The following is a 47,351-nucleotide window of genomic DNA, read 5'->3' as shown; positions in this document are numbered from 1 at the left end:
CTACCTATTTGGTTTCCTGAGCCATTTAATTCTAGTATTGGTTTATCATATTCGTATAAATATCGGGTAAGCTGTCCATCCACAGTTTTAGATACTCTTAAACCTTCACCATTGTATTGATAGGAGTAGTTATGAGTACCTGTAGTTATGTTAGGTGAAAGAAGAATCAGCCGATCTTTATTGTTTTTCGCGTGGTATACAGTTAATATACCTTCCGTAGGATTGAAGTCTCTTACCAGAAGGTTCAATGCTTCAGAAACTCTCATTCCAGTTCCGTATAATAAACGAAATAATACTGGATCAATAAGATTTCTATTAGTATAGAATGAATCCTGTCATGAGCTCAGGGCTGAAACTGTAGTTACAAAATTAAAATGGTAGTAACAGCTTTTAACTATTACTACCATTTTAACATTGATTTAAACTTTTCATCTACTCACTGCAGAATAATAATTATGCATCTAGTTTTTCTATATTCGATTTATGAAAATACCATTGAACTAGCAACTCAATCGACTATCTCACTAGTATCTAGAGTTTTGTAGTTAGTTTTACTATAATTATACAGTGAGCTCAATTGGACAAATTATATCCTGTAAGGATTTGTGCTTGTATTATTCAACATTATCATCAGGAACATCTCCTGGTTTTTCCCAATACTTTAAGCTTTCCATTGCTCTTTCTAAATCGTCCATATCATCATCTCCTAGGGTGTTATCAAATTTTTCTGATAATACTTCCCTAATTTTAGCTAGTCTACTAGTAACTTTCCATTCATCAACAAATCGGGTAGTTTCTTTTTCATATTCTCTTGTATCTTTATCCATATAGTATGAACCCATGTCGTGTAAAGATATTAAAATTAGATTTATCTCTTTTAGTATTTCTAAAGCTTCATTTCCTGTTAGCATTATTTCTTTATTTTCTTCCATCATAGCTTATTTCCTCCTAAAGAATTTTGAATTTAGCAATTCTTCTACGCCACCTTTTATGGTTAATTCTGGTGTTCCATATCTTGGATTCTTTACCCATTCTAACTGAGAGTTAGGCACATCAAATTCAACATAATCTCTGCCTTTACCAGGTTTAAGTTGATACTTTGTTTCAGCCTCAATCTGGCTTAGAGGTTTTTTATTTGCTGGTTCCACATACACTCTATTGTTGTCCTTGGCAATAATGCTTCCGTCCTGTTCTATTCCATTTATACCTTTGCGGTTAGTATAATGGCGTACTCTAGTAGTTTCTTCAGCAGCTTCAGCCGCCCCCTTAGGGCTGAAACTATATATATCATATTTTTTGGTGGTAACTAGCCTTTTACCACCAGTTACCACCAGTTACCACCATTGTATCACACTGCTTCTTTCAACTCCACAGTTGGCATTACATATTCAGTTTTGTTCTTCATCATTCCGTATAATATGTTAACAAGTCTTCTCATTACACAAATTAGTGCCTGTACCTTAGTTTTCCCTTCTGAAACCTTCCTATTGTAGTATTCAAGGAATGCTGGGTTTCTAGGTGTTTTCTTTCCCTTGGATACTTGTATTTGTTGTACTGCTAGGAAGTAGATTGTTCCGTATAGTACTCTGTTTCCCTGCTTACTTTGCTTATCCTTACCTTTACCGGCTGAACTAAAGTTTACTGGTGCTATACCTGCAAATCTTGCTAGCTTGTCAGCATTGTGAAATCTATTTATATCTCCAATTCCTGCAGCAAGGTTAGTAGCAGTTACAATATCTATACCAGGAATACTTTCCAACTTATAGCCCAATAGCTTTAATAACTTTTCCATTTCAACTTCTACCTTTTTTATTTCCTCACTTTTAAAACTAATATCTCTTACGATGCTTTGAATTATGAAATCTCTTGAATCTTGATAATCTCTAAAAGTATGACCATCAGATTCAACAAGCTCTAGTATCTCCTTAGCTTTTCTTGTTGAGCAACTATTATGACTTGGCTTTCTTAGTAGTTCTGCCAAATCTTCATCTGTTACTCCTTTTAGATGGCGTGGTGAAGGATAGTTCTCCCAGAATACCAAAGCAGTTTTACTATTGACATCACAGAAAAATTTCTTGTAACTTGGATAATTGTAATAGACTTGTCCATGCAGCTGATTAGTTAATGTAGTTATTGATTTTACAATCGCATTTCTCCTGTTTACCAGCATTCTTATTGTCCAGTACAAATCTAACGGATTAGCATCAGGCAGCCTTTCAAGCATTCTTACCAATACACAGGCAATACAATAGGCATCCCAATCATCACTCTTTTTAGTGGTTGCGTAGCTCATCCTTTCAGAGTAGGATAAGGCAGAATTTACTTCCTTTACTATCTGCTCCTTTTCCAGCAGGAATACTGCTAATGACCTACCAAATCCATGTACATCCTCTAAACCAAATACTGGTGTTAGGCTTCCTGCTACTTTCTTCACCTTGTTCAGTAGTTTTGTGAAATCAGAAGGCTTGTTCTCAATTACTATAGTTTCTAGTTTTTCATTCCAGCAGTCAATAATTACTGCGGTGTGGGTATCTTTGTGTAGGTCTAATCCAACATAGATATGATTTTGCTTATAGTGCATTATTACTCACTCCTCCATTTGTTATAGCTGGAACGCAGGCAACCTCAGTTTAAAGCATTCAGACCGTTCTTTTGGAACTTCTGTGCATGGGGGCGACAGCCAATCCGTCCTATTTTGCTTAACAATTTTGGTAGGGGCTTTCAGTAATCTTGTTGGTCTTATCCTTCAAACAAAGTTACCCACTTCCGTATGCAATTTTAGTTGACTATTTTATTCAAATTTATATTAACTGCTTATAGTTTCTTTTGTTACTGTTGTTTCCATTTCAGCTTTGCTGGAGTTTTGGTTGTAAAATGAAATGCCACTACAACTCCTCATCACTTAACTTGTTCTCTTTATATAGCTTCTCAATGATGGATAAGATTTTAGCTTTCTCGCTTTCGGGAAGCTCGTGTCTAAGTCGTTTTATTAGCGTGACTTCGTGAATACCCATTTCATCAGCAATTTGCCAAAAACGTACATTACTTTTTATTGCAGTAGTCCTAATTTCTTTATTTGCTTGCATAATTAACCCTCTCTTTCATTAGATATTGACAGCCATCACATTCTAGAATAAGCTAATGTTAGCGTTGCTTGTTGTATTGATGTTAGTGTTAGTATATTCTTAATGTAACATAGCTCTACCTCGAAAACAAGCATTGTTTACTTAGTTCAAATAAATGATAGCAATAATTACAGGAGGTGAAAATTTATGAAAGAGAAACAAGCAAAGATAACAAGTAATAAGAAAGATAGAAGGAGTGCAGACTTCTTCGATAAGCCATTAAATAGAAACATCCGTGAATTATTAAAAGAAAGTAATATTACTTCTTCCAAACTCGCTCAGCATCTTGGTGTCACTGGTGAAGCTGTCAGGTGGTGGAGTGGGGGATACTCTCGGCCAGATATAGATAAAATAGTAGGTATTGCTTCATTTTTTAATGTTTCAACAGATTATTTACTTGGGATTACAAGTTACAGGAATAAAAAGACCGAGGAAATGACGGTATCTGAGACTGGTTTATCTGAAGTTGCAGCTAAAAAGATTAAAAAAGTGGGTGTTGCTGGTGTGGATTATACTGGTTCTGTTTCGATGGATACATTCCGTGCCCAAAAGTTGCATATATTAAACAGCCTAATTGAACACAAAGATTTTGATAGGTTACTCAGTCAAATAGAACTTTATAAAAGATTTATCCTCGCTAAATCTCAAAAGCCAGAGGATGGATTGACACCCGATGATATATGTAGGGCAACAGACATTATCATAAGAAATGGTAAACAAGTTGTAGATAACGACATAGCTGCGGAAGCTTGTTTACTAAGAGCAACCAGACACTTCCAAAGCATAGTCGAGGAAATTTCAAATGAATTATGGCCTGAGGGTGTTGAACTGCTTAAAGAGGAAAATAACTTTGCTGATGAGCATGATTAACTAGTTTCTTTTGACCCACTAGGTACTGGTGTGACTAGTTTTGTGGATTTAGAGAGTATGTTGGGCCTTTCATATAAAAAAGTATTTAATACATAAAACAACATAAAATATTAACAGATTGATGAACGCCCCCCAAATATTTATGCTGAGTTCGTCTTTAGTGCCTGTGGCAACGGATAAAACGGCTCAGCATGATTACTGCTCTTTGGATACACAATCACTATAATCTGCAGTCTTATCCAGATTTCATAGGTCCTAATTATCCATTACATAACTAGAACACTCTTGCTCTCTATCATACTTCATCCCTTTCTAAAATGCCCGTAGTAGCATTTTCTAATAGTGTGTAGAGGGGAAATATACCTCTGATACTCAAAGTGTCTGTATGAGCCTTATATAAACCTTAGGACTGATAAAAACTAATAAAAATGACTGCTTGATAAGGCTGAAATGTGACCACGACTAGCCTCTCTATCATTCTATCCATTTTCCAATCTAAATCATTCTAATTCATAACCAGACATTTTAGGAGGAGTGTGGCTCTAAATCCCCTCAATATCCGCATCTTCGTCACTCTGCTCCTCAAGTGGAAAACGATAAAAATTGAAGGATTTCTCAACAGTTTTACCACCCTTTTTAGCAATATTACCTGTTTTTCTAGGTTCAATTTCTAGCAGTCCAAGACCTACCATCTGCTTCGCTGTTCTTGATATACTCTTTTCCGTGAGGTCCAGTAACTTACCAAGTACATCCTGAGTACATTTCTTTGAGGCATACGCATTACGCCTAATGGCTATGTATAATAATAGCTCTTGCTCACTGATTTCTTTGTTTACAAGCATATCAAATAGCTTAACAGGTAAAGTTACGAATTGTTTTTCTTTTGGTGGTGCATAGTTCTTAGTTTTGTATGTGTTTACACCATCTGCAGATTTATGTATTAATTCTAAATCCACCAATGACTTTAGAGTACGTGATACTGTCTGCTCTGAATATCCTGTTAAAGAGACAAGTTCAGATGCCTTATAAGCTTTCTTGTTTTCCAATAAAATTTTTAATATCAGGTATGCGTAACCTTTAAGATTACACAAACATTTATCGGTTACATATCTGCTGTCTAAGATAAAGAACTGGTTGCTATCTTTACTTGGGCCCCGTCTGTGTTTTGCACATTGGGCCTCGTCACAATACCTTGCTAGTATGGGAGAAAAGCTATTCCTATCGGATACACAGCCTAAAAAAATATATGGTTGTTGTGGTTTCCATAACCTGTTGAAATCTTTGGTCACCTCATCGTCTGACTTCTGTTCGTGTTCTTCACATAGAGCATTGCACTTTTCATTCCATTGCAGAACAATTTCCAAAGCTGAATCAGGAATCACTTGAGCAACGTCTCTGAAATAGCTTACTATGCGAGCTAAGCACTTATTACGCTCGCCCTTAGGTACTCCCTTATCAAGCATAGCAGCTACACAAGGATACATACCCCTAAACTTACGAGTTATGGACTTCTTTTGAGTTACTGGTCTACCTATGCCAGATGCTCGCTCTAACTTTTTGAGTCGGCTCTCAAGATAACCCAATGTGTACCGACGGAATTTATCGTCTTGGGTGTATGCAGATACGATATTCACAGATAGAACATTCTGTGGGTCTTTGTGATTAAGTGTACCGGGCAAGCGTAGTGATTGAGCTTGACTGATATTAGCTATATCAGCACCACACAGAACTGCAAATCTACGAGTGATTGAAGTAACACGAACTATATCAGTAGTTTCTTCAATACCTACATAAATATGATAACCGTGACCTGAATCTATAATGTAATGAATAAACAGGCTAGTTGTATCCCTGAAATGCTTTGTAAATTCTTGTATAGTGTTGAACCGACCTTTAAAGTCCTTTTTGTCAAGGTCAAACCCTAGACAAAAGCGTCGGCTCATATTCTCAGCCTCTTTAGTTTTAGCATCACCCTTAACTGTGGATAAAGTTATAAAAGTATCACAATCCTTTAACCCCTGTTTTAGTCTTAGCTTTAAAAGTTCCTTGCTCTCAAAATAGACAACTCGAGGTATATCTCGTTTGAAAAACAGGGCAATCTTTTCATTGGCCGATAAAGACGGGAACAGAAAGTCGATATAGTTATCTAATGCCACTAAAGAGACTCTTTCCTCTGGTTCTAAGCTGCTGAAATTATGTTTCATTGTGATACCTCCCTCAATAAGTATTAAAGGATGCCCAGCAACGCCGAGCATCCTGTTTAGTCAAGTCCTAGGGCCGCATCCAATTCTTCTGCACTAACCTCTGAACTTATAGTTCTCGTCTGTGGTGTACCCACATTGATAACACTTGTAGATAGTGTAGAAGCTGGTTCTGGTTTACGGGTGCGGTAGAAATTATATAAATACCCTCCGATGATTTTACTATGTGTACCTGTAATAACAGCATACGAGCTGTCACCAGTACGAGATATAACCTCAACCTTAGTGTCTGCCAGTTGTTCACAACCTCTAATAAAGACCTTATATTCTCCGGCACTTGTACGCCACGCACCTGTCTGTATTGTACTCATAACTTATACCTCCTTTACAGTTTTGTATTTGCTACGGCTATATGCCTCTGACTTTAGCACAGTACCATCTACATCCAGATATTCGACTCGCTTACCACCACTAACCTCAGTCAGAATAACCGTAAGTGTATGCCATTTATCTCCGATTTTAACCTTTGCTTCCTCCGCTAAAACTTTATACATAACATCATCTCCTATGGTTATATCATATTGCAGCTTTACATTTCTGTCTAATTCTTACTTTTGGTTGTAATAGGTTGCTTTTGGTTTACATTAATTGTTTTTGAATATAACTATTTACTTTTGGAGTTTATTCGTGCTAATAATATTTTTTTTAAATATTTCAAACAAAAATCCATGACTTTAATATGTAGAGCTTAAATGGCTGTGCCCTCGTGTAGAAAACCTTAAATCAGGTGTAACAAATCATAGAATTTCCTAAATTTCTTATTCATAAAAATAGGTTCATAAAAAAATAGGAGTACAACTATATGCACTCCTATTTTTATAACGCTCTATTAAGCCCTCAGAAGATTTAAACTTGATTTTAGTGTATAAATACTTGCCAACCTAATAAAGATTCATTGTAGGTCATTGTACGCTGTTTGGAAGCCCACTTGATGAGGGTAACCACTTATCATAATCTAAGGTTATCTAGTTTGTACTAACTTATCCAAAAAATTCGCCTTTGCTGACTAAAGCGTACTTTTTATCAATAGGTAAAATGCCGTATAACTATTGATATTACTTGGCTTCTATAATATTTATATTGTAGACATATAAAACTTTTCTTTAAAACACGAACTTTTACTTTGCAAAATGCGAACTATTTTATTATAATAGTCTAAAGAAATCACAAATATAAAGGAGGTATCACTATGAAAACAAGAGTAATAAACATAGAAGAATACAAAGAAATACTCACCACTATTGGTTCTGGATTTACATACACAGTTAAAGGTGCTGATAAAAAGTTCAGACCTAACCAAAGGGTTAAACTGGCTCTAATGCTTGAAGGAAACCTTGGTATCCGAATAGGTGACACATTAAGTTTAACTATGAAGTCATTCAGGAGTAACGGTAATAGCATTATTTTAGATATTGTTGAGGCGAAAACTGGAAAGAACAGAACTTTTACAGTACCTAAGGAGATATATTTAGTAGTTAAAGAGTATGCGTTAGATAATGGAATTGGTGCTGATGGTAAACTATTTGAACTAACCGAGAGAGCAGTACAGAAGCAACTAAAGATAGTATGCGACCACTTAGGACTTGAAAACATATCTACTCATAGCTTCCAAAATTTTATGCTAACGAAATCTTTAATAACAGCCACCAAAACATTGAGTTAGTTAGAACTCTACTGCAGCATAGTAGTATAGCAATCACTCAAAAATACATAGGTGTCAGAAGTAAAGAGATAGAAGATGCTATAAGTAATCATGTGCATATTGTTTAATACAGATAAAACCTTTCACAAGTAAATACAAGTAGCAAAGGAGGATTATTTATGGATAACATTAAATTTTTAGGGTATTTTGCTGACGGCACATTTAAAAAGGCTTGTAAACAGCGTGAGAACCCTACAAGCTTAGATACCTTTTATAATGCAGTAAATCAAGCTACTGCTAGTGGCTGTTGTAGCTGTTGTAAGCAAGAGGTCATTGTATATGCAGTACAACCCGTAGAACTTCCAATAAAACCCGCTGTTCTTTCGCTCTGCGTAGAATGTTTAAGTAGTCTACCCATAGCGTTGGAAGTCATAAACCTAAGTAGTCACGGTGCTCCGCCTTTGTTGGTTCAGGTGCAAAAGGAGGTGTAGCCGTGTTATACTGCTTAAATTGTAGGAAGTTTATAAATAAAAAGCACAATCATAAAACCATATTGGTACATAAGGAGCTTATGGTAGTCGTTAAGATGCTTATAGAGCGTGGATTTAAGGTCACTTCCACTAGCTGTGAAACAAATCATATGTTTCTAGGCCACCCCTATATCGAAAAAGTTACACATATTCAAATCGAATTTGGAGCATTGTACCCAAAGGCCCTGCTTAGTGGACTCCCACCCGACTGGGTACTTTATGAGTACCACACGGTTGATGATGATAAGTGTATCAGTGATTACACCTATTCAGCGATAAGTTGTTCAGAGCGTCACCCTATCACAGAGTCAGGTAAAGCAGATATTAGGTATGCTAAGAGGTTAAATATCAGTAATTTAGAGTGCTATCTTAGTGATATAGACCCTGCTAGTTTTTGGAGTGTACTGAAACTAGGTGGCATAGAGCCGTACTAACGCTTATGTAATGGCTAAACAGATAAAAGGAGTGAGTTTATGTATTGCATTGAACTCGGTAGCCTTAAATGGCAGTACGAAACTGTGTATTGCAGTAGGCACATAAAAATAGTTGTAATCCCTCAAAGGCCATTTTGCATCAGTATAACCTCAAAATGTTTCAAGGCATCCTTAATTGCCTCCACCTTATGAGCTGGTGCTGGTTTATATGGATGTTTCAATTTATCGACTGCATTTGGTGCATCATACATAGGTAACCCAAGCAAACTAAAGAGGCTCATATATGAATATATCTAATGTATCCGATACATTCTCTAAATACTCTAACAAAACTTGTTTAACCTCATCCCATTTTAACCCTCCAAGCCCACAGCCCAGCGGAGGTATTGCAATAGATTTTATATTAAGCTTTTTGAGTAAATCTATCAGTTCTGGTAGTCCATCGGTGATATAACTTAACTTAGACTTAGCTCTCCATTTATCCTTTGTTGGAAAGTTTATAACAATTTTCTCATTTTCCTGAAAATAATGCACTCGCCCTATCTTTAATCGCCCTTCTTTACATGCCACTGAATAATCATTAAACGTTTTTGGATATAACTGCTTAACTTGTAATGCTAATCCCTTACCCATATATCCTTCACAATTAACAGGATTTACTATTGCATCAGCTTTAGCTTCTAGTATATCCCCTTTAACAAACATTATCATATATTCACCTCAAGTGTTAGAATAAGGCTGATACCTTCTTATTTAAAATAAAGCTATCAGCCTTTTCTATTATACTATATTATTTCTGTTTATATCTATCTTCCCATGCTTTTTCAAATTCTTCTTTAGTTATTAGAACCGCCCTAAATTCTTCAGTTGAATTAATTTCCTCAATACTTGGATAGGCTTCCTTAGCTAAGAATGTATTATATTCTTCAGTAGTTGTTGCATATGCAACTCCTCCATCTTCAAATATTTCCAAAACTCTATCCTGAAATCTTTTGTCATTTAACTCCATGTAAAATTCTTTCGGTTCATCTTTAAAGTTATGTTCCCAAGTCACAAACAAATATTGCATTCTAGAACCTCCTTAGTCTACTTTCCAACTTTTCCACTCCTTACTATTCTACCCGTTATATCTAAGTTTCCTTCATTTGGTATAACATAAACTCCGCTTCTACCTTCAACAACTTCTAATCCTGTAACATCAATTTCCACAAAATTAGTATATTTGTATTTATTAGGCACCCTAATAAACTTTGATGCTAAAGATGTAGGCTTGGTGGTTTCTGGAACTATATCTGACAGATATTGACCATTGCCATACCTTGCATCTTTCGGATTATTAGCTTTTAACGAAGGTCTTAATTCATTAGACTCTAATATCCCATTTAGTCCTTCTTCATTTGTATAGTGATAAAGAGTTTTTGTTGGTGTACTCTCGGCAGCATTACTTACCCCCTTGGGGCAGAGTCTGTCTTATTATCTTTTAGTGGTAGCGTTGAGTATCTTCAACATCTACCACTATTTTATCATGCTATTTGCTCTACTTCCATATCTGGTAAAATGTATTCAGTTTTATTCTTCATCATTCCGTATATTATGTTGTTAAGCCTTCTCATTACACACACTAATGCCTGTATCTTGGTTTTCCCCTCTGAAACTTTTCTCTTGTAGTACTCTAGGAAAACTGGATTTCTATGAGTTCCCTTCTTAGAAACTTGAATCTGTTGCACTGCTAGGAAATAGAACACTCCATACAGTTCCCTATTACCCTGCTTACTCTTTTTATCTTTCCCTTTACCCGCTGAACTGAAATTTACTGGTGCTATTCCAGAAAATTTAGCTAGCTTATCAGCGTTACGGAATCTTTTAATATCTCCTATGTGAGCAACAAGTGCTGTTGCAGTTACAGTATCTATCCCTGGAATAGTTTCTAGCTTTAAGTCTAGAAGCTTTAGTAGCTTCTTCATTTCAGCCTCAACCTTCTTGATTTCTTCACTCTTAAACGCAATGTCTCTTACAATGCTCTGAATGATGAAATCTCTAGACTCTTGGTACTCCCTTGTTGTATCTCCGTCACTTTCTACAATGTCCAATATCTCCTTAGCCTTTCTTGTTGAGCAACTATTATGACTTGGCTTTCTTAGAAATTCTGCTAAATCTTCATCAGTTACACCTTTAAGGTGTTTCGGTGATGGGTACTCCTCGTAGAATGCTAAGGCAGTTTTACTATTCACATCAGAAAAAAATTTCTTATAGCTTGGGTAATTATAGTTTAGTTGTTCATGAAGTTGATTGGTCAGAGTTGTTACTGATTTTACAATCGCATCTCTTCTATTCACCATCATTTTTATTGTCCAGTATAAATCTTGTGGATTAGCATCTGGTAGTGTATCTAGCTTTCTTAAAAGTACTGATGCAATGCACTTAGCATCCCAATCATCACTCTTTTTAGTAGTTGGATAACTCATTCTTTCCATGAAAGAAAGAGCGGAATTAACTTCCTTAACTATCATTCCTTTTTCTATTAGGAATACTGCTAAACTTCTACCGTAGCCATGTACATCTTCAAGTCCATATACTGGTGTAAGCTTACCTGCTATCTTATTTACCTTGTTCATTAGTTGTGTGAAATCAGAAGGCTTATTCTCAATGGTTATTGAATCTATCTTCTCATCCCAGCAATCTATAATAACAGCGGTATGGGTATCCTTGTGTAGGTCTAGTCCAACATATACATGATTTTGCTTCTTATGCATATCTACTCACTCCTATTCATCATTCTATGCAGGAACGCAGGCAACCTCAGTTTAAAGCATTCAATCAATCCTCTAGGAGAATTATTGTGCATGGGGGCGAAAGCCAATCCGTTCTTGTTCTGCTAGAGGTAATGACCTTGTAGCTTTCAATGAAATCATTATTGAATCTTCTACCTTGAGATAACCCACTCCCGCATTAATTACAGTTTCTTTTGATTCAGTATATATCCTAGCTTTATTTTAGTCACATCCTGAATTCTCTGATTTTATCTATGTTCATAGTGTCCCTAGACTTCCTTAACTTGTCCTCCTTTTACGATTTCCAGTTAAGGACTTCCTAGTCTATAAACTGTCTATTTTAAGACTTTTTAATGATTTTATTTTTAACATCTCCTATTTACTCTTTATTTCTTCTAACTTCAGCCATTTTTATCTGAAATTCCTTTTAAACCTCTTTTTCTAATTTCCAGTTGACCTATTGTAACTAAAAATATCGCCATTATTGATATGACGATATTACGATTACATCGATATTTTCATTTCTTAGTTAGGGTCTATCTGGACGCTTATGGGGCGTAGTTAATTTTCTGAAGCTGTTGATTTTACTGACTTAGGGCGTATGGACGTATCATTTAATGAATTCTTTTTTATTTTCACTTTTTATTCAACTATTTTTTACTCTATTTTTAATAATTTAATGTGCCCATATGACCAACCTATTGATTTATCTAGGTTTTATTCAACACTTATATGCCCAACATCTGTCCAATTACACCCTATCTGAACCTATTAGGTAGTTTATTCCACAATGTTGATGATGCTACGCCACTAGCTTTAGCAACTTCACCAACTGCTCCTACTGATGACATTCCACCTAGTATTAGCATTATTATTCTTGCAATCAAAATCATTATTTCCACTATTTTTTCCTCCCTCAGCTTCATTGAAATTACTCCATCACATATTCCATTATGAATTCATCAAATTCTTTGCTGAATTTTCCTATGGGATAGTACACAGATACACCGAAGGAATCATTGCATACCCAGATTATTTTTAGCATTTCAACATCTCCGACTATTACCTTTAGTGCAAATTCTGGCAGTGCTTGAGGTACGCTTTCGCTTCCCTGCATCAATCCATACTCATCTAGCACATCAACAGCATCATCATCTTCTATTACAAGTATTGGTCCAACCTCCTCAAGATTGTATGTCCTCCAGTCTTCCCCTACAATACCTTTAGCTATCTCTTCAAAGTATGATAGTAATTCTTCTTTCATTGCTTTTGATATATTTCTTAGTTCCTTGATTTCTTCTAAAGTGTAGATTGTTATCATTCTCTTCTCCTCCTATAATAGGCTTACAGCCTTCATTTTCTCTTCTCTGCTACTGTTAATATAAAAGGTCATAGTAGTATCCACACTACTATGACCTGCTAATTTACTTACTGTTGAAATAGGTACTCCTCTATTTATTAATCTTGTACAGAAAGTATGTCTAAAGGTATGAGGTTTTAACTTATTTATCATTCCTATCTCTTCAGTTAATCTTTCAAGCATTGTGTTTATTGCATCTCTTCTCAATGCTCCTCTCTGACCTATTATTAGATATTCTGAATCCTTATCATTATAAGCTCTATCCTTGATGTATTCCTTGATTGCATCTGCTAAATCGAATTTCAATGGAACCTCTCTAAACTTACCTCCCTTTCCGTAGATTTTTATTGAGTAATTTAAGAAATCAATATCTCTAATCTTTATGCTACATAGCTCACTTACTCTAACTCCTGTATAAAGTAGTAGCATTATGATTACTTTATTCCTTTTACTTACCCTATCCACGTTCTGAATGTAGAAAAGTATCTTATCAACCTCCTTATCTGAATAAACCTCAACTTGTTTCTCCGACCCATAGGCTATCTTTACTCTGTCCTTAGAATTTTCTACAACTATTTCCTTCATGCCACCAGTTGCTACAAGATATCTATTTAGTGCATGAATGCTATTTATCTTTTTATTGATTGTTGCGACCTCGTAGTTGTTATCTACCAGGAAGTTCTTGTAACTTACTACGTAGAATCGTTGTACAGTACCATTAAATTCAACTCCTTTAGTAGCTAGAAATTCTTTAAAAGCCTTAATGTCTCCAACATAACTTTCTATTGTTTTAGGACTCTTTCCATCCTCAATTAAGCTTATCTTGAAATCTTCTATTACTTGACACATCACCTTTACTCCCTTCAATTTCTTTACATTAAAAAAGAGTTAATGCTCCCTGATTGGAAACATTAACTCTTTTATCATTGTTATAATATATATTTATCCTCTATTTTAAATTCAGTTGATTTAGCCATTCTTTACAACTTTACAATCTGAATAGTATTCTTATTCACATTCTCATAAATCTCTGTTTTCTGATGTGTTACCGTTGCTTTTTAATATAGTTCTACTGATTGATGTATTGTATTTTCTCATTACTATTATTACTGAAATATTTATTACTTGGTTTATTTAATCCTCTGAATATGTTATCTATTAATCAACTACATTGATTAATTATATTTTATATCCCTGTATCAATTATTATTTCTTTATCTGTATTTATTATATTTTATATTGAAATATATTTATTATTTATTTCAATCTTATATCTTCTTATCAGTCATATGCCCCCCTACCCCCCGTTACAATTTCCTAGTCCCTAGTTCCTATTTCCAAGTCCCAAGTCATTATACTCAATTATATTATTTATATGTTTTACCATATCAATTCTTTTTATTTTTTAGTGTTTTATATTACATATTATATGTTCCCAATTCCATTAACTTTTAAGTGGAATTATCGAATCCAGGTCTTCCTAGCTTATCAGGCTACACATATCTTCTATGCTCGTTTTACTGGCTCCTAAAGATGACTGTTCTAATTATCTAGGAAATCCTTTATCATATGCTTTTATCTGCTGAAATATTAATACTTTTATCCTACACATATACAGCTATGAACCAATCAACTAATAATCGAAATTATTGAATCTAGGCTTTCCTAGTTTCCCAATCTACACATTGCTTTCAGCCTTGTTTTACTGGCTTCTAAAGATTCAAGTATTGATTAGCAAGGAAATCCTTTATCATATGTTTATACTTGAGGAACAGCTGAAAAGATTTTAATCATTTATAAATATCTATTAAATCAGTAGCTTTAGCCTTTATTCAACACTTTTAAAATTTAATGCCACTCTTATTCACAGTCTTTTAAATCTCTGTTTTCTGATGTGTTATCGTTGCTTTTTAATGTACTTCTTTTGAATGATGTATTTACAGCATATATTAACTGCTAAAAAAATAATGAACCAGCCTACTTAATTTCAGCTGATTCATTTCATCTTTTCACTACATTATTACTATTATGAAGTGAAATCTTTTTTTTAAAGCTATTACTTCATTTAATTTATTCAATTTCCCATTTTATGAAGTCAATCAATTTATTTTTTTGCATTTAGCTTATCTCTTTAATCACCTTTAATGATTTAAAAAATGATGTTGGATTAACTTTTGATGCATAAATTAATGGTGATTCATATCTATCCATTTCATAAATTTCTACACGTAAATTTTCAATATATTTACCCAGTAGTAGTAATAATTGCTGTTCATCTATTTTATTAAAATCACCTTTATTTATTGTTAATGTTATAAACTGAGAATTTCTAACTATCATTACATCATAATCAAAAGAAGCACTCTTGAAATCTTGTGGCAATGAGAACATTGAAATGTGTTTAATGTCTTGACCACTTTGAATTTCATTAAGAACCTTTTTTTCATTTCTATCTAGCTTCATTACTTTTCCAGAATTAAGTTTTTCAGTTCTTATGCCTACATAATTATATTCATATCCTAATGATTCAATTGTTCTTTTAGAGTCTTCATACCACTCTTCCCAATTAAAATCATTATCAATATTTTGCCCATATGCTGTTATTGATATTGTTTCTTTCTCCATAATATTCTCCTCACTTATTTTATTGGTCTCACTTTTATTGTTCCAGCCCTATCTTCAATTATTTTTTGATTATCAATCATTCTCTGAATTAAATCTGCTGGGTCATCTGTTTTACTTGGTACTTCTACTTGGTCTATTGTACCATCATGTCTTACACCCATTACATCTGGTCTATTATTCGGTTTTGCTCCTGGAATTTCATTACTAAGCCCTTTATTTGAGTATATCTTTTTATAATCACCACTATTTTTCATGTCTTCTATTTCATCTAATATAGTTTCCCAGTGTCCCTCTGTTCCATTTTTATGTGGTTTACTTGGTAATACAATTTCAGGTTCTCTTACCCCCTTGGGGCTGAAACTGTAGTTACAAAACTAAATGGTAGCAACAGTTTTTTACTATTACTACCATTTTAGCATTGCTATTTGCTTTGTACACATGCTCGCTGCAGGATTATTATTATGCAGTTAGAATGATTTGTTTTTTGCAGTAAGTCTATGAGTGACAATCTCTTATTCTTGAGGTTCATGCAACATCAATATTAATTCTGTAAAAGTGTCACATAAATAACTTATCGCTGACTCCTTATCATTAAATGCTTTTTCATGTTCCCAAAATACTACTACTGGCTGCTCATTGTTTCTATAATCAAAACATATCATATTCCCAAATGGGTCTTCTGCAAACGGGATTACTTTTTCAATTAGCCTATCCTTTATATCATTATAGGTATCTATAATATCACTGCAATCTTCTTCATCAAAGCTTAAGAGATTATTAAATACTTCCTCATTATCATTGAAATCGAACCTATTTGGCTTCGGATATCCACCATCATTTTTCATTGCAATTTCAATATAATCTTTAGGAAATTTCACACCCAATATACTTTCTACATTTGAGATAGTTGTAATTTCAACATCATCATTTTCACATATCCACCTTATATTATTACTCATAATCTTTCCTCCTTTTATTTGTTACCTGGTCCCCATATGCTAAAGCCGCCATCATGACCAGTTTGTCTGTGCAATGTTCTATCCACTAATTGCATTAGTCCTGGTTCTTGGTTATGGTGCCATGTGAATCTTTTAGGCACTCCACCTTCTTTGAAAATATCAATTTCATTCTGTGTAAATTTACTTGCTAATTCAGAATTACTCTGTATTTCATCATACAATGACTTACTTGCTCTATCAAAATGAGTACCCCTAGACTTTAAATAGTCTTCTGGTTCAAGATGCATACCATACTCCGATTTAAATTTAGGGAATCCACTAGCATCAAACTCAACTCCTGATACGGGGTGAGTTTTGCCTGCCATATTCATTCTACCAGTAGCTTCAGCCGCCCCCTTACCAGCGGTAATTCCAAGTCCACTACCTGCAACAAATTCGCTTGATAACTGTTCACCACTATTGATAACTTTGTAGGACCTTATTCCATTAATTGCAACACCAGCTAAATTACCAATTCCTTCTCCAGTCAAATAATTGGCTCCAAAATCAGCCAACTTAACATCATCCTCAGTAATATAAACATTGCCATCCGGACCTACCTGTCCATTAGCCTCAGCCATAGTGCTAAGTAATCCATTTTTTTCAAAGTTGTAAAACATTTCAACTCTATTCATTATTGGCCCAAGTACCGGAGCAGGAGTTGAATCCATTTTCACAGTACCATTATAATCTATATTAGCTGGATAACTATGGCCTATATTATCAGCTGATGAAATACTAACCCCAGAAAATAGATCATATGTTGGTATTGCTGTATTAAAAGTCCAACTACTTATATCATTTTTAGTAGAATTCAAACTATAGTTTAAGTTACTACCAATTGAACTTAATGACGATTTCCATGAGTCATTTATAGAATTAAAACTATTACTCCATGTATTACTAATATTACCTACTGATGAACTCCATTTATCACCAATACTATTTAATGACGAACTCCATGTATTCCTTGTAGAATTCCATGATGAACTCCAACTACTTGGTGAATTCCATGATGAACTCCATATATCAGTTGTAGTATTCCATGCTGAACTAAGCATATCTGTAGTATAATTGAATGCCGAACTAATTGTGTCTGTAGTAGAATTCCAAGCTGAAGAGACTGTTTCTTTAGTCTCAGCCCAACTTGATACCATAGAATTATAAGTATCATTTAAAGCCTTCTCAGCTTGGCTTTCTGCATACCTAAATGCGTTATCCAACCAATCCGGCCAATGTCCTGTTGGATCATAATATATTAGTGGATTATTTACACAATAAGTATATCTATTTAAGCTCAACGGATCATTTGGATCTCCTCCATAAGTATCCTCATTCAAAAATCTAGCAATTTTAGGATCATACATTCTGGCATTACAGTAATATAGCCCTATTTCATCATCATACTGATAGCCTGCATATCTTATTGGATTCTTTATGCTTCCAGTGGTTTCAGTGATATTTCCAAAGGCATCATAATAGTATGTTCCTTGTACTACGCCTGAGCTATCCACTAGAGCTGTTACATCTGCATGACCATTGTATAGATAATAAAGCTTTTGATTGTCTACAATTCTTGATACTAGGTTTGTTCCATAAATATTTCTACCTACTTGGTTTCCTGAGCCATTTAATTCTAGTATTGGTTTATCATATTCGTATAAATATCGGGTAAGCTGTCCATCCACAGTTTTGGATACTCTTAAACCTTCACCATTGTATTGATAGGAGTAGTTATGAGTACCTGTAGTTACGTTAACTAGATTATTGAAGACGTCATAACTGTAAAAAGTAATAACATTATTACTTGTCTCACTTCCTGTTTCACCTGATACTGATACATTAAAGCTCTCTCCAGATGACCCTGCTTGAGTTTCAGTAGCTTTTCCTTTATATGTGGTGTTACCATTGTTATCATAAATGTAGGTTTCAGTTACTATATTTACACCTTGAACAGTTCTAGCAGTCAAAAGCCTATTTTGTTCATTATAGTTGTAGGTTGTTGCAGATATAGTTGTTCCATTTTGAGTTTTAGTCTCAGTTAGCCTATTCCCTGCCCCATCATATGTGTACGACGTCACTATACCAGTTGGTTCAGTAACTGATAAAAGTCTATTGAGCACATCATAAGTATAGCTGGTGGTTCCTTTCTTGTCTACTTTCTTAGTCATATTATGTACTGCATCATATTCGTAGCTGTAGCTTTCTATTATAGTGCCATCAGCTTTTTTGTTTATTAACGTTTTAAGTAAGTTATCGTTATAATAAGTATACTCCTCCCTAGTTCCATTAGGATATACTATACTTTGAACGCTTCCGTTATCATAGTAACTATATGTTGTAATGTTTGATGAACTTATATCTCCGTCAAGTACATATTTAATTCTACCTGCTGCATCATAGACTTTTGTAGTTTTGTTTCCTTTTGGATCAATACTTGTCTCAGCAATTACACCATATTGTAGTTCTGGTCTATTTGGAATTATATCATACTGGAAATCTATCTCTCCAATATTAGGTACTATTTTCTTTGTAACTCTGCTTAATTCATCATAGCTTCTTTGTGTAACTCCTGTACTATCATTCACCGTTAGTTGGTTTCCTCTAGCATCATAGGTATATGATATTACGGATGATCCAACAGTTTCTGAAAGCAATCTTCCATGAGAGTCATAAACATATTTGGTTGTATTACCATTTCTATCGGTTTTAGTATTTAAATTTCCATTACAATAATACGTATACTTTTCTGTTTTCGCTGGATTATAAGTATAGCTTCCAGCAGTTCCGGTTCTTCCCCCCTGATCTATTTTTCTTATAAGCTTGTTTTGACAGTTATACTCAAAGTTAGTTGTATTGCCTTTTCCATTAGTCTCTGAAAGCTTATTGTTATTTAAATCGTAAGTGTATACAGTAATCTCGTTTTTTGCGTTTTTTACCTGAACTAATCTGTTAAATTCATCATATTGGTAACTAATAGTATTCTTTCCGTCAAACTTGCTTGAAATATTACCCACGTTATCATAGGTCTGACTTGTTATGTGCTGCTCAGGGTCTATTGTTGAAAGAAGTCTATTATTCTTATCATACTGAAATACTGTCTTTCGATTTAGAGCATCATAGGAAGCCACCTGAACATCATTGTCATTATACTCTATCTTCTCTATGGCACAATATGGGTTATCTTTTTCAATCAGCCTATTTAAAGAGTCATATTTATTTGTATATTTATTTCCTCTCCAATCGGTAGTTGTTATAAGATTACCATTTTTATCATAGTCATAAGTAGTTGTTTGGTTAACCTTTATGCCACTTGAATTAGTTACACTAACTGTTTCTGTCTTAAGCCTATTTAACGAATCATAAGTACTAGTTTTAGTTTTTTCGATGAAATTTCCACTTGATAAACTTTCAAAGACCTTGTTCCCATTAACATCATAACTAGTTGAAGTCGTAATGCCAGTAGAGGACATATTACCATTTTGATATTGTACATGTGAAATTTCCTTATTCTGTGAATTATAATTGTAATAATCTACAGTACCAGCTGTATCAGCTTTGTTTTTCAGGTTTCCGTAAACATCATACTGATAAGTTATGGTATTTGATGGTATTGAGTTATCTCCAGGATATGTTACCTTTCTTACTTTGCCAAGTGCATTATACTCATAGGTAATAGTATTACTATTTCCATCTATTGAAGTAAGCAGGTTTCCAAGATAATTATATGTCATAGTCTTTTGTGTTACTTCAGGTGATCCTGATGCTTTTTTTAACGTTACTCTTTTTATATTCCCTACATCATCATAATAGTAGTTTGTTATTACTCCATTTGCATTAGTTTCAGCTATCTTTCTTCCTAAAGCATCATAATCATATTTTGTAGTATAAGATAAATTTCTTGCTTTAGATTCTGCGTCCAGAATTGTTGATACCTTATTTTGAAGATTGTAGCTAGTTATTATTCCATAACCATTTGCTATGTTTCCATCAACAGTTAACGAATTACCTGCTTCGTATCCAAGTGCGTCTAGTTCCTTTGTCGTGTTTCCATTTGCATCATACCGGAAAGCTTTTGTTACAATACTTTTTGTTACTGCTCCAGATGTGTTAACACATACCTCTATTTTTGTTTTAAGTCTGTTCATTAAATCATAAGTATATTCTGTATGATTCATTGCACTTAAGGATAAACCTTCAATATAATTCTTAGGTGATACTTCCCGTATTTTTCTCCCCGCAGTATCATACTCATATTTACTGATTCCACCGTTAGCATCGGTAACTTTAATAAGCAGTCCTCTGTTACTATAAGTATTTGTTGTAGTGTTACCCTTAGCATCTTTAATTACTAAGGGATTTCCATCCCAATTGTAAGCAGTGAGTTTTGTTATAGTAACAGGATATCCATTCCCATCAGTTCCTGGCATACTTATACTGGTCTGTCTATCCACTTTATCATATGCGTAAGTTGTAGTTATATTATCAGGTGTAGTCATTGTTTTTAAGTTTCCATTGCTATCATATACGTATGTTGTTGTCAATAATTTATCTGAAGTATTACTAATGTCATTTCCACTTATATCTCCCTGTCTTACGTGAAGGCTCTTTGTAAGTGGTTTACCCAGTTGATTGTAGGTGTAATCTGTGGCAATAAAGTTTGAGGTGTCTGTATAATCATTTTCTCTTGCTATATTGCCATCATTATCATAGCTATATTCTTTTTTTCTTCCTTCTCCATCTACCGTAGATTTAATTTTCCCATTTTTATAATAAGAATAATTTAAGGTTACAAAGTTACCTGGTACACTCCAAAGTGCTACTTTGTCTTTGCCTGTTTTTTCACTTACTACTCTTCCAGCATTGTTATATATTTTTATACTATAGGTATAAAGCGAAGCGTCTATAGGCATCCATTTTTCAGTTTGTCTATTAAGTCCATCATATCTATAATATGTTACACTTCCTCTAGGATCAGTAGTTGAAGATACTGTACCATTACTATTATAAACGTTGCTGCTTTGAGTACTGTCTGGGTTTTTAACAGTTATTACCCTTCCTGCATAATCATAAGTTGTAACTGTAACCGCAGTCTCAGTATCATTTAAGTGTTTTGTTACAGTTTTTTGAGTCTGTGCTGGCGTCCCTTGAACTATTTTGTATGAGTACTCTTCTAATAGTGTCCATGGTGAGTTTGAATCTTCCTGAACATAATACTTTGTAGGTCTATTCATAACATCATATTCATATTTATATACTGCTTTACTAGGTTTTGTTTCTGTCAGCATGTTACCATAAATATCATACGTGTATTTAGTTATATTGTTCTCTGGGTCTGTTACTGTTTGAATCTTTCCACTTGAATAATAAGTATACCTATACCCACAATCTCCGCTATAAGAATGTTGTGGTATGTTATCCAATGATGAACTATACTGATTTGGTGCAACTGATTTTACCTTTCTTCCATTATTATCATAAATAACCCTTGTAGTTTCTCCGTTATTTAACTGCTGTTTTTCTACATTTCCATTACTATCATAAGTATAACTTGTATTAAAGCCTCTAGGAGATTTAGAATTTAACTTCCACCCTATGCTATTATAAGTATTTGTAGTAATCTTCCCTTCAGGATCCGTTATAGTAGAAATGTTACCATAAACATCATAAATATAAGTTGTGGTATCAGTCTCAGTAGGCGATACCATAACTGATACAGATTTTAGAAGGCCTTTTGCATTGCAACCACTATCACTTCCTGAGTAATAGGAATAATTTGTTATAGCAAACTTAGTGGTATCATAGTTCCCTGTAAATTGATCCTTTCCATTTATAGGTTGAGCTTTCGTTATAAGATTATTACTTGCATCATAATTATAAAAAGTATAGTTCCCATTTTCATCCACTTCACTTATGATATTATTATTACTATCATATGTTTTTGTCTTGTGGCTTCCGTCTGGATTCTTTGTATCTATTATATTACCATTGTTATCTCTAGTGTATATAGTTGTATTTCCATTTCTGTCCGTTTCAGATACTACTTCACCATTATAATTATAAGTTTTATTGACAGTTTTCCCTTCTGCATCTACTGTACTTATAATAAAAAAGTTAGAGTCATAATATTCCTCTGTTTTTCTGCTATTACTATCTATTATGGTTGTTTTTTTGTTATAAATATCGTAGGTATAGTTATGGACATTTCCATATTCATCAGTTTCTTGCAATACTTTATTATTGTTTGAACCTCCGTCGTGGATATATGTTATCGATTCTATAAGATTCAAATTTTTGTCTTTTATTCCATTTAACATATAATGATCATCATAGCTGTAAGTAATAGTATGCTGCATAGGATCCGTAACTGTAATCAGATTACCATTGGAATCATATGAATAAGTAAATGTTCTATTTTCTGAATCAGTTATAGAGCTAACACGATGTTGAGAATTATAATTATAAGTCAAAGTTCTATTTGCAGTATCTGTTACACGATAAACTTGACCATCTGCATTTGTACTGACATTTACTCTATTACCATTGTTATCCTCCATCCATATCATATGACCATAATAATCAAAACCATAAGAGTAATGATTTTTCTGGGTTAGAATATATGAATTACCATTGTTTTGAAAATAAATTTTACTTCTTGAGAATCCTGAGGCATAGTATATAGGGATGGTGTAAGTATACGTATTTAACACCCCTCCTTCCCAAACACTTCTAGTTTCAGTTGTGCTTTGAGATACAGTAAATTTTTCAGTGCTTCCATCAGGTAATCTTACATTTAATTGATTATAGTAACTTCTGTTCAATGGTTGCTCTACTAGATCTGCAAAACCTAGCTTAGCCTCAAGCATTGACGACCACCCTTTACCAAAATTACCCACATTACTATCTAAAGAATTATATGTTCTATTGATATTCAAGGTAAATCCAGGTGATGGAATACTCCTATCAGTAAAGGTTCTCGAGTAATTTCCCGTGGGAGCATAAATACCTGACTTTCCAAAGTAATCTGTTATATTTCTTGGTAAACTATTTGATGGATCAGTTGATTGCAACTGTGGCGAAATTAATGCATTGGCATTGTCTGTTGTTATCTTAACAACATTGCTTGGTTTTGATACATTTCCTGCTGCATCTTTAGATTTTACTGTAAAACTGTGCATGGTATTTTCCTTAAGATTGGTTACTGTAAAATTAATTGCTCCTCCTGTTGTTGTTCCAACCAACTTATCTTCATCATATATCTCATATCCAGCTACTGGCATATTACCAGTTGAAGCTGTCCACGATAAAGTGACAGATATAGCAGTTTTTGTTGTAACATTTAAATTACCTGGTGCAGTTGGAATGTTATTATTTATTGAAATCGAAGAAGAAGTACTTGTATTAGACTGTGGCACTGAAATTGCTGAAGAGGTACTTACACTTATAGGAATATCTCCACTAACATTTGTTTGTATTCCCAGTGCTCTCCCACAGTTAATCTTATTGCCATTGGTAACCTTACCTGTCAATGATAACAAGTGATCTGAAGAACTCATTATCCTATCTTTAATTTGTGATGCACTCATGCTTCCATATTTACTTAATATAAGAGCCGCTTCCCCTGTTACAAATGCAGTAGCCATTGAAGTACCACTTTTTTGTATATATCCATTCCCCGGAATTGTGCTTATGATGTCTTGTCCAGGTGCTGCAACTGAAACAGAATTTGCTCCATAATTTGAAAAACTGGAAATTTGTCCGTTTCTATCAATAGATGCAACAGATATAACATTACTAAAATTATAGGATGCTGGATATTCAGGAGATGTATCATTATTCATTCCATAATTACCTGCGGCGCATACAAATAACATCGGAGAATTTTGTATTGCCTCTCTCAAGGCAATACTGTCACCAGTACTGACCCAACTAATATTGGCAATCTTTGCACCCATCTTTTCAGCATAGTCAATAGCTTCTATTATACTACTTACATTTGATACACCATTACTAAATGCTTTTAAAGGCATAATTTTAGACTTTGGCGCTACACCTGAGATTCCTACATTGTTATCCTTCACTGCTGCAATTATTCCTGCAATATGTGTACCATGCTGTTCATCAGCTGCAGTCGCTGAACTGTGTACTATATCGTTATTATCTATGAAATTGTAGCCAATTAAGCTGTTATCTGATGTATCACTAGAATTCCTGAAAATATTTTCTTTAAGATCTTCATGTGTTATATCAATTCCTGTATCTATTACTGCAACAACTGCACCTTCCCCTTGAGATTCACTCCAAGCTGAAACCACATCTGTACCTACATTCTGTGCAGAAGTAGGCTCTTGTGTAACTGAAGAATTTTGTAATCCCCATTGATTGGTAAAATATGAATCGTTAGAATTTAATATTACTTCTTTGTCTGGTTCAATATACTCAATAGTTGAGTCAATCCCTTGATCTTTCAATTCCCCTAACAATTCATCCGTAGTCATTTTAGTGTCGAAAACAATAGAATCTATTCCATTATTGAAATGTTGGCTATTTAACTTTTTTGATTTTTTAATTTGTTTTTTCAGTTTTGTATTTAAATTATTGCTGCCAGATTGATTTTTGTACTTAATGATAAAACGATCAGTTCTATTATCACTGTTATCACTACTATCACTATAACTAGTATTGTTTTTATTACTAATATTAATGTTAGTGCTTGACTGGTTTGCTACGATGTTTTCAGAATTCGTAACAGTTGTATTGTCTGATGACGGTTCTACCATAAAGATACTATTTGATTGTAGTTTTCCATTGCTAACTGCATATACATTTTTACTATTTATGTTTGAAATATCACTAAAGTTCATACATTGAAATAGTAATAAAAATGTTAAGAAAATAGCAATAAAACTCTTAATTTTCTTCATACTATTCTCCTTTTTGTTTATATTATACTTACTCTAAATACCTCTAACTAAAACAAGTAACTTTCCACTTAGTCAACTTTATTCAATATTCTCATTCCGTTAACTGTTATTATTGTACTGTGTAAGTTATAGTAGATGTACCACCAGTTAAAGCTTTAAAAAGTATTGTATTTACTGGACCAGACCAAATTTTTCCTGAATTTATGCTTTGACTCACAGTAAATTGAATAATACCATTAACGGGATCATATTTAACAACGTTAATACTAGTACCTGTAATATTACCTGTTGCAATATCCTTTGTAGGTGTCATACTACATAAGTCATCTACAGCTACTACACTAGGATTAAAATTAACTGTAAACAAGTGTTTGTTGAAGTCATCAACGCTTGATGCAGTTAACAATAAGTTAAAGCTTTGTTTGCTTGTTGTTATCGTATAAGTTTGTGAGCTTTGCACTTGGCTTATAGAGAAACTATATGCTCCAGTTCCAAAAGAGTAATAATGTCTAATTTTAATGTAGTATGTTTGATTTGCTATTAAAGCATATCTTATAGTAAAATTTGTAGTTCCATTTGAATCGTCATTATACGCTAGTTGATTTTGATTAACATCATATAGATATCCATAGGTATCAGTGGTACCAGTAGTACAAATAGTATAGCTTCCACTTACTGTTGGAGTAAATTTAAAGAAATCAAAATCTCCAGCATACTCTATTGCTGCAGATATGTTGCTCCCAGCCTGTATTACAGTGGCAGAGTTAAAATCATTACCAACGCTATCTTTTACTGCAAGGCTATAAGATCCAGTTCCGCTACTACTCCAATGTCTCACCTTAATGTAATATGTTTGATTGGCAATTAAGCTATAGCTTATACTAAAATTTAAGCTTCCATTAGAATCATCATTATATGCTAGCTGATTTTGGTTCGAGTCATATAAATAACCGTAGGTATCTGTAGTTCCAGTAGTTCCAATAATATAAGTTCCGCTAAAGATTGGTGTAAATTTAAAAAAATCTACATCTCCAGCGTAATTAATCGCTGCTGGTATTTGATTTCCTATAGTCATTGATGCTGCAGAACTAGAATCATTTCCATAATCATCACTTGCCGGTGTGATTGGAGCCTTTTCTGGAGAGTTTACAACACTTGTGCCTGAATACCCTCCAAAGCTATATAAATTTGAACCAATTGCACCAAAACCAAACTGCTCTCTAGGTGTAGACATACTTTGATCAAATACCCATGAGGCTGTACTAGGGTCATATTCTTGCACAGTGTTTAATACACTATCATTACCAGTAATCCCCCCAGCAGTATATATTTTGTTATTTACTACTGTAGTTCCAAATTCAGCTTCAGCCGTTGGCATGTTTCCAACCGAAGTCCATGTATCTGTTGCAATATCGTATTGTTCTATTCTATTTGTCATATAATAACCTTCTGAGTATAGATAGCCGCCCATTGCATATATTTTTCCATTTACTGCCCCTATACCAAATGAATATCTTGCAGCAGGCATGCTTGTCTTAATACTCCAAGTATTAGTTGATGGATCATATACTTGTACCGTATTTAAACTATCCTCTATACCATATTCCATATAAAATCCCATAACTCCGCGGCGATTTAATCCACCAATAACATATATCTTACCATTCACCACTGCTGCCTCTGCTGAGTAACATGGTATTGGCAATGGTGCCCCCGTTGTCCACGTATTTAGTACTGGATCATATATTTCTACAGTATCTAGTACTGAAGAAATATATTCTTCAGCATACATAGGATCGGGATACTGTGTTGCGTCATTGTTGCCACCTATAGCATATACTTTCCCATTTACTACGGCAGTTGCTAATTTCGCCCTTGGTGTTGGCATTGCTGCCTTTGTTGTCCATGTATTTGATGTTGGATCGTACACTTCAACATCGTTTAAGAGCGAAAAAGAACTATCTCTACCACCTATAGCATATAATTTTCCATTTACTGCTGCAGACCCAAAAGTATATCTAGGAGTTTGCATATATCCAAAACCTGACCAGAATCCGGTAGAAAATAAAGTAAAATCTTGTTTAGTTTCATTACTATTCTGAACAGGTGAGTAAACCTGATCCTTTGTCAGGGTAATAATTTTTTTATTAGTTAAATCATCATATAACACAGCATTAGCACAGTCTATTATATTGCCTTGGTATATCTTATCTTGTAGTAAAGATACGGTATCTGATGAATCTATTATTTTTTTCTTCAGTTCACTAGCTGTCATATTTCCATATTTGCTAAGTATAAGAGCAGCTTCTCCTGATACAAAAGCCGCTGACATTGATGTACCACTACTTTCACCATAACTGTTATTAGGTAAAGTACTCAAAATATTTTCGCCAGGTGCAGCAACATCAACAGAAGTAGTTCCATAGTTTGAAAAGGAGGATAATGCACCACTTTCTTTAATTGAAGCTACACTGATAATATTTCCATTTTCAAAAGAAGCAGGATAAATAGGATTTGTATCAATATTCATTGCATCATTTCCGCTAGCTGTAACAAAAAGCATTCCTGAGTTATCTATGGCCTCATTTAAAGCTAAGTTATTACTAGTACTTCCCCAACTACAATTTGCAATTTTAGCTCCCATTTTTGTAGCATAATCAATTGCGTCTATAATTTCACTGGTATATGCCTGTCCATTACTGAATACCTTTAAAGGCATAATTTTAACTTTAGGTGCAACTCCAGCAATTCCTTTATTGTTATTTATTGCAGCACCTATTATGCCAGCTACATGGGTTCCATGTCCCTCGTCATAAGCTAAGCTTGGATCATGAACTATATTGTTGTTATCATAAAAATTCCACCCGTGTATATCGTCAATGATTCCATTGCCATCATCATCAACATTGTTTCCTGCTATTTCTTTTTCATTTGTCCATATGTTTTCTGCTAAATCTTCATGGGTAATGTCAATTCCTGTATCAAGAACAGCCACTATAACGCCATCACCTTGTGAACTTTTCCATGCCGAAGCTACATTAGCACTAAATTCAGAAATTGATGCTCCTGTAGTTGTATCTCCTGATACTGATGCATTTGTAGTTATATTTTCTATTATTGACTGATCTGTGTTTGCACTATTGACAGTGGTATTGTTTAAATCTTCTTTACCCATAGCCCACTGTTTGTTAAAATAGGCATCATTGGAGGATAACTGTACTTGATAATCTGGTTGAATATATTCAATGTCATCATCCAGCTTATTCTGCTTAACCTGTTCTATAAAATCTGCTGGAGCCATTTTGTCATTAGTTACTATTACATTTAACCTTTTATTCTTTATTTTCCTAGCAGCTTTAACTTTAACCTTGTCCTTTATCCCATTGACTAACCTTTCGTTATCTGTTTCGTTTTTGTATTTCACAATAAATCGATTTGTCTTGTACTGTCTTATCGGATTTAAAGCTTCTAATTCAGCCTCACTTTTTTTACCGTTAGCTTTATCCTTTTCCTTAAGTTTAACTTCTCCGTCTGTCTTTTCCGCTTCCTTCACCTCTGCCTCTTCTTTTTGTTCTGCCTCTAGCTTTTCTTCTTGCTTTATTTCTACATTTTCCTTCTTGTCTGACTTATCTAAAACTGCGTTTATGTTTTTATTTGCTTGCTGAGGAACTTCATTATTGATGCTAAATACTCGAAGGGGCTGTGAGAAGAGCGTAAAAGCTGTGATTATCAAAATAGATACTGAAATACTCTTTATTCGTTTTTTTTGCAAGACTAAATACCTCCCTACCTTTCTACTTGTAACTAAATTTTAATTTAAATATATACCGCCTCCCTTTCTTCTTTATATCTAGATTTTACATGAATTAGTACGTGATAAATCCGTTATCAGTAGGCTTTAAATTTTATTTAGAAGCTTCACTACAATTTGATGTTAAATATGCTTTGTATCAAACCTGCTAACCAGACCACCACAATACATAATTAAATATGCAAATCCATATTACTGTAGTTTTTTTGAAAAATCTGTAATATTTTGTAACTACCTAAGATAATTTACACCGAATTAACAATGCACTTCACTTGAAAATAATCGTTTAACAACTTTCAATGTGATTAGTTAGTAACCGCTTATATTTTATCCATATCAAATTTATACCCATTTACCGATAAACCTCTGCAGAAAGCTATTCCTATGATTTTAGTCTGTATCAATTTACATTAGTTTTTGTATAAAAGTTAAATAATATAAAGAGCATTTATACTGCTTTAACTAATATAATTCTTTTATATTAGCTTGGACATTTTTTATTTTATTAATGAACAACAATCACTTAAAGCTAGTGCTTTCAATGGTTTGACGTGGTTGTAGTTTCTATTTTGCCACCAATGCCATGTAATGTATCCAATGAATTTACATAATTATAATATTTGCCTAATATATTTGATGTGGGTATCACGTTAGTCGGTAAACCAACTGATCTCATACCCGCATCAAAAAATTAAGAAAGTTACCATAGAAAAATGTTTCTATGATAACTTTCACTTTTAATAATACCTCGTACATTATACCTATGCATAGATATTATTCTTTTAATTTAGATTTGGCACTTAAATGTGATGTGAAAATTTTCAGCTTACCTTATCAGTTTAATTTGAATCTTTCAATAAATTATTTTTTCTCTTATCTCTGAAATAATATGGTACTTCATAAGCTAATATAGATATCTATCCTAAGATTACATCAAAAAAGCACACTTGATCACTTTCCGGAAGACCTTTTAAGCAGCCAAATTTCTTAAGTAAATCTATAGCAGCGTTTCCAATCTTAGCACGTTTCCTTACATCCTCTATGGAGCCAAAAGGTTTTTCTTGTGCTGCGTTGTATATACCTTCTGCTGCTACGTTACCCATGCCAGATATACTGTTTATAGGTGGCCTTAAGCCATCTTCCTCTATCTGGAATTTAGTTGCATGGGATTTATATAAATCAATGGGAAGGAATTTAAGGCCTCTCTCGTACATTTCCAAGACCAATTCCAAGTCATCGTACATATCCTTATCCTTAGGAGCGGCTTGATTCCCCATCATTTCAATTTCCTTCATTTTTTCTTTAACCTTTTCTTTTCCAAATATCATAAATTCTGCGTCAAAGGCCTTTGCTCTAATAGTGAAGTATGCTGCGTAATATGCCTTAGGTATGTGGACCTTAAACCAGGCTATTCTGAAGGCCATCATTACGTAAGCAGCCGCATGGGCCTTAGGGAACATGTATTTAATCTTTTTACATGAACCTATGTACCATTCCGGTACCCCGCACTCCCTCATTAAAGCCTCATACTCTGGAAATTTAGCATCCTTTAGTGCCTTTCCCTTACGCACCGTCTCCATTATCTTAAAGGCTGTATTTGGCGGCAGACCTTTTTTAATAAGATAAACCATGATATCATCTCTGGTACACACTGCCTCATTTAAGGTTACTGTTCCTTCATCAATTAAGTCCTTAGCATTTCCCAGCCATACGTCAGTACCGTGGGAAAGTCCTGATATACATATTAAATCAAAAAAGGCTTTTGGCATTGTATCTAAAAGCATTCCTCTTACGAACTTAGTACCAAATTCAGGAATACCAAAGGTTCCTACCTTGGAATTTATCTGCTGCGGCGTTACTCCCAGAGCTTCCGTGGATGAAAATATAGACATGGTGTCCTTATCATCCATAGGTATGGTTTTAGGATCCACTTCCGTTAAATCCTGCAGCATCCTTATAACTGTCGGATCGTCATGACCCAGTATGTCTAGCTTCAATAGATTCTGGTCAATGGAGTGATAGTCAAAATGTGTTGTTATAATATCTGAAGTTGGATCATCAGCAGGATGCTGCACGGGGCAGAATTCAAAAATTTCTCTTCCCTTAGGTACTACTATGATTCCACCAGGGTGCTGTCCTGAGGTTCTTTTTATACCTGTACAGCCTTTTGAAATTCTAAGGATTTCCGCCTTGTTTACTGTAAGGTTTTTCTCCTCAAAATACTTTTTCACGTATCCGAAGGCTGTTTTTTCAGCTATGGTACCTATGGTTCCAGCCTTAAAGGTTGTGCCCTTTCCAAAGATAACCTCTGTATATTTATGGGCCTTTGCCTGATATTCCCCCGAGAAGTTTAAGTCTATATCCGGCTCCTTATCTCCATTGAAGCCCAAGAAAGTTTCGAAGGGAATATCTATTCCATCCTTAGCCAGCTTTTCTCCACAAACAGGACAAAGCTTATCCGGCAAGTCAAAGCCGTTTTTAATGCCATAATCCGTAAAGTCTGAATACTTGCAGCCGGGACACCTGTAATGAGGCGGCAAAGCATTTACCTCCGTTATACCGGTCATGTATGCAACAACAGAGGAACCAACAGAACCTCTGGAACCTACCAGATAGCCATCCTCATTTGATTTCCAAACCAGCTTTTGAGCTATAATATACATTACGGAGAAACCATTTTTTATAATGGAATCCAGCTCCCTATCCAGTCTAGACTGAATAATTTCAGGAAGCGGGTCCCCATATAGCTCGTGGGCCTTCCCATAGGTAATATCCTTAATGGTCTGCTCACAGCCATCTATGTGTGGTGTGGCTTTTTCCGGTGAAATAGGACTGATCTGCTCACACATATCTGATATCATATTTGTGTTTGTTACCACCACCTCATAAGCCTTTTCCTCTCCCAAATATGAAAATTCCTTAAACATCTCCTCGGTGGTTCTTAAATATAAGGGAGCCTGATCATCTGCATCCTTAAATCCCTGTCCTGCCTCTAGTATACGCCTGTATATCTCATCCTCTGGATCCATAAAATGAACATCTCCCGCGGCCACTACTGGCTTATTTAGTTTTTCACCTAAGGCTACAATTTTTCTATTGATTTCTTTTAGATACTCTCTATTTGGTACCTTCTCTTGCCTTACTAAATATTCATTATTCCCTAGAGGCTGGATTTCCAAATAATCATATTCCTCTGCAATGGCTTCAATTTCCTCATCGGATTTTCCAAGGAGTATTGCTTGATACAACTCCCCTTCACTGCAGGCACTTCCAAGAATTAAGCCCTCAGAATATTTTTTAAACATGCTCTTTAATATACGGGGCTTTTTATAAAAGTAATCTAAACTTGAGTAAGATACCAACCTATATAAATTCTTTAATCCTACATAATCCTTTGCCAATATTATTGCATGGTAGGTTTTAAGCTTTTTATACTCTTCCTTCTTGGCCACCTCGTCAGAACCGTATATATCTATATCTTCAAGGGTTTCTGCGCCTCTTTCCTTTAGCTTTTCAAGCATTATCTTAAACACCTTAACGGTGGTATCCACGTCATCTAAGGCTCTGTGGGCAACTTCCACCTTTATGCCAAGGTTTTTAGCAATTCTTCCTAATTTATAGGTTTTAAAATCTGGGAAGATCTCTTGTGCTAAGGACAAGGTATCCACATATGTAAAATCAAAGTCATAGCCTAAGACTCTAGCATTATGCTTTAAGAAGTTTATATCAAATCCAGCATTATGGGCAACCAAGACACTTCCCTCAATAAAATCTAGCATTTTAGGAAATACCTTATCAATAGTTTCTGCATCCCTTACCATATCATCAGTTATATTGGTAACTTCTATAACCTTTGCTGGAATAGGCTTTTCAGGATTTACAAAGCAGCTGAATCGATCTATTACCTTTCCATCTTTAAATTTCATGATTCCTATTTCAGTAATTTTTTCTGTTACTGGTGAAAAACCTGTGGTTTCTAAATCTAGTACACAGTAAGTGGTATCAATACTTTGCCCCTTAGGATTTGTTACAGAAGGCTTTTTATCCGGTGCCAAATAGGCCTCCACTCCATATATAACCTTCATATCGGGATTATCTCTTCCCAAGAGCTTATGTGCCTCAGGAAAAGCCTGCACCACTCCATGGTCAGTTATGGCGATGGATTTCATGCCCCAGCTCATGGCTCTTTTAATTAAATCAGAGGCACTGGTCATAGCATCCATCTGACTCATTTGTGTATGCATGTGCAGCTCTACCCTCTTAACCTCAGCATTATCCTGCCTCTTAGCCTTCTTCATGCCTTCTGTTTCTATTATAGTATTGGCAATCATCTCAACTTCCCCGGAAAACTGGCTATAGCCTGCATTTCCCACAAGCCTAACACCCTTAGCCTTTTTAAGTTTGGATAATACCTCACCATCTTCACCGGGCTTCAAGAAGGCCTTACAGGTCATGGAGCTTGAGCCGTCATATAAATCAAAGGAAACTAATGTTTTTCCGCTTTTTAATTCCTTTGCTTCCATATTGGATATTTCCCCCGCTAAAGCTATCCTTCCCTCATCTGGTGTAATATCAGTAATTTTTATTACTGGTTCCTTAATTTTAGTGCTTCTTCCTAATATCAAGAATGGATCAACTTTTTTCCCATCGGTTTCTGCTTTTATTTCCTGTTTTTTTTCTGCAGCTTCCTTAGGCAATTTAGGGGTATTATTGCTTGGTGCGGCTTTAACTTCCTTTTGAATAAACAGCATTTCATTTGCACGTGTACCCTCTGCCATCCTTAATAATTCTTCACCGCTTAGCTTATCAACAAAATTTACTTTATATGCTGTGCCGTACAGGTCTTTTATAGCCTTATGGATTTTTTTATCATAATCCATGGATTTTAAAAAGCTTGATACCGCAACTTTAAAATTAAAATTTATGGTACTTTTATCCACTTCGTACTCACTATTACTCATCACTGCTTTTAAGGCAGGATATTTATCCGCCACCGAAAATAGAATATTTTTGAGTTCCTTTTCTATGGGCTTTTTATTCGTTCCATCAGCATACTTTACAGTGACTATAGAATCTTGTAAGGCAAATCTTTCTCTTATAAACTTATTAAGTCCTTCAAATTCTCTTATTTCAATATATTTATCTGAGCTGATTTTCATTTCCAGGGTTTTAGTTTTTTTACTTAAGACTACCTCTTCTACGATGGCAGTATTTATGTTACCCCCTGCTTCATAATCACTAAAAATTTCATTTATTCTTTTCATCTTGTTCTTTAACCTTCTCTCAAAAATTTTTAGTACATTACTATTATATAAGATAGTCTTATGCTTTGTCATATAGGAAAAAGACGTATAGAGGCATTCCTTTATAAAAACTGTCTCTATACCTCCTTTGTATTTATTCTATATAACATTTTCAACATTTCCAACATAATAAAAACCTGCATTACAATTAGGACATACCATAACAGGCATATCCTTTCTTTTACTATTCTATTTTTTAATTAATATCTCTTTAATAGTTATCTTTTCCGTATTCATATATTAATATTACCACAAGTTATACACAGATTTAAATTTTTTATAAATTCCTATAGAGTAAAAAAATTGAGATTTTTTCTCAATTTTTTTATTTTAAATAATATATATTTATCTATTGTTTTTTAACTCTGATACTAATTCACTTAAAACTTTATCAGCAGAATCGTAATCAACTTGGCATGTGCCTACCTTTGGGTGACCACCACCATTATATTTAAGCATTAAAGAGCCAATATTAGATTTACATGTCTTATTTATAATGCTGTATCCAACGGCAAAGGAACAGTTTTGTTTATTTCTTCCATCAACTAGCCATATTGATACATTTTGTTCAGGATATAAGCTATAAATTAAGAATCTATTACCAGTATATATAGTTTCAACACTTCTTAAATCAGTTATTATAACATTTCCATCTACTTTAGTATGATTTTTAATCATATTTTTAAACAATTCATTTTGTTCAAAATATAAATTTACTCTTTCCACAACATCCTCTAATTGAAGAATTTCATCAATTGTCAATGAGCTACAGTAATCAATTAATTCTTCCATAAGTTGATAATTACTAATTCTAAAGTCTCTAAATCTTCCAAGACCAGTTCTTGGATCCATTACAAAACCAAGTAAAATCCAACCTTTTGAATTTTGAATTTCATCTATACTTAATTGACCAGAATCAACTTTGTCAACTTGAGTTACCATTTCTTCAAAGAAAGGCATTTTTTCCTTACCACCATAGTATTCATAAACAACTCTTGCAGCACTTGGTGCAAGGCGGCTTTCACCTTCAAATACTAAATCTGATGATAAACGTTCATGTTCACTAGAGTGATGGTCAAACCATAATCCACAACCTTTAACATATGGAACGTTAGCTAAAACATCATTACTATTTACTTCAACTAATCCATCTTGTAAGTCTTTTGGGTGAGCAAATTTGTAACTATCTATAATCCCAAGTTTTTTTAATATAACAGCACAAGCTAATCCATCAAAATCAGAACGAGTAATAAGTCTCATATGTATCCCCCTTTATATAAGCTAAGTTTTGATATATTAATTATATGGGTAATTTTTTCATAATTCAATGATAAAGTATTATTAATGTAAAATAAAATTCAAATTTTATACTTCTGAAAGGATATTAATGAAATTATTAACTAAATCATTTAAATTTGAATCATTACGTTTGATTGAACATATCCCATTTTTAAAGCCGCTTTAGAAATAGAATTTTCATATGCTACCATTTGAAATATTCTCAAATCATTACTTTCCATAGTTTTATTACCTTCTTTACTTTGTAGTAATTATAATTTTAACATATTTTCACTATTACTATTTACTCATCTTGGTATTACTTTAATTAATATTTGCTATGATTTATAACTATTATTCACATTCTTTAAGCTAATATATAATAAATCTAAAGATAACTTTAAGAATATAAAAAAGGAGTGGTTATCAAATGATAGCGACACAATATAAGATTATATTACCAAGTGACTATGATATGAATATAATCAGAAACAGAGTTAAAAATAATGGTCATAAAACAGATGGATTTTATGATTTAAAGTTTAAACTATATCTAATAACAAAAAAAGGCGAAAATAATAATCTGCAGAATAGTTATGCTCCTTTGTATCTTTGGAAGGATAGTAACGGACTAAACAAATTCTTATTTAATGGATTCTATGACAATATAATAAATTCTTTTGGATGGCAACAAATAAATATAGGAATACCTTTAATTGATATAACAACATGTAAAATTAAAGATACCAAATATCTATTTGAAATCACAAGAGATATTGAACCACAAGAGAGTTTAAATAACTTTAAAGATAAAATAGAAAAAGATATTCCTAAGATTGATAATACAGAATATATAGTTATTTATAGTCCAGATAAATGGAAATATACTGTGTTTTATTTTATAGATGATTCAAACAAAGTAAAAGCAGAAAAAGGTGTAATTTATGATATACTTCATATATCACAATAAAAGGTTTCTCAATATCTTACTAGGTCATCTAAACCCGAACAAGAACTATTTATAGGTTACCAGGCGGGCAGTATGGTTTTTCTATTTTTAAACACTGATGATTTTTGGAGAGACTATTAGTGAAATGAAAACTCTTACCTATATTATTAAAGTAAGAGTTTTCAACTACAGTATATACTACAATTTAAAAACAATGTGACATAGTTATCCTCTAAATTCTATCAGTTCTCCATCGGGACCTACAAATACTACTCTACGCCAACCTTCTTCTCTTGACTCTCTTGCTCCAGCAGGGTGAGGTTAAGATTATGATTTCTGCTTGCCTTGATGACTAAATTCTAATTAGAAGGAATGAACTTAAATCAATGAAAGTCATTCCTTCTAATTATCCATAAAGTAAGATTGTGTAAATAATTTTTATTAATACCCAATGTTTAAGTTAAAAAAGTCACTATATTTCCTATAATAACTTGCTTACTATACTTTCAAACTGCTTTTTATGCTCTGTAATTATAATAGGCTTGATTTCTTGTATATCTTTATAGAACTTAAACATCAAACCTGCGGTAGTAGCTTGAGCCATTGTTAAAACCATTGAAGTAATTATCTGAAACCTAATATGTCTATTTTTCACATGCGAATGCTTTCTGTATATATTTATCGCTTCTTTGCTATTAAAATCAATATACTGTTTTAAAGAATTAAAATATATTCCCCCTTCTTCGATTTTAAACTCATCATGAAGTATATGAGTTCTAATTACCCATTTTTCATAGCTTCTATGATTATTTAATAAGTGAACATTAGCATGCTGAGGAACTGTTAAGTCTTGAATTAAATGACAAGCAGCACCTAAATAGAACATTGAATTTTTAATGTCACCATGGAAATATTCATTTAATGCTCTAGTATAGTAAGATATGCATTCTTTTTTTGCATCACTATTACCGTATAATCCCTTGTTCTTATATGGGTTATAAAAATGATTACTACTTTTTAAATCCTGATCAGCCCAAACTACTCCTGCATTAATATCACTTATATATGATTTCATAAGTTTATACGCTTCCATATGTCCATCATTTTTTAATACTATTAAAGACTGACTATTTATAAATTTATGAACCATACACTCAGCTTTCATTATTCTCTTCTTTACAGGATTTACAGCTTTTAATATATTTTTAAATACATATGAATAAGATTTTTCTAAAGCGTCCATAATTATCATCCCTATAAATATATTTAAACTCTAAATTATTATAAACACAAACTTTAACTATTATTCATAAAAGTTTGTTATCAGAACTATACCTATATCCATAGGACAGACTGTAGCTCTACTATAAACCAATATATGCTACAATTTCTAATTTCCAGCTTTACAATATAAGAATACTGCGTGCTATATATGCATTATATCTATCCTAATATATCCATTCTGTAACTTCTTGCAGTAACTTTCATGGACGTGGATATGGAGATTGGTTTGGATAACCTATAGCCACTGCTGCCACAAGTTCATCTTTGCGGTTTAGCCAAGAACAAATCTCCATGGTTGACGATTTTTACCTGAAGGTGCTTTAGTTGCTAATTCTAATAATCTTTCTATTGTTTCTTTTGGTACTATTTTATTTTGAAACTTTCTTATACTTCTCCGTTCTTCTATTACTTTTATTGTATCCATGATTAGTCCTCCTAAAATAAAAGTTATCTTTATAGCTTTTATTTGACGTATAAAATTACGTTAACGAATTAATTTATAGCCGGTTAATTCATCTTCAATAACTACTTCACCAATGTAATACCCCTCACCTCAAGGTTCGTAATAAGTAATTTAGGAATAAGCAGTACATTTAAATACTAAATTACTTTTAGTAAACTAAGTTTAAAAGCACGAAACTACTCTATCATTATCCTCTCCACCGAAAATGCTATAGGCTTCGTCTATAAAAAGAATGGATCCTAAAGCCTCTTTTACCTTTTCTCTCACTTTAGGTGCAGTCTGTCCTACAAACTTTCCTACGAGACCTTCACGGCTTACCTCATGCACTTCCCCCTTGTCAAGTATACCTATTTCTTTAAATATTCTCCCAAGTATTCTTGCTACAGTTGTCTTTCCTGTACCTGGATTTCCTAAAAAGAACATATGATAGCAGCTATTTTCCTCTACTATTCCTATTTCTCTTAATTTCTTTTTTACCCGTGTACTTGCTACTATTTCTTTTATTCTTTTCTTTACCTCATCAAGCCCTACAATTTCATTTAACTCGTCCCATATATCCTTTTTTATTACATCAGTATCATCTTCCACTGCCCTAAAATCTTCTGCAGTCAAAATATCATAAGTCTCATTCATATTCATCTCATCCAGCCTGAATAGTTTCTCCACCCAAACCTCATCAATTATCTTGTGGATAGTCCTTATATTTGCAAAACTTCCTCTTTCCTTTTCAATATCTATTCTTCTTTGAAAATACTCCTTTGCCTGTACATCTAGCCGAAAACCCTGTTTATCTAGAAGCCTGTCTGTAATTTCAAACAATTCTTCATTTGTATAAGGCTTAAAATCAATATGATGACAGTTTACTTTGCTTTTTATTTTTTCTAAAAGACTCTTTAACTTTAATTCGTCTCTGCAGCTATTTATAAATACAAATACTACTTTCCCTCTAAACTCCCATAATATATCCATAAGTTTATTGAAATAAGATTCTGTATCATCAAGATGTGACCTTATATCAATTGCTACTATTCCATAGTCTTTAACTGCTTTAAAATGTCCATTTTTAATTTCTTCATTTGCTTCGGAAGTTATAGTTCTCTTGTATTCTATAACACTAGAGGAATTTATAATATCTAGTTTATTAAGATATTCTGCCATAAGCTTTAATATAGAGGTTATGCCCATTCCTGGATCAATAGTAAAAACATAATGATAAGGAAACATAACTTTTGTATTGAACTCCTTTTTTATTCTCTTGCTGTAATCAGCAAACCTGGCAATAGCTTTCATTTCATTTTTAAATTCATCTAAGCCTACAGTACTTACACTTACTTTCTTTTTGGGTAGTATATTACAAAAAAGTGCATTCTTGATCAAATAAAAATTACTGTTAGAATAATAACATGAATTAATTTAATAAGTAAGAGTAATAATGATTACACTAGGAGGAATAAAACAATGAAAAAAAATATTGGGTCAGTAGTAGCCCTTTACCCAACCCCTTCAACGATTGTAGGAACGGTGATTGGAGATAAAGTAAATTGGATTAATATCGCGCATATAGGAATCATAGGACTAGATTCTATTATGATTAGCTCAAGAAAATCACATTATACGAATCAAGGTATTAAAGAGAATAAAACAATATCTGTTAATTTAGTAAGTGAAGATATGCTGGTAGAAGCAGATTATGTAGGAATTGTATCAGGTAAATCAGTTGATAAATCGCAAGTGTTTAAATACCATATGGGAGAACTGAAAAATGTTCCAATAATCGATAACTCACCACTTTCAATGGAGTGTGAGGTAGTAGATATTTATGATACTAAAGATTACGATAATTTTATCTTAAAAGTTATTCATACTCATGTGGAAGAAGATAAGTTAGATGAAAATGGAAACATAAATTATGAAAAGGTAAGACCGTTATTATTTGAAATGCCAACAAAAACATATTTAAGAACAGGTGATGTAGTTGCAAAATGCTGGAACATTGGAAAAGAATATAAGGATTCATAAGCAATGGTATGGTTATACTTATTACGAAATAGCTTGCTTAGCAGCATCTGAGAAGATTAATTATTTTTAGTTAAAACATCTTCTAATAAATAGAAAACTGTTAAAACAATATTAAAATAAAGCACGGTAGCAACCTCCCTATGCCGCCGTGCTCGAAAAAAGACGCATTAATTATTTCGGAAAAATTGTATTGTTCCAATCTATTTCCCATCGCCCATAAGCTAAGGTTTCTAACAATTCGAATTTTTCTACTCTCATCTTTGCCAGACTTGGCGGTAATAAGTTTAGTCTATTACAGCCGGGATAATACGTTCCTTAATCAGTGTCCACCTATCACGAGGATTAATGATGAATTCTGATGCAATTGCTACGACTAGGTCTTTTTCTGGAATGCAACAAATGACATTACCGCCATCGCCTAGTGCTAAGTATGCAAAAACGACCTCCTCTTCGTGTAACCACCATAGATAACCGTATTTATTGGAGTTTATAGCTGTTGATTCGTCAATCCATGTCTTGGAAATAATCTGATTATTGTCCCAAATGCCGCGGTTCAGATATAGAAAACCAAAACGTGCCATATCACGGGGAGTTAGCGTAAGTCCCCATCCTCCTGTAGAGTTACTGTTTGGGTCTTTAACCCATCCTTTCACATTTTTCCCGAATAAATCCTCAAACCCAAATGATTTCATTTCATAATCCGGTATTTCTTTCATGCCGATGGGTTTAAATAAGCGTTCATTGGCAAACTCACGGGCACTTTTTCCTGTGCTACGAGTGATGATGGTTGAAAGCAGGTGCGCCCCTGCGGTGGAATACTTTAGTAGTTTTTAAGATTTAATTAAAGAATCATTTTAACACCTGACTTAAGTAACATGAGCTTATCCTTGATTTATATCAAAAGCACTACGAGAATCTAATCTTGCTTAAATGTTATCTCTCGATTCTTCAACAGTAAAAAGACCTTCAAGCTTATTCCATCCATGTTTCACAGCTATTTTACAATCAAACTTTACTATACATACATATAATACATCTTTGAATAATCCTTTATTATCAAAAATACAAGGTCTATGTTCTAAATCATAAAAGTCAGCCCCTCCACCTACATATTTGACCTTGTTTTCAATATAATAAATAATCTCTTCTCAAATTTATGCTTCTGTCGAAAGTAATATTATATTTAAAATCACAAATTTTCTTTCTTAATATCACCTTTTAATATCGAACTAAATCAAATAAGTGTAAAATGTTATAACACACATTTCCAAAACTAACTTACAATAGTAGATTAGGAAAACTATTGACTATAATATTTTATCTGAAGTATAATTTAATTAAATATTATATTTTACATTAGAGGGGGGATTTGTCAGATGAAAGACGAAGAGTTAATAAAATCAGCGTTAAAGTCAAAATTTTACCAAAACAAACTTCGAGGATTAAATTTAGAAATGTGGGATGATATCCCCATTACTAGTAAGCAAGAGCTTAGAGAATGTAATGCTTACGATTTAATGGGAATTGATTTTAATGAAATAGCCACATACCATGAAACAAGCGGAACAACAGGAACGCCTACACCAAGCTGGTATAGCTTTAAAGATTCTGACCAAGAGGCAGAAGTTGTTATCAATTCTGATTTGAAACTTTGTTCTCAAGATTTATTATTAAATAGGTTTCCATTCGCTTTAGCTGTTCCATCATTTATTTTATTTTGGGCTTGCCAAAAGGTTAAAGCTGGACACATTGCTGTAAGCAAAGCAACTTCCATCGTTCCTCACGCTAGAGTAGTTGAGATTATAACAAGAGCGCATCCTACAATAATTGCAATGCTCCCTTCGGAAGCTGAAATTATTGCAGAAGCTGCTTATCGAAAAGGAATCAATTTACCAACTCCTAATCTAAGAGCTTTACTTTTAGCCGGAGAATTGATTAGTGATGCTAGAAAAAAATATTTAGAGAAGCTTTGGGGAGTTCCAGTGTTTTGCTTATTTGGTTCTACGGAAACAGGCGGTTTATTTATGACCTGTAAAAATGGACATTATCACATTAATCATCCCAAGGTTAAAATAGAAACAGTGGATAGTTATTACAGGCCATTAGGTGCTAACCAAAAGGGTTATTGTGTACTTTCTTCTGCAAGAGAGGGAATGCCTCTATTAAAATATTTTAATCATGACATAATTGAAATTAGAGATAACTTTAATTGCGATTGTGGTGATAACTCACCGATTCTTATTCACTACGGTAGAGAGGATGATTTAATTCGCATTAAAGACAAGCAGTTTACTTTTGAAGATGTACAAACTTCAATTTATTCTATGCCTACAGTTCCTTTTTTATGGAGAATAAATGTTTATGAAGATTGTTTGTTATTCGAATATCAGTTAAGCAAAAAATCTTCGGACTTAAATTTTACTGAAAAAGACATTAGTGAATACCTGTCAGGTAAATTAGGAGTTACAGTTGTTGCTAAATATACAGAACTAATTGCTGAAGAGAGTTTAATTAATAAACCAGCTTACGCCAAGTTCAGTTACATGGTTAAACATGAAAATAGTTTAAGAGGAGAATAGATTCAATGATAGAATTTACTTTAATCGCTGCTATTATTATTCTAATAGTTCTAGTAATTGGAACCTATATTAAAATTATTAGTCCATTACGAAAAATAATAAAGCAACTGGAGTCAGGACTTAATAATTTTAATATAGATTCTTTAAATATAAGACAAAAAGGGTTAATAGGAAGACTTGTTTCGGCAATTATTATACTCTATAACAAAAGTCTTATATCAAGCACAGTAGAATCACCCAAGATATACAATAAATTTAATGACTTATCAGTCCAATCAACGAAAGCTGCAGAATTAATTAATGAACTAAATACTTTAATGGAAGATACAATGAAGGGAGCACAACTCCAATCTCAAAATGTTAATAAGAGTACTAATGCAATGGATGATATATTACTTGGCGTTAAAGAAACTGCACAAAATATTCAGTATGCTTCAGAGTTAGTAAGTGAAACTTCTATTTCAGCCTCAGCAGGACAGCAGGCAATAAATAAAGCCATGGAGCAAATGAAGTCAATTGATATTAAAATTAGCGGACTTTATACAACCATACATGAATTAGAGACCTTTTCCACAGAAATTAATACAATTGTCGGTATTATTACAGGGATTTCCAGCCAAACTAATTTATTAGCATTAAACGCCGCCATTGAAGCTGCTAGAGCTGGAGAAACTGGTCGTGGATTTTCTGTTGTGGCAGAAGAAGTGCGAAAATTAGCAGAACAATCCTCTCAATCTGCTCAACAAATAAGTATACTAATTGAGAACATTCAAAGTAAAACAAAAGAAGCTGTTAACTCAATGAATATAAGTATTCAAGACATAAAAACAGGAATTAATTCAGTTAACTCAGCAGGAGATTCTTTTGGAAAAGTTTCTGAATCAATTTATAATGTTGATGGTAGAATTCAAGAATTAGCTTGTAATGCTGAACAAGTATCTTCTTCAACTGGAGAAATTATTAAGCTAATAGAGTTCACGAGAAAGGTTCAAGATGGTGGAGTAGCTAAGATACAGAAAACATCCGAAATAATTAAAACAGAAATTGAAGTTATTAATAATATTGACAGAACAATAAAAGATATGAGTTAACACTTGAGATTTATAAAGATTCTTTAACAAATCTGTTTCATGAAGTATTTGTGGACAGGTTTGTTTTTATGTATTTATGGGGTTCATTGGTGAAAACCATTGGGCGTTTTTTCACCAATGCAACTAACTGTTTTAAACTCTTCTATGACAGTATCCATTATCATACTCAGATTTCAGCAGCTTCATGACTCCCATTCTATTCTCTAAATTATTAATTAAATAATTTTATAGTATGATAATGCATGTTCAATTCCATCGTCCTCTATATCTTTAGTAACAAATGATACTAGATCAAATAAAAATGGAGTACTATTTCCCATAGCAATACTATTAGGAACATATTCAAGCATGGGTAAGTCATTTGAGCTATCGCCAATGGCATAACAATCTTCTAAAGAAATATCGAAGTATTCTTGAAGAAACTTAATTCCAGTTGCTTTTGAGTATCCTTTAGGAACTACTTCTCCAAAATTATTACCACGATCAATATAGTCAAAATCTTTTGTAATATACGAATAAAATGTTTCAAAGTCACTATCCTCATTTATCCATACAACAAATTTATCAAAAACAATGTCTGGATCATCCCATGATTTCGTAACGTCAAACCCTTGTATGCCAAAGTGATCTTTTACCTTAGCTAATTCACCAGTGGCAGGTTTGGTTTGATCAAAGAAAACATTATTTACCTCTTCGAAAAGTCCTTCAATTTTGCATTCACGAAGCTTTTTTACAATTTCAACACAAGTTTCATGAAGAATAGATTTTGCCAAAAGAGGTTGTCCATTATAATAAATATAAGTTCCGCAGCCACAAACATATCCATCAAATCCAATGCTGCGAATATTTTCCGTTACATTAAAAAAGGTTCTGCCAGTATTGATAAAGGCTAAGTGACCATTTTCCCGAGCCTTCTTTATTGCTTTCACAGTTCCTTCTGGAATTATATGGGTATGTTCAGTGATTATAGTTCCGTCAATATCAAAAAATATCATTTTTCTGCTCATTTTAATTATTCTTTCCCCCTTGATATATTAGATTTCAAATGATCTTCAAAATTAAAGATTACACTCTATCAGTTAACTCTACAACTTTTTTACATATCTCATGAGTGATTAAAGTATCTAAAATAGATATATACTCGTCAATGGTCAAAAATTTCTGTTGAATTAAACTTTGTCGTCTGCTATAGATTGTTCATGATTACTAATAATACTTCCCTAATAACATTTTCATCCATTATTCCTGATTCTTCATCTACACCAGTTTCAAATTTCTTTACTGTTGTTAGAACTTCTTCTGGTTGGCTAGAAAGAAAATACCTAGTAAATAATAAAGCACAGGTACCAATATCAAGAAGTTCACCACCAGCTAATTCTTGACTGAAAAATCTATTGTTAACGTCATACTCTTTAAGACTTCCAAAAGACACTTGAATCATTCTAATTGTTGGTTTGCCACTAACATCAAATCTTTTTACACTTCATAATTTCATAATAAAGTAAGTTTATTTTTTCGTCAATACTATTTTATAAGAAATAAAATTTCGTTTTACTTGAATTTAATTTTCAAAATTTATTTTCACATTTATAACAAGATACTTGTATAGGGAAGATTTTAAAAATATTTATTATATTTTACCGGGGTACCATGTCAGTGGGTAAACCTTCTACACCTACACCAAAAGGTACCTTTAAAATAATAAATAAAGCTGTAAATCCGGGAGGACCTTTTGGTGCAAGATGGATGGGACTTAATGCACCTAACAGAGATTAAGGTATTCACGGAACTAACAATCCTAGCCCTATAGGTAAAGATGTATCTAATGGCTGTATTCACAATTCTGATGATTCGATGTTTCGTAAATTATGACCCTTGAACAGAAATCTTATCTACTATTTTCGAGTATTTCGATATTAATTCATTTTCTTTTATACTCTTATTTTTAGATGGTAATTTTCTAATGTTATGGCACTCTTAGCTAGATTATAACTCACCATACTAATCCACGCAACAGTCATAAAATTTGATTTATTTTCTACTTTTGATCCAATAAGTTCTACAGACATCGGATAATTTACAATACCGTTTCCTAGATTAACAATTGCCTTACCATTTTATGATTTGTGAAATAGAATGCAAAAACTCCTGTTGACGATAAATATATTATCAACAGGAACTTTTGTTAGTGGTAACTTCCAAAACAATTGGAAATCCAGTTTAAAGAGAAATATAGGATCGGGACTATACTTAAGGAAAATAATCTTGTTGCTCAACCACTAAACGTGATTATAGCCCCTGATAATTTAGTTGTTTCAAGTTATTCTTTAAGATATAGCCTAAATAAAAAGTTTGTATGCGGAAATTGAACAAACAATAGCCTCTCACTTTAGTAAAAATAGGATATTTTAAACTATTCAATTTCCGAAACAAACTATGAGATTGACAAATTTTTTCTAAAGCTAATGTTTCATTACTTCGTTTTGAGGTTATGGAAGCTGTACCTTATAGTTATTGAATATATCCAGTGCATCTTCTATTATTATCCATTACTGATTTACACCTCCCTGACTATCCTTAACCTGAGCTAGGTAATCCACCAGTGAAAGATAGTTTTGCTGGTGCAGCTGACCTGCCTGGATAACAATGCCATTATAGCACCTCCTTAAGTTATTCGAAATTAGTATTTGCATATCTTACTAAGCTATATTCATCATTATCTTTTCTAACGGAGCACTTTTTCTGAATTAGAATTACTTAGCTTATCTCAACTAATACAGAAAATTAGTTTTATGCTGAAAAAAGGTACAGATTTATTCTGTACCTTTTAATATGGAATATATATTTATAAATTAAAGCTTAGTCTCACAATGACATAATTATGCAACATAGGTCCTTATATTCCTTACACCATATAAAATAAAAAACGCTAAACATCATGTTTAGCGTTTTTCTTATTACCTAGCAGCGACCTACTCTCCCACAGGGCCTCCCCTGCAGTACCATCGGCACGGTGAAGCTTAACCGTCGTGTT

34 protein-coding genes and 7 pseudogenes are annotated in these 47,351 nt (G+C 33.4%); 10 read left to right on the top strand and 31 right to left on the bottom strand.

The features are described 5' to 3' along the window. The 5 genes and pseudogenes from HGI79_RS16060 to HGI79_RS16040 form a co-directional block, all read right to left on the bottom strand. Positions 1–266: pseudogene (locus tag HGI79_RS16060) on the bottom strand (hypothetical protein); the annotation flags it as partial. A 348-nt stretch (positions 267–614) separates the two neighbouring features. Continuing rightward, positions 615–935, bottom strand: a complete 321-nt coding sequence (locus tag HGI79_RS16055; protein WP_185651697.1) for a hypothetical protein — start codon at positions 933–935, stop codon at positions 615–617. A gap of 3 nt (positions 936–938) precedes the next feature. Next, the gene (locus HGI79_RS16050; protein WP_207725797.1) at positions 939–1,331 is read right to left on the bottom strand and encodes an HYD1 signature containing ADP-ribosyltransferase family protein; all 393 of its coding nucleotides are present in this window, start codon (positions 1,329–1,331) and stop codon (positions 939–941) included. A gap of 17 nt (positions 1,332–1,348) precedes the next feature. Beyond that, on the bottom strand, positions 1,349–2,581 hold the full coding sequence (locus tag HGI79_RS16045; RefSeq protein ID WP_185651696.1) for an IS110 family transposase: 1,233 nt from the start codon (positions 2,579–2,581) through the stop codon (positions 1,349–1,351). Between the two features lie 304 nt (positions 2,582–2,885). Continuing rightward, positions 2,886–3,086, bottom strand: a complete 201-nt coding sequence (locus tag HGI79_RS16040; protein ID WP_185651695.1) for a hypothetical protein — start codon at positions 3,084–3,086, stop codon at positions 2,886–2,888. Between the two features lie 186 nt (positions 3,087–3,272). Between HGI79_RS16040 and HGI79_RS16035 the strand changes: the two genes are divergently transcribed. Continuing rightward, positions 3,273–3,995: a helix-turn-helix domain-containing protein gene (locus HGI79_RS16035; RefSeq protein WP_185651694.1), complete on the top strand. Its 723-nt coding sequence runs from the start codon at positions 3,273–3,275 to the stop codon at positions 3,993–3,995. 542 nt (positions 3,996–4,537) lie between these two features. Here HGI79_RS16035 and HGI79_RS16030 read toward each other — a convergent pair. From HGI79_RS16030 to HGI79_RS16020, 3 genes are read right to left on the bottom strand one after another with little or no spacing between them, the layout of a single operon-like run. Then, positions 4,538–6,199, bottom strand: coding sequence for a MarR family transcriptional regulator (locus HGI79_RS16030; RefSeq protein WP_185651693.1), 1,662 nt, complete (start codon positions 6,197–6,199; stop codon positions 4,538–4,540). A 56-nt stretch (positions 6,200–6,255) separates the two neighbouring features. Beyond that, a complete protein-coding gene (locus tag HGI79_RS16025; RefSeq protein ID WP_185651692.1) occupies positions 6,256–6,567 on the bottom strand; it encodes a hypothetical protein in 312 nt (103 codons plus the stop codon). A 3-nt stretch (positions 6,568–6,570) separates the two neighbouring features. Further along, on the bottom strand, positions 6,571–6,750 hold the full coding sequence (locus HGI79_RS16020; protein ID WP_185651691.1) for a hypothetical protein: 180 nt from the start codon (positions 6,748–6,750) through the stop codon (positions 6,571–6,573). Positions 6,751–7,445: 695 nt separating this feature from the next. On the opposite strand from HGI79_RS16020, the gene HGI79_RS16015 reads away from it, so the two are divergent. From HGI79_RS16015 to HGI79_RS16005, 3 genes are all read left to right on the top strand, one after another. Then, the gene (locus HGI79_RS16015; protein ID WP_241428237.1) at positions 7,446–7,919 is read left to right on the top strand and encodes a tyrosine-type recombinase/integrase; all 474 of its coding nucleotides are present in this window, start codon (positions 7,446–7,448) and stop codon (positions 7,917–7,919) included. 158 nt (positions 7,920–8,077) lie between these two features. Beyond that, positions 8,078–8,389, top strand: a complete 312-nt coding sequence (locus tag HGI79_RS16010; RefSeq protein WP_185651690.1) for a hypothetical protein — start codon at positions 8,078–8,080, stop codon at positions 8,387–8,389. A 2-nt stretch (positions 8,390–8,391) separates the two neighbouring features. Then, the gene (locus HGI79_RS16005; RefSeq protein ID WP_185651689.1) at positions 8,392–8,862 is read left to right on the top strand and encodes a hypothetical protein; all 471 of its coding nucleotides are present in this window, start codon (positions 8,392–8,394) and stop codon (positions 8,860–8,862) included. 122 nt (positions 8,863–8,984) lie between these two features. Here the strand turns inward: HGI79_RS16005 and HGI79_RS16000 are convergent, their stop codons facing one another. The 16 genes and pseudogenes from HGI79_RS16000 to HGI79_RS15925 all read right to left on the bottom strand — a co-directional run. Continuing rightward, complete coding sequence (locus HGI79_RS16000) at positions 8,985–9,143, bottom strand: hypothetical protein (protein ID WP_185651703.1); 159 nt, start codon at positions 9,141–9,143, stop codon at positions 8,985–8,987. After that, a complete protein-coding gene (locus HGI79_RS15995; RefSeq protein ID WP_185651688.1) occupies positions 9,130–9,573 on the bottom strand; it encodes a macro domain-containing protein in 444 nt (147 codons plus the stop codon). The genes HGI79_RS16000 and HGI79_RS15995 overlap by 14 nt, the downstream gene beginning before the upstream one ends. 79 nt (positions 9,574–9,652) lie before the next feature. Next, positions 9,653–9,931, bottom strand: a complete 279-nt coding sequence (locus tag HGI79_RS15990; protein WP_185651687.1) for a DUF6881 domain-containing protein — start codon at positions 9,929–9,931, stop codon at positions 9,653–9,655. Between the two features lie 17 nt (positions 9,932–9,948). Beyond that, positions 9,949–10,263: pseudogene (locus HGI79_RS15985) on the bottom strand (HYD1 signature containing ADP-ribosyltransferase family protein); the annotation flags it as partial. 122 nt (positions 10,264–10,385) lie between these two features. Beyond that, positions 10,386–11,615, bottom strand: a complete 1,230-nt coding sequence (locus HGI79_RS15980) for an IS110 family transposase (RefSeq protein WP_185651686.1) — start codon at positions 11,613–11,615, stop codon at positions 10,386–10,388. A gap of 776 nt (positions 11,616–12,391) precedes the next feature. After that, entirely contained in the window at positions 12,392–12,559 is a 168-nt protein-coding gene (locus HGI79_RS15975) for a hypothetical protein (protein ID WP_185651702.1), read from the bottom strand. 5 nt (positions 12,560–12,564) lie between these two features. Continuing rightward, positions 12,565–12,954, bottom strand: a complete 390-nt coding sequence (locus tag HGI79_RS15970; protein ID WP_185651685.1) for a hypothetical protein — start codon at positions 12,952–12,954, stop codon at positions 12,565–12,567. Between the two features lie 12 nt (positions 12,955–12,966). After that, a complete protein-coding gene (locus HGI79_RS15965) occupies positions 12,967–13,842 on the bottom strand; it encodes a tyrosine-type recombinase/integrase (RefSeq protein WP_185651684.1) in 876 nt (291 codons plus the stop codon). Positions 13,843–15,111: 1,269 nt separating this feature from the next. After that, the gene (locus HGI79_RS15960) at positions 15,112–15,618 is read right to left on the bottom strand and encodes a hypothetical protein (RefSeq protein ID WP_185651683.1); all 507 of its coding nucleotides are present in this window, start codon (positions 15,616–15,618) and stop codon (positions 15,112–15,114) included. A gap of 14 nt (positions 15,619–15,632) precedes the next feature. Continuing rightward, positions 15,633–15,872, bottom strand: a complete 240-nt coding sequence (locus HGI79_RS15955) for a hypothetical protein (RefSeq protein ID WP_185651682.1) — start codon at positions 15,870–15,872, stop codon at positions 15,633–15,635. Positions 15,873–16,130: 258 nt separating this feature from the next. After that, positions 16,131–16,577 (bottom strand): SMI1/KNR4 family protein, encoded by a 447-nt coding sequence (locus HGI79_RS15950; protein WP_185651681.1) that lies wholly within the window; start codon positions 16,575–16,577, stop codon positions 16,131–16,133. Positions 16,578–16,591: 14 nt separating this feature from the next. Next, on the bottom strand, positions 16,592–25,540 hold the full coding sequence (locus HGI79_RS15945; RefSeq protein WP_185651680.1) for a S8 family serine peptidase: 8,949 nt from the start codon (positions 25,538–25,540) through the stop codon (positions 16,592–16,594). A gap of 109 nt (positions 25,541–25,649) precedes the next feature. After that, complete coding sequence (locus HGI79_RS15940) at positions 25,650–29,312, bottom strand: S8 family serine peptidase (RefSeq protein ID WP_185651679.1); 3,663 nt, start codon at positions 29,310–29,312, stop codon at positions 25,650–25,652. A 956-nt stretch (positions 29,313–30,268) separates the two neighbouring features. Next, positions 30,269–34,615, bottom strand: coding sequence for a DNA polymerase III subunit alpha (gene polC, locus HGI79_RS15935; RefSeq protein WP_185651678.1), 4,347 nt, complete (start codon positions 34,613–34,615; stop codon positions 30,269–30,271). A 384-nt stretch (positions 34,616–34,999) separates the two neighbouring features. Then, positions 35,000–35,914, bottom strand: coding sequence for an exopolyphosphatase (locus tag HGI79_RS15930; RefSeq protein ID WP_185651677.1), 915 nt, complete (start codon positions 35,912–35,914; stop codon positions 35,000–35,002). Between the two features lie 152 nt (positions 35,915–36,066). After that, a pseudogene (locus HGI79_RS15925) lies at positions 36,067–36,174 on the bottom strand (LysR family transcriptional regulator); the annotation flags it as partial. Between the two features lie 188 nt (positions 36,175–36,362). On the opposite strand from HGI79_RS15925, the gene HGI79_RS15920 reads away from it, so the two are divergent. After that, the gene (locus tag HGI79_RS15920) at positions 36,363–36,902 is read left to right on the top strand and encodes a DUF4865 family protein (protein WP_185651676.1); all 540 of its coding nucleotides are present in this window, start codon (positions 36,363–36,365) and stop codon (positions 36,900–36,902) included. Between the two features lie 15 nt (positions 36,903–36,917). After that, positions 36,918–37,019, top strand: a pseudogene (locus tag HGI79_RS22905) (VOC family protein); the annotation flags it as partial. A gap of 343 nt (positions 37,020–37,362) precedes the next feature. Here HGI79_RS22905 and HGI79_RS15910 read toward each other — a convergent pair. The 3 genes from HGI79_RS15910 to HGI79_RS15900 all read right to left on the bottom strand — a co-directional run bounded on the left by HGI79_RS15910 (position 37,363) and on the right by HGI79_RS15900 (position 40,005). Then, entirely contained in the window at positions 37,363–38,124 is a 762-nt protein-coding gene (locus tag HGI79_RS15910) for a zinc dependent phospholipase C family protein (protein WP_185651675.1), read from the bottom strand. Between the two features lie 312 nt (positions 38,125–38,436). Next, a complete protein-coding gene (locus HGI79_RS15905) occupies positions 38,437–38,589 on the bottom strand; it encodes a nitroreductase family protein (protein WP_395939553.1) in 153 nt (50 codons plus the stop codon). 201 nt (positions 38,590–38,790) lie between these two features. Further along, a complete protein-coding gene (locus HGI79_RS15900) occupies positions 38,791–40,005 on the bottom strand; it encodes an AAA family ATPase (RefSeq protein WP_185651674.1) in 1,215 nt (404 codons plus the stop codon). Between the two features lie 81 nt (positions 40,006–40,086). Between HGI79_RS15900 and HGI79_RS15895 the strand changes: the two genes are divergently transcribed. Further along, a complete protein-coding gene (locus tag HGI79_RS15895) occupies positions 40,087–40,647 on the top strand; it encodes a flavin reductase family protein (protein ID WP_185651673.1) in 561 nt (186 codons plus the stop codon). 284 nt (positions 40,648–40,931) lie between these two features. Here the strand turns inward: HGI79_RS15895 and HGI79_RS15890 are convergent. Beyond that, positions 40,932–41,456: pseudogene (locus tag HGI79_RS15890) on the bottom strand (serine hydrolase domain-containing protein); the annotation flags it as partial. 567 nt (positions 41,457–42,023) lie between these two features. On the opposite strand from HGI79_RS15890, the gene HGI79_RS15880 reads away from it, so the two are divergent. Together HGI79_RS15880 and HGI79_RS15875 are read left to right on the top strand one after the other, a co-directional pair. Next, a complete protein-coding gene (locus HGI79_RS15880) occupies positions 42,024–43,226 on the top strand; it encodes a phenylacetate--CoA ligase family protein (RefSeq protein ID WP_185651672.1) in 1,203 nt (400 codons plus the stop codon). Positions 43,227–43,231: 5 nt separating this feature from the next. Further along, a complete protein-coding gene (locus tag HGI79_RS15875; RefSeq protein ID WP_185651671.1) occupies positions 43,232–44,317 on the top strand; it encodes a methyl-accepting chemotaxis protein in 1,086 nt (361 codons plus the stop codon). 215 nt (positions 44,318–44,532) lie between these two features. On the opposite strand, the gene HGI79_RS15870 is transcribed toward HGI79_RS15875, so the two are convergent. Together HGI79_RS15870 and HGI79_RS15865 are read right to left on the bottom strand one after the other, a co-directional pair. After that, a complete protein-coding gene (locus HGI79_RS15870) occupies positions 44,533–45,324 on the bottom strand; it encodes an HAD family hydrolase (RefSeq protein ID WP_185651670.1) in 792 nt (263 codons plus the stop codon). 230 nt (positions 45,325–45,554) lie between these two features. Further along, positions 45,555–45,758: pseudogene (locus HGI79_RS15865) on the bottom strand (gfo/Idh/MocA family oxidoreductase); the annotation flags it as partial. A 164-nt stretch (positions 45,759–45,922) separates the two neighbouring features. Here HGI79_RS15865 and HGI79_RS15860 point away from each other — a divergent pair. Beyond that, a pseudogene (locus HGI79_RS15860) lies at positions 45,923–46,189 on the top strand (L,D-transpeptidase). Between the two features lie 59 nt (positions 46,190–46,248). On the opposite strand, the gene HGI79_RS15855 reads toward HGI79_RS15860, so the two are convergent. Continuing rightward, positions 46,249–46,386 carry a hypothetical protein gene (locus HGI79_RS15855; protein WP_185651669.1) on the bottom strand — a complete coding sequence of 46 codons (138 nt, stop codon included), beginning with the start codon at positions 46,384–46,386 and terminating at the stop codon, positions 46,249–46,251. Positions 46,387–47,351 lie beyond the last annotated feature (965 nt).

Source organism: Clostridium sp. DJ247, from assembly GCF_014231265.1.
This window is presented reverse-complemented; position numbering and strand designations above follow the sequence as displayed.

Coding starts and splice junctions, on each gene's coding strand:
- HGI79_RS15950 (WP_185651681.1), bottom strand. CDS start 16,577: ATGAGTAATAATATAAGGTGGATATGTGAAAATGATGATGTTGAAATT.
- HGI79_RS16040 (WP_185651695.1), bottom strand. CDS start 3,086: ATGCAAGCAAATAAAGAAATTAGGACTACTGCAATAAAAAGTAATGTA.
- HGI79_RS15955 (WP_185651682.1), bottom strand. CDS start 15,872: ATGAAAAATAGTGGTGATTATAAAAAGATATACTCAAATAAAGGGCTT.
- HGI79_RS15905 (WP_395939553.1), bottom strand. CDS start 38,589: ATGGATACAATAAAAGTAATAGAAGAACGGAGAAGTATAAGAAAGTTT.
- HGI79_RS15920 (WP_185651676.1), top strand. CDS start 36,363: ATGATAGCGACACAATATAAGATTATATTACCAAGTGACTATGATATG.
- HGI79_RS15965 (WP_185651684.1), bottom strand. CDS start 13,842: ATGTGTCAAGTAATAGAAGATTTCAAGATAAGCTTAATTGAGGATGGA.
- HGI79_RS15875 (WP_185651671.1), top strand. CDS start 43,232: ATGATAGAATTTACTTTAATCGCTGCTATTATTATTCTAATAGTTCTA.
- HGI79_RS16010 (WP_185651690.1), top strand. CDS start 8,078: ATGGATAACATTAAATTTTTAGGGTATTTTGCTGACGGCACATTTAAA.
- HGI79_RS16035 (WP_185651694.1), top strand. CDS start 3,273: ATGAAAGAGAAACAAGCAAAGATAACAAGTAATAAGAAAGATAGAAGG.
- HGI79_RS16020 (WP_185651691.1), bottom strand. CDS start 6,750: ATGTATAAAGTTTTAGCGGAGGAAGCAAAGGTTAAAATCGGAGATAAA.
- HGI79_RS15880 (WP_185651672.1), top strand. CDS start 42,024: ATGAAAGACGAAGAGTTAATAAAATCAGCGTTAAAGTCAAAATTTTAC.
- HGI79_RS16055 (WP_185651697.1), bottom strand. CDS start 935: ATGATGGAAGAAAATAAAGAAATAATGCTAACAGGAAATGAAGCTTTA.
- HGI79_RS15970 (WP_185651685.1), bottom strand. CDS start 12,954: ATGATAACAATCTACACTTTAGAAGAAATCAAGGAACTAAGAAATATA.
- HGI79_RS15995 (WP_185651688.1), bottom strand. CDS start 9,573: ATGATAATGTTTGTTAAAGGGGATATACTAGAAGCTAAAGCTGATGCA.
- HGI79_RS15960 (WP_185651683.1), bottom strand. CDS start 15,618: ATGGAGAAAGAAACAATATCAATAACAGCATATGGGCAAAATATTGAT.
- HGI79_RS15930 (WP_185651677.1), bottom strand. CDS start 35,914: ATGAGACTTATTACTCGTTCTGATTTTGATGGATTAGCTTGTGCTGTT.
- HGI79_RS15975 (WP_185651702.1), bottom strand. CDS start 12,559: ATGAAGCTGAGGGAGGAAAAAATAGTGGAAATAATGATTTTGATTGCA.
- HGI79_RS15870 (WP_185651670.1), bottom strand. CDS start 45,324: ATGAGCAGAAAAATGATATTTTTTGATATTGACGGAACTATAATCACT.
- polC (WP_185651678.1), bottom strand. CDS start 34,615: ATGAAAAGAATAAATGAAATTTTTAGTGATTATGAAGCAGGGGGTAAC.
- HGI79_RS15945 (WP_185651680.1), bottom strand. CDS start 25,540: ATGAAGAAAATTAAGAGTTTTATTGCTATTTTCTTAACATTTTTATTA.
- HGI79_RS15895 (WP_185651673.1), top strand. CDS start 40,087: ATGAAAAAAAATATTGGGTCAGTAGTAGCCCTTTACCCAACCCCTTCA.
- HGI79_RS16030 (WP_185651693.1), bottom strand. CDS start 6,199: ATGAAACATAATTTCAGCAGCTTAGAACCAGAGGAAAGAGTCTCTTTA.
- HGI79_RS16045 (WP_185651696.1), bottom strand. CDS start 2,581: ATGCACTATAAGCAAAATCATATCTATGTTGGATTAGACCTACACAAA.
- HGI79_RS15990 (WP_185651687.1), bottom strand. CDS start 9,931: ATGCAATATTTGTTTGTGACTTGGGAACATAACTTTAAAGATGAACCG.
- HGI79_RS16025 (WP_185651692.1), bottom strand. CDS start 6,567: ATGAGTACAATACAGACAGGTGCGTGGCGTACAAGTGCCGGAGAATAT.
- HGI79_RS16015 (WP_241428237.1), top strand. CDS start 7,446: ATGAAAACAAGAGTAATAAACATAGAAGAATACAAAGAAATACTCACC.
- HGI79_RS15980 (WP_185651686.1), bottom strand. CDS start 11,615: ATGCATAAGAAGCAAAATCATGTATATGTTGGACTAGACCTACACAAG.
- HGI79_RS15855 (WP_185651669.1), bottom strand. CDS start 46,386: ATGTCTGTAGAACTTATTGGATCAAAAGTAGAAAATAAATCAAATTTT.
- HGI79_RS15910 (WP_185651675.1), bottom strand. CDS start 38,124: ATGGACGCTTTAGAAAAATCTTATTCATATGTATTTAAAAATATATTA.
- HGI79_RS16000 (WP_185651703.1), bottom strand. CDS start 9,143: ATGAGCCTCTTTAGTTTGCTTGGGTTACCTATGTATGATGCACCAAAT.